Annotated in this window: 58 protein-coding genes and 1 other annotated feature (1 of these 59 cut by a window edge); of the genes, 7 read left to right on the top strand and 51 right to left on the bottom strand. The window is 35.8% G+C overall.

What is annotated here, in order from left to right; all coding sequences use genetic code 11:
* The 17 genes from BBS29_RS00880 to mreC form a co-directional block, all read right to left on the bottom strand.
* Positions 1–85 carry the beginning of an N-acetylmuramoyl-L-alanine amidase family protein gene (locus tag BBS29_RS00880; RefSeq protein WP_068128179.1) on the bottom strand. It extends 644 nt beyond the left edge of the window, so only the first 85 of its 729 coding nucleotides appear in the window; the start codon lies at positions 83–85; its stop codon lies beyond the left edge, outside the window.
* Positions 85–537 (bottom strand): D-aminoacyl-tRNA deacylase, encoded by a 453-nt coding sequence (gene dtd / locus BBS29_RS00875; protein WP_068128175.1) that lies wholly within the window; start codon positions 535–537, stop codon positions 85–87. Before dtd ends, BBS29_RS00880 begins: the two co-directional genes overlap by 1 nt.
* A gap of 10 nt (positions 538–547) precedes the next feature.
* Positions 548–2707, bottom strand: a complete 2160-nt coding sequence (locus BBS29_RS00870; protein ID WP_068128172.1) for a RelA/SpoT family protein — start codon at positions 2705–2707, stop codon at positions 548–550.
* Between the two features lie 63 nt (positions 2708–2770).
* On the bottom strand, positions 2771–3289 hold the full coding sequence (locus BBS29_RS00865; RefSeq protein WP_068128169.1) for an adenine phosphoribosyltransferase: 519 nt from the start codon (positions 3287–3289) through the stop codon (positions 2771–2773).
* Positions 3290–3357: 68 nt separating this feature from the next.
* Positions 3358–5604 (bottom strand): single-stranded-DNA-specific exonuclease RecJ, encoded by a 2247-nt coding sequence (gene recJ / locus BBS29_RS00860; protein ID WP_068128166.1) that lies wholly within the window; start codon positions 5602–5604, stop codon positions 3358–3360.
* A gap of 47 nt (positions 5605–5651) precedes the next feature.
* The gene (gene secDF, locus BBS29_RS00855; RefSeq protein WP_083302103.1) at positions 5652–7931 is read right to left on the bottom strand and encodes a protein translocase subunit SecDF; all 2280 of its coding nucleotides are present in this window, start codon (positions 7929–7931) and stop codon (positions 5652–5654) included.
* Between the two features lie 104 nt (positions 7932–8035).
* The gene (gene yajC / locus BBS29_RS00850) at positions 8036–8293 is read right to left on the bottom strand and encodes a preprotein translocase subunit YajC (protein WP_068128162.1); all 258 of its coding nucleotides are present in this window, start codon (positions 8291–8293) and stop codon (positions 8036–8038) included.
* Positions 8294–8307: 14 nt separating this feature from the next.
* The gene (tgt, locus tag BBS29_RS00845) at positions 8308–9456 is read right to left on the bottom strand and encodes a tRNA guanosine(34) transglycosylase Tgt (RefSeq protein WP_068128160.1); all 1149 of its coding nucleotides are present in this window, start codon (positions 9454–9456) and stop codon (positions 8308–8310) included.
* A 7-nt stretch (positions 9457–9463) separates the two neighbouring features.
* Positions 9464–10486 (bottom strand): tRNA preQ1(34) S-adenosylmethionine ribosyltransferase-isomerase QueA, encoded by a 1023-nt coding sequence (queA, locus tag BBS29_RS00840; RefSeq protein WP_068128157.1) that lies wholly within the window; start codon positions 10484–10486, stop codon positions 9464–9466.
* On the bottom strand, positions 10483–11496 hold the full coding sequence (gene ruvB, locus BBS29_RS00835; RefSeq protein WP_040928796.1) for a Holliday junction branch migration DNA helicase RuvB: 1014 nt from the start codon (positions 11494–11496) through the stop codon (positions 10483–10485). The genes queA and ruvB overlap by 4 nt, the downstream gene beginning before the upstream one ends.
* Before the next feature lie 17 nt (positions 11497–11513).
* Positions 11514–12107, bottom strand: coding sequence for a Holliday junction branch migration protein RuvA (gene ruvA, locus BBS29_RS00830; protein ID WP_068128154.1), 594 nt, complete (start codon positions 12105–12107; stop codon positions 11514–11516).
* Between the two features lie 8 nt (positions 12108–12115).
* On the bottom strand, positions 12116–13396 hold the full coding sequence (gene obgE, locus BBS29_RS00825) for a GTPase ObgE (RefSeq protein ID WP_068128151.1): 1281 nt from the start codon (positions 13394–13396) through the stop codon (positions 12116–12118).
* A gap of 81 nt (positions 13397–13477) precedes the next feature.
* The gene (gene rpmA, locus BBS29_RS00820) at positions 13478–13762 is read right to left on the bottom strand and encodes a 50S ribosomal protein L27 (protein ID WP_040928799.1); all 285 of its coding nucleotides are present in this window, start codon (positions 13760–13762) and stop codon (positions 13478–13480) included.
* The gene (locus BBS29_RS00815; RefSeq protein WP_068128149.1) at positions 13763–14086 is read right to left on the bottom strand and encodes a ribosomal-processing cysteine protease Prp; all 324 of its coding nucleotides are present in this window, start codon (positions 14084–14086) and stop codon (positions 13763–13765) included. It abuts the gene before it with no gap.
* Complete coding sequence (gene rplU, locus BBS29_RS00810; protein WP_068128146.1) at positions 14086–14394, bottom strand: 50S ribosomal protein L21; 309 nt, start codon at positions 14392–14394, stop codon at positions 14086–14088. The genes BBS29_RS00815 and rplU overlap by 1 nt, the downstream gene beginning before the upstream one ends.
* Before the next feature lie 11 nt (positions 14395–14405).
* Positions 14406–14478 (bottom strand) — a sequence feature (ribosomal protein L21 leader region).
* 51 nt (positions 14479–14529) lie between these two features.
* Positions 14530–15051: a rod shape-determining protein MreD gene (gene mreD / locus BBS29_RS00805; RefSeq protein ID WP_068128144.1), complete on the bottom strand. Its 522-nt coding sequence runs from the start codon at positions 15049–15051 to the stop codon at positions 14530–14532.
* Positions 15052–15053: 2 nt separating this feature from the next.
* Positions 15054–15881: a rod shape-determining protein MreC gene (gene mreC, locus BBS29_RS00800; RefSeq protein WP_257009067.1), complete on the bottom strand. Its 828-nt coding sequence runs from the start codon at positions 15879–15881 to the stop codon at positions 15054–15056.
* A 335-nt stretch (positions 15882–16216) separates the two neighbouring features.
* On the opposite strand from mreC, the gene BBS29_RS00795 reads away from it, so the two are divergent.
* Positions 16217–16813 carry a hypothetical protein gene (locus BBS29_RS00795; protein ID WP_068128141.1) on the top strand — a complete coding sequence of 199 codons (597 nt, stop codon included), beginning with the start codon at positions 16217–16219 and terminating at the stop codon, positions 16811–16813.
* A 54-nt stretch (positions 16814–16867) separates the two neighbouring features.
* Here the strand turns inward: BBS29_RS00795 and BBS29_RS00790 are convergent, their stop codons facing one another.
* The 13 genes from BBS29_RS00790 to BBS29_RS00735 form a co-directional block, all read right to left on the bottom strand.
* Entirely contained in the window at positions 16868–17359 is a 492-nt protein-coding gene (locus tag BBS29_RS00790; protein ID WP_068128138.1) for a dihydrofolate reductase, read from the bottom strand.
* 85 nt (positions 17360–17444) lie between these two features.
* Complete coding sequence (locus tag BBS29_RS00785) at positions 17445–17993, bottom strand: GNAT family N-acetyltransferase (RefSeq protein WP_068128135.1); 549 nt, start codon at positions 17991–17993, stop codon at positions 17445–17447.
* 108 nt (positions 17994–18101) lie between these two features.
* Positions 18102–18785 (bottom strand): RadC family protein, encoded by a 684-nt coding sequence (gene radC / locus BBS29_RS00780; protein WP_068128133.1) that lies wholly within the window; start codon positions 18783–18785, stop codon positions 18102–18104.
* Positions 18782–19477 carry a prepilin peptidase gene (locus tag BBS29_RS08580; RefSeq protein WP_373554031.1) on the bottom strand — a complete coding sequence of 232 codons (696 nt, stop codon included), beginning with the start codon at positions 19475–19477 and terminating at the stop codon, positions 18782–18784. Before BBS29_RS08580 ends, radC begins: the two co-directional genes overlap by 4 nt.
* A gap of 863 nt (positions 19478–20340) precedes the next feature.
* A complete protein-coding gene (locus tag BBS29_RS00770; protein ID WP_068128128.1) occupies positions 20341–20655 on the bottom strand; it encodes a DMT family transporter in 315 nt (104 codons plus the stop codon).
* Entirely contained in the window at positions 20655–20993 is a 339-nt protein-coding gene (locus tag BBS29_RS00765; protein ID WP_068128123.1) for a DMT family transporter, read from the bottom strand. The genes BBS29_RS00770 and BBS29_RS00765 overlap by 1 nt, the downstream gene beginning before the upstream one ends.
* 59 nt (positions 20994–21052) lie before the next feature.
* Entirely contained in the window at positions 21053–21616 is a 564-nt protein-coding gene (locus BBS29_RS00760; RefSeq protein ID WP_068128119.1) for a TetR family transcriptional regulator, read from the bottom strand.
* A gap of 106 nt (positions 21617–21722) precedes the next feature.
* The gene (locus BBS29_RS00755) at positions 21723–22334 is read right to left on the bottom strand and encodes an SCO family protein (protein ID WP_068128116.1); all 612 of its coding nucleotides are present in this window, start codon (positions 22332–22334) and stop codon (positions 21723–21725) included.
* Between the two features lie 68 nt (positions 22335–22402).
* Positions 22403–25393 carry an SbcC/MukB-like Walker B domain-containing protein gene (locus BBS29_RS00750; protein WP_068128114.1) on the bottom strand — a complete coding sequence of 997 codons (2991 nt, stop codon included), beginning with the start codon at positions 25391–25393 and terminating at the stop codon, positions 22403–22405.
* Complete coding sequence (locus tag BBS29_RS00745) at positions 25380–26492, bottom strand: exonuclease SbcCD subunit D (RefSeq protein ID WP_068128111.1); 1113 nt, start codon at positions 26490–26492, stop codon at positions 25380–25382. The genes BBS29_RS00750 and BBS29_RS00745 overlap by 14 nt, the downstream gene beginning before the upstream one ends.
* A gap of 77 nt (positions 26493–26569) precedes the next feature.
* Complete coding sequence (locus BBS29_RS08115) at positions 26570–26692, bottom strand: YvrJ family protein (protein WP_179853813.1); 123 nt, start codon at positions 26690–26692, stop codon at positions 26570–26572.
* On the bottom strand, positions 26693–26905 hold the full coding sequence (locus tag BBS29_RS00740) for a DUF2922 domain-containing protein (RefSeq protein WP_068128107.1): 213 nt from the start codon (positions 26903–26905) through the stop codon (positions 26693–26695). It abuts the gene before it with no gap.
* Positions 26906–26921: 16 nt separating this feature from the next.
* Positions 26922–27122: a DUF1659 domain-containing protein gene (locus BBS29_RS00735; protein ID WP_040928821.1), complete on the bottom strand. Its 201-nt coding sequence runs from the start codon at positions 27120–27122 to the stop codon at positions 26922–26924.
* Positions 27123–27234: 112 nt separating this feature from the next.
* Here BBS29_RS00735 and BBS29_RS00730 point away from each other — a divergent pair, with 112 nt between their 5' ends.
* Positions 27235–27711, top strand: a complete 477-nt coding sequence (locus tag BBS29_RS00730) for a DUF2621 family protein (RefSeq protein ID WP_040928822.1) — start codon at positions 27235–27237, stop codon at positions 27709–27711.
* A gap of 11 nt (positions 27712–27722) precedes the next feature.
* On the opposite strand, the gene BBS29_RS00725 is transcribed toward BBS29_RS00730, so the two are convergent.
* From BBS29_RS00725 to BBS29_RS00700, 6 genes are all read right to left on the bottom strand, one after another.
* Entirely contained in the window at positions 27723–28223 is a 501-nt protein-coding gene (locus BBS29_RS00725) for a CcdC family protein (RefSeq protein WP_068128104.1), read from the bottom strand.
* Positions 28224–28928 carry a cytochrome c biogenesis CcdA family protein gene (locus BBS29_RS00720; RefSeq protein WP_068128100.1) on the bottom strand — a complete coding sequence of 235 codons (705 nt, stop codon included), beginning with the start codon at positions 28926–28928 and terminating at the stop codon, positions 28224–28226.
* Positions 28929–29067: 139 nt separating this feature from the next.
* A complete protein-coding gene (locus BBS29_RS00715; protein ID WP_040928824.1) occupies positions 29068–29298 on the bottom strand; it encodes a YneF family protein in 231 nt (76 codons plus the stop codon).
* A gap of 103 nt (positions 29299–29401) precedes the next feature.
* Positions 29402–31387, bottom strand: a complete 1986-nt coding sequence (tkt, locus tag BBS29_RS00710) for a transketolase (RefSeq protein WP_068128474.1) — start codon at positions 31385–31387, stop codon at positions 29402–29404.
* Positions 31388–31403: 16 nt separating this feature from the next.
* Entirely contained in the window at positions 31404–31640 is a 237-nt protein-coding gene (locus tag BBS29_RS00705) for a DUF896 domain-containing protein (RefSeq protein WP_371327386.1), read from the bottom strand.
* A gap of 74 nt (positions 31641–31714) precedes the next feature.
* The gene (locus tag BBS29_RS00700) at positions 31715–31930 is read right to left on the bottom strand and encodes a hypothetical protein (protein ID WP_068128097.1); all 216 of its coding nucleotides are present in this window, start codon (positions 31928–31930) and stop codon (positions 31715–31717) included.
* A 139-nt stretch (positions 31931–32069) separates the two neighbouring features.
* On the opposite strand from BBS29_RS00700, the gene lexA reads away from it, so the two are divergent.
* The 3 genes from lexA (at position 32070) to BBS29_RS00685 (ending at position 35193) form a co-directional block, all read left to right on the top strand.
* Positions 32070–32684: a transcriptional repressor LexA gene (gene lexA, locus BBS29_RS00695; RefSeq protein WP_068128094.1), complete on the top strand. Its 615-nt coding sequence runs from the start codon at positions 32070–32072 to the stop codon at positions 32682–32684.
* Positions 32685–32884: 200 nt separating this feature from the next.
* A complete protein-coding gene (locus tag BBS29_RS00690; RefSeq protein ID WP_068128091.1) occupies positions 32885–33973 on the top strand; it encodes a YkvI family membrane protein in 1089 nt (362 codons plus the stop codon).
* Between the two features lie 134 nt (positions 33974–34107).
* Positions 34108–35193 carry a YkvI family membrane protein gene (locus BBS29_RS00685; protein ID WP_068128088.1) on the top strand — a complete coding sequence of 362 codons (1086 nt, stop codon included), beginning with the start codon at positions 34108–34110 and terminating at the stop codon, positions 35191–35193.
* A gap of 62 nt (positions 35194–35255) precedes the next feature.
* On the opposite strand, the gene BBS29_RS00680 is transcribed toward BBS29_RS00685, so the two are convergent.
* The 7 genes from BBS29_RS00680 to hflX form a co-directional block, all read right to left on the bottom strand.
* Entirely contained in the window at positions 35256–36590 is a 1335-nt protein-coding gene (locus BBS29_RS00680; protein ID WP_068128086.1) for a protein adenylyltransferase SelO family protein, read from the bottom strand.
* Positions 36591–36595: 5 nt separating this feature from the next.
* Positions 36596–37810 carry a CynX/NimT family MFS transporter gene (locus BBS29_RS00675; protein ID WP_084778757.1) on the bottom strand — a complete coding sequence of 405 codons (1215 nt, stop codon included), beginning with the start codon at positions 37808–37810 and terminating at the stop codon, positions 36596–36598.
* Positions 37811–37864: 54 nt separating this feature from the next.
* Positions 37865–38806, bottom strand: coding sequence for a carbamate kinase (arcC, locus tag BBS29_RS00670; RefSeq protein WP_068128083.1), 942 nt, complete (start codon positions 38804–38806; stop codon positions 37865–37867).
* A gap of 140 nt (positions 38807–38946) precedes the next feature.
* Positions 38947–40167, bottom strand: coding sequence for an allantoate deiminase (allC, locus tag BBS29_RS00665; protein WP_068128080.1), 1221 nt, complete (start codon positions 40165–40167; stop codon positions 38947–38949).
* Positions 40168–40191: 24 nt separating this feature from the next.
* A complete protein-coding gene (locus tag BBS29_RS00660) occupies positions 40192–41154 on the bottom strand; it encodes an NAD(P)-dependent oxidoreductase (protein ID WP_068128077.1) in 963 nt (320 codons plus the stop codon).
* 43 nt (positions 41155–41197) lie between these two features.
* Complete coding sequence (locus tag BBS29_RS00655; protein ID WP_068128074.1) at positions 41198–42439, bottom strand: methionine gamma-lyase family protein; 1242 nt, start codon at positions 42437–42439, stop codon at positions 41198–41200.
* Complete coding sequence (gene hflX, locus BBS29_RS00650) at positions 42436–43662, bottom strand: GTPase HflX (protein WP_068128072.1); 1227 nt, start codon at positions 43660–43662, stop codon at positions 42436–42438. Before hflX ends, BBS29_RS00655 begins: the two co-directional genes overlap by 4 nt.
* 101 nt (positions 43663–43763) lie before the next feature.
* On the opposite strand from hflX, the gene BBS29_RS00645 reads away from it, so the two are divergent.
* Positions 43764–44255, top strand: coding sequence for a hypothetical protein (locus tag BBS29_RS00645; protein WP_068128069.1), 492 nt, complete (start codon positions 43764–43766; stop codon positions 44253–44255).
* Positions 44256–44277: 22 nt separating this feature from the next.
* On the opposite strand, the gene miaA is transcribed toward BBS29_RS00645, so the two are convergent.
* From miaA to BBS29_RS00610, 7 genes are all read right to left on the bottom strand, one after another.
* Positions 44278–45171: a tRNA (adenosine(37)-N6)-dimethylallyltransferase MiaA gene (miaA, locus tag BBS29_RS00640; RefSeq protein WP_068128066.1), complete on the bottom strand. Its 894-nt coding sequence runs from the start codon at positions 45169–45171 to the stop codon at positions 44278–44280.
* Positions 45161–46042 carry an alpha/beta fold hydrolase gene (locus tag BBS29_RS00635; protein ID WP_068128064.1) on the bottom strand — a complete coding sequence of 294 codons (882 nt, stop codon included), beginning with the start codon at positions 46040–46042 and terminating at the stop codon, positions 45161–45163. The genes miaA and BBS29_RS00635 overlap by 11 nt, the downstream gene beginning before the upstream one ends.
* A 14-nt stretch (positions 46043–46056) precedes the next feature.
* Positions 46057–47886: a DNA mismatch repair endonuclease MutL gene (mutL, locus tag BBS29_RS00630; protein ID WP_068128060.1), complete on the bottom strand. Its 1830-nt coding sequence runs from the start codon at positions 47884–47886 to the stop codon at positions 46057–46059.
* A 12-nt stretch (positions 47887–47898) separates the two neighbouring features.
* The gene (gene mutS / locus BBS29_RS00625) at positions 47899–50367 is read right to left on the bottom strand and encodes a DNA mismatch repair protein MutS (RefSeq protein ID WP_068128058.1); all 2469 of its coding nucleotides are present in this window, start codon (positions 50365–50367) and stop codon (positions 47899–47901) included.
* Between the two features lie 346 nt (positions 50368–50713).
* Entirely contained in the window at positions 50714–51139 is a 426-nt protein-coding gene (locus tag BBS29_RS00620) for a RicAFT regulatory complex protein RicA family protein (protein ID WP_040929107.1), read from the bottom strand.
* Positions 51140–51197: 58 nt separating this feature from the next.
* Positions 51198–53012 (bottom strand): ABC transporter ATP-binding protein, encoded by a 1815-nt coding sequence (locus tag BBS29_RS00615; protein WP_068128056.1) that lies wholly within the window; start codon positions 53010–53012, stop codon positions 51198–51200.
* A complete protein-coding gene (locus BBS29_RS00610) occupies positions 53005–54726 on the bottom strand; it encodes an ABC transporter ATP-binding protein (RefSeq protein ID WP_068128053.1) in 1722 nt (573 codons plus the stop codon). The genes BBS29_RS00615 and BBS29_RS00610 overlap by 8 nt, the downstream gene beginning before the upstream one ends.
* 198 nt (positions 54727–54924) lie before the next feature.
* On the opposite strand from BBS29_RS00610, the gene BBS29_RS00605 reads away from it, so the two are divergent.
* On the top strand, positions 54925–57045 hold the full coding sequence (locus BBS29_RS00605) for a DEAD/DEAH box helicase (protein WP_068128050.1): 2121 nt from the start codon (positions 54925–54927) through the stop codon (positions 57043–57045).
* Between the two features lie 195 nt (positions 57046–57240).
* Here BBS29_RS00605 and BBS29_RS08310 read toward each other — a convergent pair.
* Positions 57241–57671: IS3 family transposase (locus BBS29_RS08310; RefSeq protein WP_148128988.1), on the bottom strand; the 431-nt coding region annotated here is incomplete at its 5' end.

Here is a 57671-nt window from a genome sequence, read left to right as displayed (position 1 = left end):
GTTTTACATATACATGCTTTTTTGTTTTAAGAAACCAAATTAAAAATTGGCCGACCTTTTTTAAGAATGCCTTTAGTCCATTCATTAAATAATCTTACCTTCTTTGGATTCATATATGATTGTAATCGGTCCACTATTTATTAAACGAACATCCATATGCTCACCGAAAAATCCAGTTTTAACGAGCACTCCTTCTTCTCTTAGTTGCTCATTAAAGTATTCATATAGCTCGTTTGCATGCTCTTTACTCGCAGCACCGACAAACGATGGACGGTTTCCTTTTCTGACATCTGCATATAACGTAAACTGAGAAATACTTAAAATCTCTCCTCCGACATCTTTGATCGACAAGTTAATTTTTCCGTCGTTATCTTCAAACACTCTTGCCTTTACAATCTTTTCAGCAAGTTTTTTTGCATCTTCTTTCGTAGATGTCTCACTCACACCGACGAGTAACATATATCCCGTTTGGATTTCATTATATAACTCGTTTGTAATGACTGAAGCATGACTTACTTTTTGTAATACGACTTTCACTTATAACACCTCATTTAAACACACGCTCAACACTATAAATATCTTTTAAATTTTTAATTTTATCGACGATACGATGTAAATCTGGTTTAGATTGAACCATGATCGAAATATTCACTTTCGCATGGTTACTCGCATTCGTTTGGCCACTCACTTGAGTAATCGGAACTTTCTCACTTGACACGAGGTTTAATATTTCATTGACTAAACCATTACGATCGAATCCGTGGATTTCTAAATTCACTTTATAACGTGCTTTGTCTTCGATACTTCCGACCCATGAAACGTCGATTAAACGTTCTGTTTCATTTTGAATGTTCGCACAACTTTTGACGTGAACTTTTACACCGTGACCTTTTGTTATATAACCGACGATGTCATCTCCTGGAACCGGGTTACAACATTTTGCAAGGCTCACGAGCATACCGTCTAATCCTTCAACAATTACACCAGACTCTGAAGTCGTTTGTTTAAAGTCTTTTTTACGTTCCACTTCAAGAACAGGTGACGTATCTTTTTGTTTTAAATGACTCGTCAAACGGTTCGCGATTTGCTGTGGTGTCACACCACCATATCCAACCATTGCATATAGATCATCGATTTGATTTAAATTATATCGCTCTAACACTTGAGCGACTGTTTTTTCAGTTAACGCTTCTTCTAGTTTAAAACCGTTTAACTTAATTTCTTCTTCAACTTGTAGGCGACCTTTTTCAACGTTTTGTTCACGGTCTTGCTTTTTAAAGAACGCTCGTATTTTATTTTTAGAGCTCGATGACTTTACGAGATTTAACCAGTCTAAACTTGGTCCGTATGACTGTTTGCTCGTACGAATTTCGACGATATCACCAGTATTTAACGTAAAATCAATCGGTACAATTTTACCGTTTACTTTTGCTCCGACCATCTGATTTCCGACTTCTGAGTGTACAGAATACGCAAAATCAATCGGCACTGCACCTTGTGGTAACTCGACGACGTCACCATTTGGTGTAAATACATAGATCTTATCAGATAACATATCGCTCTTTAATGCATCCATAAATTCTTCAGCATCTGTATAAGACGATTCATTATCGACAATCTCTTTTACCCAGCTATTCGTCGGTGCACTTAACTTTTGACCTTCTTTATATGCCCAGTGTGCAGCGACCCCGTGCTCTGCGATTTCGTGCATTTCAAACGTTCGAATTTGTATTTCAAGCGGATCCCCGTTTGGGCCTACAACTGTCGTGTGTAGTGACTGGTACATATTTTGTTTCGGCATTGCGATATAGTCTTTAAAACGACCAGGTACCGGTTTCCAAATCGTATGGATAATACCTAGTACTGCATAACAGTCTCTAATATCATCGACGAGTACGCGTACAGCGAGTAAATCAAAAATTTGGTCAAATTGTTTATGTTGGTCTTCCATTTTACGGTAAATACTATAAATATGTTTTGCGCGACCAGATAAACTATGTTTGATATGTGATTTTGATAATTCACTTTCGATTTGTTCAATCGCTTTGTTAATGATAACTTCACGTTCGCTACGTTTCTTTTTCATATAACTAACGATTCTAAAATATGCACTTGGATCGATATAGCGTAATGAGATATCTTCTAATTCCCATTTAATACTCGAGATACCGAGTCGGTTCGCAATCGGTGCGTAAATTTCAAGCGTTTCTTTAGAAATTCGAATTTGCTTTTCCTCAGGCATCGCTTTTAACGTACGCATATTGTGCAGTCTATCTGCGAGCTTTACTAAAATTACTCGAACATCTTTTGCGATCGCAACGAACAATTTTCTATGGTTTTCTGCTTGTTGCTCTTCTAGTGAACGGTACTTTACTTTTTCTAACTTCGTTACACCGTCAACAATTACCGCAACTTCTTCATTGAACATATTTACTAAATCTTCATGAGTATACGGCGTATCTTCTACAACGTCGTGTAAAAATCCTGCGACAATCGTCGCTACATCGAGCTTTAACTCTGCTAAAATTCCTGCAACTTGGACTGGATGTAAAATATACGGCAATCCATTTTTTCTAAATTGACCATCATGAGCTTTTTCAGCAAGATCATAAGCATCTTTAACCATATTTAACTCATCATCATTCATATATGCACTACATAAATTAAATACATCTTCAGCAATATATGGGTATTCTTTATCACTCATGATCTCACTTCCTTTAAAAGTCTTGTTATGTAAAAGTGCCTGATTGCTCAGGCACTATAATTATTATTCATTATATTCTAATAATGAGATAATTTCATAGTCTTTAATTTTATCTCGACCATTTAAATAGTTTAACTCGATTAAAAACGCGAGTCCGACTACGATACCACCGAGCTCTTCAACAAGATGAATCGCTGCTTCAATCGTTCCACCAGTAGCAAGTAAATCGTCTGTAATTAACACACGTTGACCTTTTTTAATTGCATCTTTATGAATTTCAAGTGTGTTTGTACCGTATTCTAAATCATACTCATAAGAGATCGTTTCTCTCGGTAGCTTATTTGGTTTACGCACTGGCGCAAAGCCAATACCTAACTTATAAGCAACTGGACATCCGATAATAAATCCTCGTGCTTCCGGTCCAACGATAATATCGACGTCTTTATCTTCAGCGAATTTAGCAATTTGATCTACCGCGTAGCCAAATGCTTCACCGTTATCCATAATAGTCGTAATATCTTTAAACTGTACGCCAGGTTTTGGCCAGTTTTCTACTTCAGAAACATACTGTCGTAAATTCATTTAATAATCTCGCACCTTTACATTTAATACTATTATTTTAACATAATTCATACGTATACACATCGTTTTTATTCGTTTATTAGCGTTTCAATATATGTTTTTAACTCTGGTCTCGAGGACATTTTTAAAATCGTCTCCGCATTTAACTTTTCACTAAGTTGTTTAAAATATTTCGATTCGATGACGACGAGATCAGACGTTAAATCCTCATTGTAAAAAATGACGCCTTCATTTAATTTAACACGATTTAAATCATCTAAAACATTTAATACTTTGACGAGCATATCCATAGTAATATTATGTTTTTTTGCAAATTGTGGTGCATATTTTTTTAAGTCAATCGCACCATTTTCAGCATTAATAATCGTTTCATACACATGTTCAATCGTTTGAACTTTAGGAATCCCACTAAAGAATAAATTATCTTTATCATCAAAAATAGCGACGAGTTTTGAAGTTTTTAATTGCTTCACTGATGCTTCAAAATTTTGTATAGAAATTGGCAAATCTCTAAAAATCACTTGGTCAACGTTATAAATAATCGTCTCACCGTAATGGAAATAGTTATCACCGAGCTTTTCTTTATCTTCAGCGATAAAGAAAATATCACTCTTTTTATTAATACGTTTAAAGTTTTGATTGTTTTTTGAACGCATATCAAATAGCTGCATATCTTTAATTTCAGCGTCATTTAATACGAGTTGAACTTTTTCTACACCGTTAAACTCGTTGATACCGAGCGTTCCAATCATGTAAATTTTCTCGCCTTGAGATGTCTCGTTGTATAATTCCCCGTAGTTAAATCCGATGACTTCAAAACTATAATCGTAAAGCGTCATTTTTAAATGCTTGTTATCAACTCCGAGCTGGCGAATCGAATCAATTCGTGCGCCACTTATCATGACTGTTGGTGCTAAAAATCCATGTCCAAACGGTCGCAATGCATTTAATGCCTTAATATCATCTGTCGTAACGTTCTTGTTCGTTAGCTTTAAATCAACATCTCTAGTCGGTTTTGATGAAGATCCTTTGTCGTTCATGTACGCTGTTAATTCATCTTTAAAATCGTCCATGGATTCTATTGGTACTTTAATACCAAACGCTTGATTATGTCCGTGTGCAACATGAGACACTTTTAAATGTGATAATTCTTGAAGTAGTTCTATCGTATTAATTGAACGCGCACTTCCAGTGTATACATCTTCATCTTTTGTCAGTAAAATTGCCGGTACACCGTATGCTTCAACTATTTTAGAAGCAACGATTCCTAACACACCAGGATGCCATAAATCACCGTAAATGACGTGAATGTTATCGTCAGCATTTAAAAACTCTACCGCTTCAGCGTACGTATCCTCAACCATTTGCTTTCTAGTATCATTTAACATCTCTATTTCTGTAGCTATCATTTCCGCTTCACTATAACTTTCTGAAAGTAAGAGAGATACTGATATACTCGCTTCGTCTATACGACCCGTTGCATTTAAACGCGGTGCAATCGTAAAACCGACCGTCTCTTCGGTAATTTCACCTGAAGATTTCGCGGCATTCAACAGTGCTTTTACACCAATATTCGTATGACTGTTTAAATAATCTAACCCATGAATGACAAAATATCGATTCTCATCAAACATCGGCACCATATCTGCAATCGTTCCGATCGCAACAAGGCCAATAAATTCATCTTCAACGTATCCTAGCGCTTCAATCACTTTATAAGTAATACCGACCCCGGCTAAGTTGTTACATGGATAATTTCCATTTGGATGATTCGGGTGAATGATAACTGCATTTGGCATTTCCTCACTAAATTCATGGTGATCGATGACGATGACGTCTATATCATTCTCTCTTAGTAATTCAATTTCTTTAATATGTGTGACCCCATTATCAACTGTAATTACTAAGTCAAAATTCCCGATGACTTCTTCTTGTAGTAAATCGTAATTTAAACCATAACCGTGATCGACACGATTTGGGATAAAGAAATACACGTTTATATTTCGTTTTTTTAACGCTTTATAAAGAATCGTCGTACTCGTAATTCCATCCGCATCATAGTCCCCGTATATTAAAATTCGACTTTGATTGTTAACATGCTCCTGGATTAACTCTGTCGCTTTGTCGATATCATATATGAGTGACGGTGAATGTGTTTCTGGTTCTAATATTTTCTTTAAATCATCTTCAGATGTGAACCCACGATTTTCTAAAATATGTTGACTGAGTTCACTTAATTTATATCGTTCGATAAGTTCGTCTGTAATAGACGATTCATTTTCATTTAAAATCCAATGATATGTTGACTCGTACATATAATCATCCTTTAAAAAACGTCTAGGCGATTTGCCTAGACGTTATTTTATACTAATACTTTATCATCATTACTACGTTTTTCTTCGTATACAACTAGTTTACCACCATTTTTACGAAGTTGTCTCTTTTTAAGAACACCCCATAATTGAATTGCGATAAATAGAGATGAGTATACACCACTAATTAAACCAACGAGTAACGCAACTGAGAACGTAAAGATCGATTCGCTTCCCATAAATACGAGGAAAACAACGACGATGATTACAGTAATTACTGTGTTTAATGAACGTGTCATCGTTTGTCTTAATGACGTATTGATGAGGCGATTAATATCGTCTTCACTATGATATACTTTCATCTTTTTATTGTTTTCACGAATACGGTCTAACGTAACAATCGTATCGTTAATTGAGTAACCGACGATTGTTAGTACTGCGGCAATAAATGTAATATCGACTTCTAATCTAAAGAAACTGAATACCGCAATCATTACAAATACGTCATGCAGTAACGCAAGAACAGCCGGTAATCCCATACGCCATTCAAAACGAATCGTTACGTATATAATAATCGCAACTGACGCTATAAGTAATGCTTTAATTGCGTTTTTAACGAGCTCTTGTCCAACGACTGGACTCACTGTACTCGTCATCGGAGTTTCGCCGTACTTCTCTTCAAAGAATGATTGTAACTCTGCAATTTGGTTTTTATCTAAATCTTTTGAGTAGCGCGCAACAACTGTCTTATCCCCTGACTTCGTTAAACTTTCTGGCTCTAGTCCAAGTTCAACTAAATCATCTCTTACAGACTGTTCTGTCGTATTAGACTCAGCGACAATATCTGCACGTGTACCACTCGTAAAGTCGATTCCGAGGTTCAGTCTATATATTGATAAAATAGCGATTCCTGCTACGATAATGAGACCACTTAATAGGAAGAATTTCTTCGCATGTTCTGCAAATTTTAGTCCATCCCAAACAGTCGTTAGTTCTTGAACATTTACCCCTTCACGAATGTTATGGATATGCTTTTTCTTTAAACCGAATAACTGCGGTTTGTTGTCCATCCAGCCAGATGAAACGAGTAAACGCATCAGTACGCGAGTTAAGAATACTGCTGTAACGAAACTCATTAAAATAGATAGTAAGAGCATCGTCGCGAATCCTTTAACGCTAGACGTACCGAATATGAATAAAATAATCGCAGCGATTAACGTCGTTAAGTTCGCGTCAATAATTGTCCATAATGACTGATTCGCACCTTTTTTATACGATTCTTTAATACTTCGTCCGATTCGTATTTCTTCTTTTATACGTTCATATAAAATAATATTTGCGTCAACGGCCATACCGACCCCTAATATTAACGCTGCAATACCAGGGAGTGTTAACACACCGCTAATTAAGTTAAACATTACGAGCGTTAAGTAAATGTACACGACGAGTGTAACTGACGCAATGAGTCCTGGTACTCTATAGAAAATAAGCATATAAATGAGTACGATTGCGACACCAATTAAACCTGCTGTTACAGTTTTATCGAGCGCCTCTTCACCAAACTGTGCGCCGACACTTGTCGAATAAATTTCAGTTAACTTAACAGGTAACGCACCAGAGTTTAGTAATGCTGCAATGTTTTGAGCACGTTGTAACCCTTCTTTATCACCAAACCCTCCAGAAATCATTACTTCTGTTGAGTTAATTGGTTTATCCACTGAAGCTGCTGAAATATATTTAGAATCTTCTTTTTTGGCTTCTTCAACGAAAGAGTCGACGCCTTCTTCAAAGTCCATCCAAATAACTAAAAGATTTGCTCCTTTCTGTTTTTCAGAAATTTCTTTTGTTATTTCATGGAACTTACTTGCATCTTTTAATTTTAAAGATACGATCGGTTGGTTTAAATCGTCATACCCTTGACTCGCCCCACCTTGTACTAAATCTTTACCGGATAGTAAAACATTATCTTCAACGTCACGAATTGTAAGTTCTGCTTGCGTTGAAAGTAACTCACGTGCTTCTTGTTGGTTTTCAACTCCGGCAAGTTGTACTCGGATACGATTTCCTTCTTCTATTTGAATGTTCGGTTCAGATACACCGAGTACGTTTACACGTGAATCTAGTGTTGAAGCTGTCGCTTCGACATCTTTTTGTTCAATCGTATCGTCTTTTTCTAGTGGCTCAACTTGGTAAAGTACCTCAAATCCACCTTGAAGGTCTAAACCTAAGTTAACGTCTTTAACTATGTCTTTATAAGTAAGCCCAATCGCTGTACCTAAAAGTACGACGATGAGTAACATACTTATAATTCTACTTGGTTTCTTTTTCACAGTGTCACCCTTTTTATGTTATGTAAATTAATATATACATTATAACGATAATTTGGTTAAAACTAAATATAAATTAAAAAAAGCCGACATTTGTCGACTTTCAATTACTTAGTTACTTGGTGTAACGCACGGCGTTCAAATTTTAAAGTTGTGCCTTCATCGACTTTTAAATACATGTAGTTCGCATCGAAAGATTCAACGACACCTGTAAGGCCACCGATTGTTACAACTTCATCACCTTTTTGTAAACCTGCTTGCATTTCATTAATTTGTTTTTGACGCTTTTGTGCTGGACGAATCATTAAAAAATACATCACAGCAAAAATTGCGATAAATGGTAGTAAAGTTACTAGTAAATCCACGTGATTCCCTCCTCTTAAAAGTTTTTAGCATTTTCTTTATTAAGTCCGTATGTTTCAAAGAAATATTCTTTAAAATCTAAAAGACTGTCATTTAATATTGCTTGACGAACGTCACTCATCAAGTTTAACAGAAAATGTAAGTTATGATAAGTCGTAAGTCTAGCACCGAACATTTCATTTGCTTTAAATAAGTGCCTGATATAAGCACGCGTATAATTACGGCACGTATAACAATCACAATTTGGATCGAGCGGACTAAAATCACGGCTATATTTTTGATTTTTAACGACGAGACGTCCTTGACTCGTCATCGTCGTACCATTTCGTGCGATTCGTGTCGGTAATACACAGTCAAACATATCGATACCACGAATGACTCCTTCAAATAACGCATCTGGTGAACCAACACCCATTAAATATCTCGGCTTATCAAACGGTAATAACGGGACCGTTTCTTCTAACATTTCATACATTAATGGTTTTGGTTCTCCGACAGATAATCCGCCGATAGAATATCCAGGAAAATCTAACGACGTAATTTCTCTCGCACTTTGCTTTCTTAAATCGCTATATTCTCCACCTTGAACGATTCCAAATAACGCTTGTTTTTTATCGTTTCCAGATTTCACATGGTAATTTAACCCACGCTCTGCCCATCGTGTCGTACGTTCTAACGAATCTTTAACGTATTCACGAGTTGCTGGAATTGGTGCACATTCATCAAATGACATAATAATATCTGCACCTAAATCGTGCTGAATATCCATTGCCTTTTCAGGCGTTAAAAATAACTTTGAACCGTCTAAATGACTTCTAAAGTGTACGCCTTCTTCTTCGATTGTACGAATGTTCGATAAACTAAATACTTGGAATCCACCAGAGTCTGTTAAAATCGGTTTTTGCCAGTTCATAAAATTATGAAGCCCACCCGCTTCTCGTACGAGATCACTGCCTGGTCTTAACCATAAGTGATATGTATTTGATAAAATAATCTGACTACCCATTTCTAATAATTCTTCTGGTGACATCCCTTTTACTGTTGCGAGTGTCCCGACAGGCATAAATATTGGTGTTTCAATAATGCCGTGTGGCGTATGTAAACGCCCAGCACGTGCACCAGACTGTTTACACGTATGAACGTGTTCATATCGTATTGCCATAATTTCACCTCTAAATGATTAACATCGCATCGCCAAAACTAAAGAAGCGATACTCTTTTTCTACCGCATGATTGTATGCTTTTAAAATATTTTCTCGTGTAGAAACCGTACTTACGAGCATTAATAATGTCGATTTCGGTAAATGGAAATTTGTAATAAGACCGTCTACAGATAATATTTCTTGACCCGGATAAATAAATATATCCGTCCAATCACTCGTTGCTACGAATTTTTTATACGTTCTAAAATTCGCTTCTAACGTACGCGTCGACGTTGTGCCAACACTAATAATACGATGGCCCTTTTCTTTTGCTTCGTTCAGTCTTTTAGCAGTAGATTTTTCAATTGAATAAAATTCGCTATGCATATCATGCTCTTCAACGTTTTCTACTGCGACTGGTCGAAATGTACCAAGTCCAACGTGAAGCGTAATGTAGACGATATCTACACCTTTTTCTTTTATTTGACTAAGTAACTCAGTCGTAAAGTGAAGCCCAGCAGTCGGTGCAGCTGCACTTCCGCTATGTTTTGAAAATACAGTTTGATATCTTTCGTTATCTTCTAATTGTGCTTTAATGTATGGTGGAAGTGGCATTTCACCAAGTCCATCTAACACTTCTTCTAAAATACCATCATATTGAAGTTTTACGATATAAATACCGTTGTCATGCTTTTCTAACGGAGTTGCTGTTAGTTCACCGTCACCAAACACTATTTCCGTTCCAACATGCACACGTCTCGCAGGTTTAATGAGTACTTTATATCCATTCGTTTCAGGATTAAGTAATAACATTTCAACGTGACCGCCACTGTCTTTTTTATGTCCGTGGAGTCGCGCAGGTAGTACGCGTGTATTATTTAATACGAGAACGTCATCTTTTTTTAAATAATCGATTATATTATAAAAATGACGATCTTCCATTTCACCAGTCTCTCTATCTAACACTAATAACTTAGAATCCGTACGATTTTTAAGCGGATGTTGTGCGATGAGTGATTCTGGTAAGTGAAAATCAAAATCGGTTAATTTCATGATTCATTATCCTCTATATGTTTGTGTCGTTTAAAATAGTCATAACTTTTTGCTGTCGCTTCACGACCTCTTGGTGTACGTTGTAAAAATCCACGTTGGATTAAATACGGTTCGTATACGTCAATTAACGTGACGACTTCTTCACCTATTGATACAGCGACCGTTTCTAAACCGACAGGACCTCCGCCATACGTATCGATAATTGTCGTCATGACTTTATGGTCGATCGGATCGAGTCCTTCTTCATCGACTTCTAAAACGCGTAGTGCATCATTCGTCGTTTCTAGTGAAATCGACGCTTCACCTTTCACCATTGAGAAATCACGAACGCGTCTTAGTAAGCGGTTCGCAATACGCGGAGTTCCGCGACTTCTTCTCGCGAGTTCGTATGCAGACGTTTCATCGATTTTCACGTCAAAAATATCCGCGGTACGTTCAACAATCGTTTGTAACGCGTCGTTTGAGTAGTATTCTAATCGTAATTGTATTCCGAAACGGTCTCTAAGCGGTGCGGATAAACTCCCAAAACGCGTCGTTGCACCGACTAACGTAAATGGTGGTAAGTCAATACGAATACTTCTCGCTTCATCTCCTTGACCGATGACAACGTCAATAAAATAATCTTCCATCGCAGAATATAAAATTTCTTCGACGATACGCGGGAGCCTGTGAATTTCATCGATAAATAAAACATCTCCAGGTTCTAAGCTCGATAAAATCGCCGCTAAATCTCCCGCACGTTCAATTGCAGGACCTGCAGTCGTTCGTATATTTACGTTCATTTCATGCGCGATAATATTTGATAACGTAGTTTTACCAAGCCCCGGTGGACCGTGTAAAATAACGTGATCGAGTGGTTCCTCACGCATCTTTGCCGCATCTATAAAAATTTGTAAATTCCTTTTAATCGTATCTTGACCGATATATTGTGATAAATATAACGGGCGAAGCGATAACTCTTCTCTCGCTTCACCTTCTATTAGCGACTGATCTAAAATTCTATCGTCCATGATTATCGTCTCCTGTTCTATTCAACGATATGTCTTAAACTTAATTTCACTGCATCTTCGACAGTTGTGAGTTCTTGCTTCGATAAATATTTTTCTAACGATTTTAACTCACGTTTGCTGTATCCGAGTGCTTTTAATGTTTCAAGTGCTTCCTCTACAATGACGTCGTTTGAACGCGTTGATTGCTGTAATTTTACCTCAGCTTTAAAGTCTGCTTTTAACTTCCCTTTTAAATCTAAAATGATTTGTTGAGAGGTTTTCTTACCTATACCAGGGAATTTTTGTAAATACTTTTGATCTTCGTTTTCAATCGCATTTACGACTTCAGACGGTGTTGACGTCGCGAGAATTGCGAGCGCACTTTTTGGTCCAATTCCAGTCACTTTTAATAGCGACTGAAACATTTCCTTTTCACTTATATTGCTAAATCCATATAACGTGAGACTATCTTCACGAACGATTTGTTCAACGTAAATACGCGTCTCTTGATTTAAATACTTTTCAAAATGATAAGGATTTGCAGCAACGATTAAATACCCAATACCAGCTGTTTCCAGTGTCACATAATTCGCATGAATTTCTGTGAGCGTGCCTTTAATATACTGATACATATTTTCACCTATTCAATAAATTCAAATTCAAAGTCTTTAATTCTAACGACATCTCCAGATTGTACGCCTTTTTCTCTTAACGCGTCATCGATACCCATCGAACGCATTTGGCGAGCAAATCTTCTGACTGCTGCGTCACGCGAGAAGTCTGTACGCATAAATAGCGTTTCGATTTCTTTACCGTGAATTTCAAATGTTCCGTCCATACCGCGTTTAATTTCAAACGGTGCTTCTTGTTTTTCATGTCGATACACGACGCGCACGTCTTGGTCTATTGTTTCTTCTTCCTCTTCAGGGACATAATTTTCTAACGTTTCGATAATTAAATCGTTTAACGCTTGAATACCTTCTCCAGTCACTGCTGAAATTTCAACAATTTTAGAATCCGTCTCGACTTCACGTTTAAATCGTTCAATATTTTCTCTATCTTGAAGTACTTCGATTTTATTTAAAGCGATAATTTCTGGTCGTTTTAATAATTTCTCGTTGTATTCTTTTAATTCATTGCGAATGATTTTATAGTCTTCCACCGCATCTCTATACTCTGTTTCTGCGATGTCGATGACGTGTACGAGAACTTTAGTACGTTCGACGTGTCTTAAAAACTGTATTCCAAGACCTGTTCCGTCAGCAGCACCTTCAATTAACCCTGGTAAGTCCGCCATAACAAATGACTTATCTCTAACGATTACAACACCTAAATTCGGTTGAATCGTTGTAAATGGATATGACGCAATTTTTGGTGTCGCGCGAGATACACGACTTAATAACGTCGACTTTCCAACACTTGGAAATCCTACTAAACCGACGTCCGCCATTAACTTTAATTCTAATATAAGGTCGAATTCTTCTCCTGGTTCTCCACCTTCAGCAAAATCTGGTGCTGTATTTCTACTCGATACAAAACGAGAGTTCCCTCGTCCACCACGACCACCTTTTGCGATGACTGCACGCTGAGTATGTGTCGTTAAATCTGCAATGACTTCTTCAGTTTCAGCATTTTTAACTACTGTACCTGGTGGTACTTTTAAAATCATCGGTTCACGATTTTTACCGTGTTTATTTGAACTCATACCAGATTCACCGTGCTCTGCTTTAAAGTGACGCTGATATTTAAAGTCCATTAACGTATTAAGCCCTTCGTCGACTTCCATAACGATGTCTGCACCGTTACCACCGTCTCCACCTGCTGGGCCACCCATAGGTTCATATTTTTCTCTTCGGTACGCAACGATTCCATTACCACCGTTTCCTGCTTTTACATAGATCTTCGCATAATCTGCAAACATACCGACACCTCCATTCTTATCTATTATACATAATATACTGACATAAAAAAAAGCATCAGCGAATCGCTGATGCCTGTTTTATTACGCTTCGTAAACAGATACGCGTTTTTTGTTACGTCCAACGCGCTCAAATCTTACGACTCCATCTACTTTAGCAAATAATGTGTCGTCTCCACCTCTACCAACGTTTACACCTGGATGAATTTTAGTTCCGCGTTGACGGAATAAAATTGAACCACCTGTTACAAATTGGCCATCTTGGCGTTTCGCACCAAGACGTTTCGCGTGAGAGTCACGACCGTTTCTAGTAGATCCTACCCCTTTTTTCGATGCGAAAAATTGTAAGTCTAATGTTAATTTAAACATTCAGTCCACCTCACTTTTAGTTACCTTAATATAGTCTTTATACGATTGTTCTATAGTTTCGAGTGATATAATCATCGTTTTAAGTATTAGATCTACAGATTGGTCGTATTCTTTTACTTCTAAAAAGAAATACCCACCATCATTATTGATATCTAACACCGGTTCGACATCTGTCAATTGAAATATCGCATTCGTGTTTCCGAATACTACACTAGACGCTCCAGCACAAACGATATCTTGTCCATGTTCTCCATAATCGGCATGGCCAGACATTTCTATGCTTTTAACAACGTCATCTTTCAACTTGACTTCAACATGAACCATTACGCATCAATCTTTTCGATTGTAACTTTTGTGAATGGCTGACGATGACCTTGTTTACGTAAGTAGTTCTTTCTACGTTTGAACTTAACGACGTGGATTTTCTTGCCACGGCCCTGTTGTTCAACTTTCGCAGTTACTGTAGCACCTTCAACGATTGGCGCACCGACTTTAACGTCGTCTCCACCAACTAAAAGTACGCGATCAAAAGTAACTGTGTCACCTTCATTAGCGTCAAGCTTTTCAACGAAGATTGTTTGACCTTCTTCTACTTTAACTTGTTTACCGCCTGTTTCGATGATAGCAAACATACTTTACACCTCCTAATTATAAGACACGCCATATAGGTGGATTAAATAATCACTTAAACCTGTTCTGAGCGGTTGATGTTTACAAATTCATCAACTTCTAAAGTATACACATACTAACTACTCGAGTCAATCTTTTTATGCATGTTTTGTGAATACATTTTTTCTTATTTTTCTTAAAACGAGTACAAAGATGAGAAGTGGTATATATAGTAATGCGTTTAATAATAAACTCGGCACTGCACGTAACGCAATATAATCAAACAGTGGTAAATCTACATATCCAATCACTTTGTATATTCCGTATATATAAAAATCAAATAAAAACGTATTGACGATAACGACAAAGAATAGCCCTATCATATCTCTATAGAATACTCTAAATGCCGAATGCATAAATAATACAAATGCGACAAATCCAAATAAATGAATACCGTAAATTGAACCTGTATATAAATCTAAAATGACTCCGAATACGATACTAAAAAATATGCTATATGATCGCCCGAAGTAAATCGATACGAGTAATAACATCATAAATAATAACTTCGGTACAAAATAAACGTCAGAACCTAACAGTGAGAACGGACTCACTGAAGCAAAACTAAAATCTAAAAACAATACAGTAAAGAATCCGATAAATAAAAAAATTGAACGCATCGTTATTCCTCACCTACAGTTTCAGGCTCACGTTTAATGACAAATATCATGTCGAGTTCATTAATATCGCTATCCATTTTAACACTCGCATTTTTGCTTAAGCCATATCGGTCGTTAACTGAATCGACAACTTCACCGACGATAATCCCTTCTGGGAAAATACCCGTTAAACCGGATGTATATACTTTTGATCCTTCTTTAATTTTACCGTCGTTGACGATATTACCGACGAGTAACGTATTTCCGTTTTCATCATAACTTTGAATCGTACCGTAGTGGCGCTTATCTCCGTTATGTATTTCAACAGAAATGTTTTTCTTTGCAGCGTCTGTCGTAATCATTTCCACAAAACTTGAACTTCCATTTGCACGTTTTACAACCCCAATTAGACCTTTTGGCGTCATAACGGCCATACCTTCAGATACACCGTGCTTCGTTCCTTTATCGATAGTAAAACTATTTAACCATTGATCTGGCGAACGTGAAATTACACGTGCATTAATTGTTTCATAGTCGATTTTAGAAGATACATCGAGTGCTTCTTTTAATTTTTCATTTTCTTCTTCAAGGCGTTTTAAATCCGCTTCAAGTTGCGGTAACATATCTAACTTAGCCTCAAGTTCTTTTTCGTTTTTTGACGGTCCGAATATAAAACTTAATAAGTTAAACGGAGTTTTCATAACTTTTTGTGTCGTAGCTGTCGCATCTCCAACGAACATCTCCGCCTTTGTCGTATGTGTACGATCAGATATAGAAAATCCTATTAATAAAATAAGGAGGATGACTGAAAAGACAATCGTAATCATTTTATTCTTATTAAAAAACTTCAAAACTCCACCCCCATAATTATCATTATTTTACCATATCTAATTGTAAAATATACGCGTTTAAAAGTTTATATTAAATAAAATTCGAGATAAACTTGCATTTCTTTAAACATTAAAATATAATGAGTATATATTAGACATAGAGAACGACAGTGCCTAGCAAATGTCACTCACCGGTAGCACACTTAAGTGCTAGATATCATATTATTATCTGTTAAATGTAGACTCAGAACGTCTACGCAAAAGACCCACTAAATCGCCAATTTAGTGGGTTTTATTTTGTAATAATGTACATAAACCGATACACTAGTAATCGTAATATAAAACGGAGGCTAAGCATGACACTAAAAACTTTCATCATTGTACTCATCATCACACAAATATATTTTGCATACCATGCTTTCCTATTTAAAAAGAAAGAACAGCCTATGGTCAATGTAAAAGATGATAAAGCAGAAATTAACGGTCAAGAAGTGAATACAAAAATATATTCGTTCGTCTTAAACTACGGTCCACAAATGCGCAGACACTTTAACAACATTTGGTTTATCATTGCGTTTTTCATCATCGGTTCAATCGTCATCGCACCATCAATGCCAGACTATGCGAGATACGGTAGTAATTTAACGTTTGTCATTCCAAACTTAATATTATTTGGACTTATCGTATCAGTATTAACAATTATCATTAATGTACTTTTAAAAGAATATATGATTGCAGGGACAGCACTATTTAACGCAATCGCGATGTATATCGCATATTTCCAAATGAACTTAACATTAAATATGGATGGCTTTACTGAATTCGTATTAACACTTGTACTTGTATTTAACACAAACAAAATGTTAAAACTTCATAACGGTACGTATCCATTCTTTACATGGACGATGATAAATCACCTCATTGCGTCAACGTTAGTGCTACTATTAATGTAAAAAAACCCTAGAGTTTGAATATCGAAACTCTAGGGGTTTTTAATTCTAATCACTCTATTTTCTTTTCCATATTTCAAAAGTATGGGGATGCTTGTTATTTTCATCTACATTACCGTCCCAAGACTTTTCAAGTTCAAATTCATTGTAATCAAAGTCATCAGGAAAATATACGTTACCATCGAATTCGTCATGAATTACCGTACGGTATAAATAATCAACATCATCCTCAAACATTTTAAATAATGATACACCGCCGATAATATAAAAGTCTTCAGCGTATTTTTCATATAACTCTAAAATCTCTTCTTTACTATTAACGACAATCGCACCAGGTGCTTCATAATCTTGATTATGAGTTAACACAATATTGCGTCGACCTTTTAACGGACGGTTCGGTATTGACTCATAAGTCGCGCGGCCCATGACGACGTCTCCTTGCATCGTCACTTCTTTAAAAAACTTTACATCTGCAGGAAGACTCCACGGTAGTCTGTCTCCTTTACCAATTAGGCCATTTTCATCTTCAGCATATACATAAGCAAGCATAGAGTCACCTCATTCTATGTTTTTGTACTCTTATACCCTCTTATTCAAAAATTAAAAACAAGTGCTTTTTTATTAATGATGAATGTTAATTTAAGTCCACCCACTCATCTTTTAACATCCCATAAACCACATGGTCGACGTAGTGATCATATAACCACTCGACTTGTCTTAAAATTCCTTCTTCAGTATATCCGAGTCTTTCAGGAATTTTACGACTTTTAAAATTTTCAGTTGCAGCTCTTATTTCTATTTTATTTAAACGAAACTCTGTAAAACCAATATCCATTAATGCTCGAACAACTTTTGTCATAATACCATGCCCTTGAAACTCCTCACCAAGAAAATAACCGATTTGACCAATACGACTTGTCCAGTCAAACGAGTTAAAACTCGCTATACCAGCGACTTCACCTTTAAACAAAATTGCTGTAACTAAACTCTTATTATCTACATAATTTTGCATCGAAGACTTAATAAAATCTTTCGTATCATCTACTTTTTTAATAAAAATAGGCCACGGTAACCACTCTTTCAGATAATCACGTGACTTATCCGTCAATGCAAAAATAGCATCCGCATCACGATGATCCACTAACTTCAAAGAAATATCATCGTCTACTTTGTATGTAAACATAGGAACACCTGCCTCAATAGTTATTATGTATAAAATTAATGTTCTGTAATTTTAACATAAAATATTAAAGAATAGTGAGTCAGAAACCCCTATGTAATCATTGCTGGATTAAAAACAATCCATCTCTTTCAGGCTAACGTATTTACCATTACCAATGATAATGTGATCTAAAAAGTCGATACCAATGAGTTCACTACTCATTTTAAGTCGTTTACTTACTTCAATATCTTCACTAGAAGGTGTCGGATCTCCACTCGGATGATTGTGGACACATATAAATGCTGCAGCACTTCTTTTGACCGCTTCTTTAAAAATTTCTCTTGGATGAACAACGGTTGTATTAAGTGATCCTTTAAATACTGTTTCTTGATGAATCACTTTATATTTAGTCGATAAATATAAGACGACAAAATGTTCTTGTTGGAAATATCTCATTTTCTCCATTAAAAGTTTCGATACGTCATCTGGAGAATGAATGAATACATCATCTTCTAAGCTATGACTATGCATTCTTACAGCAAGTTCAATCACTGCCAATATTTTTATCGCTTTAGCTTCACCGATACCATTAATCTTAGTCAGCTCCTGATACGTAACATCTCTTAAATCGCTGATTTTCTTTAAATTCTTTAACACATTATCTGCGAGTGTTAAGCTGCTCTCATTCCGACTGCCGGTATTTATAATGATTGCTAAAAGTTCTCTATTCGTTAAATTATCAGCGCCGTATATTTTTAATCGTTCTCTCGGTTTATCAGAAGACATCATTTCTTTAATCATTAAATCGTTCATAAGAAACCTCCAAAATATATAGTTGATAAATCATCATAAATAATAAAAGTGAGAATCGTACTCGTGGCTACAAAAGGTACATACGGTATTTTACGATTATCTGGACTCTTGATAACTTCCATAATAATCACGTAAAACCCACCGACTATAAATGAAAATAACAAGATAAAACTAAATAACAACGTAGGAGTGATTAAAGTTATCACAGACAGTAACTTTATATCTCCATAGCCGATTTTTTTATCAAACAGAATATAAATAACATGAGCTAAAGTTATAATAATCAGATCGTCTATTACATCTACATAATTAAATCTCGTTACATAGAGACCTGTTGTTAAAAGTATAACTAACGTAAAATTAGGTATTTTATAATGCTTAAAATCGTATAACGCAAGAGGTGCTAGAAATACAATCAATAAGTAATAAAGTGAAAAATCTCTAAACTGTATGTAAACTAAACTTGGAACTATAAAGAGCAGTGCAAGTACAACTTCTGAACACACATAAATAAAAGGTATATATCTGTGGCACTTATTACATCTGCCCCTCGACAATATATATCCAAAGATCGGTATGAGTGCAACAGCATCTATCGTATGATTGCAATGATTACACTTACTTCTTCTGAATAAAAACTTAAAGTTAAAACTCTTTTCCTCTAACACAACAAATATAAATGAAGCGAGTATCCCTCCAGTTATTAATAATAAAAGAATACGACCACCTCCAAAATGTTGCCCTAACTATATTCCATACGTTCAAGATTGTAAAATTGCAATTTTTGAAAAATAGCTTTTTATCTCTACAGTATTTAAAAAACTGTCAGGAAAATCCTGCAGCACTTGAATAATCGTAAGTTTTATAGATAAAATTAGAAAAAAGCGCTCTAAATAATTTTAGAGCGCCTCATATTGATCGATTTTATTATTGTTATTTACATATATTAGTCTCTGCAAAGGATTTTTGTTAGATATAATCATTTATTTAACAAAAAGTGATTATCTCCAAAAAAATATGTTAAATATATTGTTTTATCTAACAAAAATAACTCCAAAATTGTGAAATCTGTTAAATATATCCATATATCTAACAGAATCGCGATATTTATGTTAATTAAATTCACAAGAAGTTGTCATAACACACTTTAAATGATAAAGGACACGAAATACAGAGGGCATTCCTGCAACACTCCGACTAATTCGGCGCTTTTCATCCAACTATTCCAACAATTATCATTACTGCACTTAAAACTCTTCTTTTTCTTTGATTTTTAAAGATTTTTATTCTTCTTATTTACATATTTTGCTCCTTGGAACGAATTTTTGTTAGATATAATCATTTATTTAACAAAAACGGATCTAAAATCATAAAATATGTTCAATATAATTTTTTATCTAACAAAAACAGGTCCAAAACAATAAAATCTGTTAAATATATCCATATATCTAACAGAATCTCGATATTTTTGTTAAATAAAATCAGAAGAAATCGTTTTAAGTCGTTTTAAGTGATAAAGTACACAAAAAGCGCGGCGATTTCGCACAACACCTCGTTAACTCACAGCCTTCAACCCAACTACTCCGATTATTATGATTACTAAACTAAAGACTCGTCCAAAGCTCTTTGATTCTCCGTAAAATATCATGTTTACAATCACCGCTGCGGCTGTACCAATTCCGATCCATACCGCATATGCGATACTGACTGGGAGATAGTTAAACGCTTGGTATAGTGAGACAAACGCTCCTCCGAATCCTCCAAAGAATAGTATGAAGTTTTTTACTGATTTTTTCTGACTAAATCCGTTTAATCCTATAACTCCAACGAGTTCTAATATTGCTGCTAAAAAGACGTATATCCAACCCATTATTTAACAACCTCTTTTTTATTTGTATCATCTGTTAAATTTAACGCAATGACTCCAATGACTAATAGTCCGATGAAAAACCCTTTTTCTATCGTAAAGACTTCGTCAAATAAGTATATATCCATTAATGCTGTACCGACTGTACCTGCTGCAGCGAATACTGCATATACTGTTCCTGTTGGTAATGATTCACAGGCTTTAGATAAGATTAAAAAATCTAAAATGATAATTGGTACGAGTATCGCCCAGTGCCACCATGCACTCGCAACGTTAAATCCGTATATCCAAACGAGTTCGAGAAAACTCGTTAAAAAGACATATATCCATGCTTTGTTCATAAAAATCCCTTTCTAAATAAAATGAATGACTATCAGTCATTATAAAATAAAATTAAATACTACTTTAATCCGTTTAAAATAAACGTAAATAACTCTTCTTTATAGTCATTTACATTTTCTTCACTTGCTTCATCATATAAATACATCTGTTCAGCCAATGATTCGATCGAGCCGATTAAAATTTTTGATATAAATGCTGTATTTACCGTTTCTCTAATTTCACCGTTATTTTTACGTGGAATTAGTAATTGTTCTATAAAATCATAGAGTGGTGCGTATATCTTTTCCCAGTCACCGACGTACTGTGTTTGAGTAAGTCCTGAGTAGATGAGTGTTGTCAGTGATTTGTATTCTTTTGTTATATTAAAAATCGTGTCGATCACCGATTGTATTTCTTCTTCAATTGTTTCTCCATCGACATTTTGTGAGAGTTCTTCTAACATTTTCTCAACCATCACTTCAGCAATTTTAGGCATGACAGATAGTTTTGAATCGAAATATAAGTAAAACGTACCCTGTGCGATCTCTGCTTTCTTTACGATTTCAGACACCGTTGCTTTCTCGATTCCTTTTTCTAAAAAGACTTCGATTGAAGACTCGATAATTCTTTCCTCTTTGTTCAAGTGACTCACCTCCGATAATGACTGATTGTCATTCATATATCGTAACACAAATTTTCTAATTTTAGAAGATAAAAAACCACTAAGATTACTCTTAGTGGTTTAGGGTCTATAGATTTTTTGTTAACTTCTTAATGTCACTCACGATTTCTTCTTTAGGGAAACGCTTGTCTCCACTATCTACACCTGAGTAGTCTTTAATAATTTTGCCGTTTTCATCGACGAGATAAAACGATGTTCCGTGTGTAATTTGGTCACTACCTTCTGGTGGTGGTGCGACGATTGTTTTAAAGTTTTTCTCTGAGAATTTACGTATAAATTCATAGTCATACCCTGTAACGAATGTCCAATCTGCATTTAAATCATTGATATGATACATATCAATATATTCTCTTAATACTTCTGGTGTATCTCTTTTTGGATCTACTGAAAAACTTAAAATCGCATAGTTTTCTACACCGTCTTTTTCAAGGTCTTCTACGACAGACGTCATGTTATGTGTCATCGGTGGACATACTGTCGTACAGTTTGTAAAAATAAAGTCTACTAAGTATACTTTTCCATCCATGTCCGCTTTTGTAAATGTTTCATCGTTTTGGTCAACGACTTCAAAGTCATCCATCGTATTGCCGTATCGACTGCTTACGTCTACTTCTCCACCTTTAGAGCATGCAGATAAAACAATACTTGATAGTAAAACGAGTAATAGTAATCGCTTCACGATTATCCCCCTCAATATGTTCTATATAACTTGATTATCTCACATAACCTTTTTATATCAAATTGCCTTTATGACAAATAAGTTACAATATTTGTCATACTTCTTTCGTTTTCTGTTTCTACATATATAATGTTTTGAAGTCGTGTTTTTAATGCCTCAACGTGTGATATAATTCCGACCATCTTTCCTTTCGTTTGAAGGTCGACTAACGTGTTAATCGCAGTGTTAAGTGTTTCTTCATCTAACGTTCCGAACCCTTCGTCGATTAAGAGCATATCCATGTTAATGCTACCCGCTTCATGTTGAATGACTTCAGAGAGTGATAAACTGAGAGCGAGACTTGCTTGGAATGTTTCTCCACCTGAAAGTGTCGCGATATTTCTCGTTTCGTTGTTAAAGTGATCAAATACGTCGATGATGAGCGCGTCTGCCGCATTAAACGTATCTTTTCGTCGCAATTCATAACGGCCATTCGTCATTTCTGTGAGTCGCTTATTGGCATAAACTAAAATCAATTCTAAATAATGAATGAGGACGAATCGTGACAATGTTGGATGGGTTGAATTTCTACCTTCACTATTACCGTTTATAATTTTTGCTAAGACTTCGAGCTCGCGAACACGTTTCTCGTCTTCGTTATATGTGTTAATAGAATCCGTTAATTTTTCTATTAATGCCTCGTCACTATTTAATTGATATTCAGTCTCTGTAATAACGCGTTGTAGCTCTCTCTTTTGCTCTTCTAACTCTTTTAACTTTTTTTCTTTTAAAGTGACATCGATTGCTTCAAAAGTTGTGAGGGATTCTTTTAACGTGTTTAATTTTATTTCTAGCTCGCGCACTTTACTGTAAAACGTATCGACTGTTTGCTGTAACGCTTCGTCATCGATTTTAAAATACGCTTCAATATTTGTTCGGTCTACTGTGTCATAAGTGTTTAAAAATGATTCAACTTTTGGTGTATATTCATTTAAATCACGGTGAAACGATTCAATATTTTCTTTGACTGATGATAACTCTGCATGTAATTTGGCGATGTTTAATTCGATGTTTTGTCGTTTAGACTCTGCTTCTTTTAACGAACGTTCATGAAGATTAACAGAATCCGTTAGTAGAGTGATTTTCTCTTCTAACGCTGTATAATCATTTAGTCCAGTCTCCGCAATAAATGATTCTTTCGTTTGTGTAAGATTTTTTAACGATTCATTTTTATATGTGAGTGCCTCACTTGTTTTTAATCGTGAATCTTTAAGCTCGTTAATTTCATTCATTAACTTCTCTTTACGTTCTAACTGTTCGCTCACATTTTTAAGCTGTTCATCAATATTTTGAAGTTTGAATTCTAACTTAGAAAAGTCTTCTCTTAACTGATCACCATCATATTTAACGTCACTAATATTTGATTGTGTCGCTTCTATATGAATCGTCAAACGATCAATATCTTTAGTGCACTCATTTTCTCGATTCATTAATTCAGTTAACCTGTCTTTTGTTTCAGCATCCATCACTTCTTTATGTTCTGGATACGTTTCGACAACTGTTTGACAGACTGGACACGGCTGACCAATTTCTAAATGAGACAGTAAATGATTGATCGCGTCATTTGTTTCGAGTGAAATATCATTAAATTGTTTAACTATACTTTCTTTATCTTTAATGACTATAGCTAAGTCTTCAGACAGCTTTTCTTTTTGTTGAATATAAGACTCTAGCTGCTTTATTTTCTTCTCTTCCGCTTTCTGCATTTCAATATCTCGTTTGATATCGTTCATCGCGATTTGAATAGAATGTTTTTCTTCTTTTAAAGTGTTCAGTACATCAATACTCGCGTCGTTCGTTTCTAATTCTTTTTCTTTTAATGAGATGTCACTATTTACTGTTTTAAGTGTGTCTTCAGACTCTTTTATTTCTTCCTCAGTGTTTAAAATAGACGCATCAAGATTTTTATATTGCGCCGTATCATACTTATTTAAAAGTGAAAGATGCTCTCTTTGACGTTCGATCACTGTTTCTTTTTCTTTTAGTGCTTTTATCTCATTCGTAACTAACTCATTCTTTGCCTCTTCACTGTTTAAATCATTCGTTAAAGTCTCTTCTTGTTTCGTTGATTGACGTAGCTTAACCGCTACATTTTTTTCAAGATGAAATACTTCTTTAATTTTAGAGAGTTCATTTACTAATTGTAATGTACGTTCTGTTTCTTTTATTTCATCAGATCGATCGCGTAATTCAGTTAACGCTACGTTTGTTTTATTATATTCAGCTAACCGTTCATTGTGCTGGTGATCTTTTTGTATCTCTTTTAATAACTTTTCTATGCCTAATTCAACGGGCTCTATTTCTTTTTTCTTTTTATTTAGCACACGTCTGTCTTGATCAATTCTTTCTTTAAAAGATTTTAATGACGTGTTAAATTCTAAAACTGGTTCGTCTGAAACTGATAATAACTGCGTTTCAATTTCTTTATAAAGTAATTGTCTTTTATTGTCTTTATCTTTATATTCTTTATAAATACTTTTGTATACGTCGTTAAAACGCTCCGTGCCAAATAATGTTTTTAAAATTTCTTCTTTATCTTTTGTATTTGCAGTGAGTAACTTTTTAAACTCACCTTGTGGTAACAGTGCAATTTGTCTAAATTGTCTTGCTGACATATGAAGGAGTTCTTCGACATATTTTGACACTTCTTGTAACCCAGATACGATAAGCTCTCCGAAGTCATTATAAATTGCTGCTTGACCTGTCGTTGGATTTTTGTTCGTTCTTTTTTTGTATGTTAATGTACGCTCAATTCGGTACTTTTTACCACGATGATAAAAATCTAAATTAACTTTTGACAATTCGTCGTCACTTGCAAACTGGCTTCTTAAAGACTCACCACCTCTACTCTCTGTAGAAGCTGTCGCAAATAATGCATACGTAATCGCATCAAAAATCATAGATTTCCCAGAACCCGTACGCCCTGATATTAAAAATAATGAGTCGTTTAAGCGTGTGAAATCAATCGTTTCGTTTTTATATGGACCGATAAACTCCATCTGTAATTTAATTGGTTTCATCTGTAATCCCTCTTAAATGTTTATTAAACGTTTCAAATTCAAACTCTGTCGGTTCACGACCTGTAAATTTTTCATAAAACAACTTAAAAATTTGATCGTCAGTCGTGTTATTAGTGTCTATCTCGATTTCATCGTTTTCATAGCGTTCAATTTTTCGTGATAATACGAGCGTGTTTTTATACAGTTGTTTTAACGCTGTCATCGGTTCCGTGAACCCTTCCATATCGGTTAACTCAAATTTGATGTATGCGTCTTTATCTTCAATTTCTACTTCACCAGTAATAATATCTTTAAAACTGCCTTTAAAATGGATGAGGTCGTGAAGTAATTCAAATTCGATAAATTCAACTGTGTTCTTATCAGTATCAATCACTTTAAAACCTTTTTTATCGTTCGCTTCATCGAAACTATATTTCATAATCGCACCACTATAAAATGTTTGATTACTATTAAATGCGTTATGTCGATGTAAATGACCGAGCAACGTAAAATTGAACGGTTCAAAAAGTTTATGGGACACTTCTTCAGTTAAACCGATCGTGATTTTTTCTTCAGATTCTGACTCTTTACTTCCAGAAACAAATAAATGACCGACGAGTATATTATTTTCTCGTTTAAAATTGTTTGTAATCTCATCTATCACACGTCGGTATGCTTTTTCGAACGTATCGATCGTATCGTCATTAAAATAATGTCTCACTTCCGGTATTTCAATATACGGTAATAAATAAAAATCAACGTCGTTAAACGTGACCGGAGTAAAACAGTTTTTTAGTTCAGTGTTTACGTAAAAATGATTCGCTTGAAACCACTCGCTACGTGCGTCGATATATGGTTTACTATCGTGATTTCCACTAATTAACAATATTGGTTTTTTACGTACTAAATTAATTTCTTTTAAATAATAGTTCACGACGTTCATCGCTTCTTGAGACGGTTGTTTTTTATCGTATAAATCTCCTGCAATCACAACCGCGTCCACATCGTTATTGTCTATATATGTTAATAACTGTTCGAGCACATAGCGCTGATCATCAATTAAAGATTGGCGGTTTAAACGTTTCCCGATATGCCAATCTGCTGTATGTAAAATTTTCATAGTAGCACCTCTTTACTCATCATTCTATACGAGTTAGAAACGTTTTAAAAACAAAAAAAGCCCCGAAGGGCTTTTTGTTAGTTCGATAGATTTTGAAGTGCCATCACTACTTGGTCGAGCTTTCGTTCCATACGGTGCAAGAGGAAGAACGTGATGACGATAGGAAATCCAACATCACTAACGAGTTGTGTAATATCCATTTACACGAGCGTTTCAACGTCTTGAGTGACAATTTTGGCACTCTTTAGACGTACCGGTGCACCGTCTTTTGAAATTAACGCTTTTGAGTCGATAATTTTTTGAGCTTCTAACTCGACTTCCTCTTGAGAGAGTCCTTCTTTAGGTTCATTAATCGTGAAGTTAAATACTCCTTCATATTCTGTTTCAAATTGTAAAATAAGTTTTCTAGACATTTTGTTTCCTCCTTAATTAGTTTACTTCTTCCGTAATGACTTTAAATACGTTGACGTATTTTTCTCCTTTTAAGTTACCGTATGCTTCACTTAATCGTAGTAAAGCATCATTTCCTGTGTGTACTGAAAGACGATTTAACGTACGTGTCTTTAAAACTTCTTTACCAGACATGTCTTCCTCTTCATACACAAATTTCGCTGCTAGTGATTTAATCATGTGTCTCACCTCCTTACACCCTATATATCGTTCCATTTAGAAAAATGGACATAAATATTTTTATTTTCTATAATCTAGTTAAGAGGTGAAGGACGTGTATAGTGATTTTGTCATGTGGATGATCGCCTTATGGGGATTCTTAATGATTGGTCTCCTTGCGATCGGTGGATATTTTATGTTTAGAAAATTTTTAAAAGCATTGCCGAGAGAAGATGGATGGTCAGAACTCGATTGGCAAGAGTATTATATAGAACAAGCATTACCATTATGGAACGATGAAGCACGAGAACTGTTAGACGAACTTGTGTCACCTGTACCACAATTATTTAGAGACGTAGCGAAACAAAGAATCGCCGGACGCATCTCAAAAATCGCGTTAGATGAGAAAGTAGATACAATTCATTTAGACCAAATAATGAAAGGTTATATTATCGCAACTCCAAAAAGAGATCACGGTTTTATGAAGAAAAAACTGGACGAGCTAAACATCGACTATAAACCATACGAAAAGCTCTTTGAACTCGCAGACGATGAAAAACAAAAATTCTCTATATTTGAACAAACAGAAGCATTAAAAAAGGTTGAGTAATTTATCATTACTCAACCTTGTTTCTTTTTAAATTGTAAATAATGTAAGACCATCGATGTACGCCATATAACGATCATCGTAAATGCGAGTAGGAAAAACATCCCACCGATTTCACCAGGTGTAATTTCTTGAGATAGAATCGTCTTCATAAATGTACGGATAATTAAAAGTCCGACGAGTATAACTGGGAATAGTTTGGATGCTTTAACGTATAATTCGTCATCTTTTACTTCATACTTCGTCGTAAGTAATAGTGCAAATGAAAATACGATACCGACGACTACCGCTTCAAGTATCAAATGATTATCTAAACGAAAATATGGGAACAAGAACATCAACGCACCCGTTGACATCATAATCGGTGGGATAATAATTTTCTTTAAATGTAGCGGTGTTTTTGTTTCATTATTTCTCCAAAGAATGACGAGTAACCCCATTATAATCGCACCGATCGATGCGATTATAAATAGCGTATCCTCATATTCTTTTAGTAAAGCGAATAATTCATTCATTTAAAACCCTCTAAACTCTCCAAAGTACGGTGATAACCAAATAATAATCTTAGTCAGACCGTCAAAGTATAATAAAATACCCATTAAAATCATAATTACGCCGCCGACTTTCATTAGAATGCCAGAATATTTAACAATCCAACGTGTACGAGAGACGAAGAAACTTAATATGAAGAACGGTACTGAGAATCCTAAACAATAAATGACCATTAACATTAATGCATTTTCTGGCTCTGTTGCGCTCATCGCAAAAATTGCACCGATAATTGGTCCGTTACATGGAGTCCACCCTGCAGCGAACGCCATGCCGATTAACACAGAGCCTACAAATCCACTCGGTCTATTTTTAAATTCGATCTTTCTATTTTTATTTAAGAAGTCGAAGTTTAAAACACCCGTAATAATTAAACCAAATACGATAATTAGTATTGCACCTATTTGTTGGATAAGTTTCGAATATTCGATGAGTATACCACCGAAAAATGACGCACCAAATCCAATTGCGATATAAATGATACTAAACCCAACGAGGAAGAATAACGTATGTAAAATTGCACGTAAGTTAAAATTACGATTTTGAACTTCGTCAAAGCTCATCCCAGTAATGTATGAGATAAATGCCGGGAATACCGGTAATACACATGGGGATACAAAACTTAGCACGCCTGCTCCAAATGCTAAGAAAAAAGTGACTTCACTACCCAATGTTCTGCCTCCATTTCATATATATTAAGTGTATCATCTAAACGAATGAACTGCTCTATTAACAGTAATATATATATGACAAATTATCAAAATAAAAAGCACGCCTCTTAAATGATTCAAGAGACATGCTTCATATCAGTTATTTTTTAACGTCTTTCATGTTTTTATTCATCATCGACATCATTTGATTAATTTTCTTTTGTGAAGGTTTTTGACCCATCTGCATCATCATCATTCTTAACACGTCTTCGTTAATTGGTGGGTTTTTCTCTAAGTAATCCATCATATATTTTCGTGCCATATAAAAACCAAGTGCTGTACCAGCAATTAGTGCGACGATAACGATTAAAATCCAAATCCAAGTTGCCAAACGACTCACCTCTTTCCAATTTTCAACATTATAATTGTACATGAATTTAAAATTACGTTCAATGCATTTAAAACATCCTGTACAGTGTACAGGATGTTTGTTTTTAGTCTTCTAAAATAATATTTACTAAGTTGTCGACTGTGTAGCCGTATTTTTCCATTACGTAATCACCAGGCGCACTTGCACCGAATGTGTCGATCGTTAAGTACTTACCGTCAAGACCGACAAATCTTGCCCATCCGATACTCGCTGCCATTTCTACAGCTGTTCTATTTTCGATATGTTTATTTAATACGCTGTCGATATACGCTTTACCTTGTTTAAAGAATGTTTCAGTATCTGGTAATGATACGACTTTAATGTTGACGTCTTTTTCTTTTAAAACTTTTGCCGCTTCAATCGCAAGTGACACTTCACTACCTGTCGCAAACACAATTGCGTCGTCTCCATTATCATACGCAACGTACCCACCACGTTTTACACCTTCAGCAAGCGTACCTTTGTCGATATCTAACGCTTCGACGTCTTGACGCGTTAATACGAGTGCTGTCGGAGTATTTTTAGATTCAACTGCACGTTTCCAAGCTTCACGTGTTTCGTTACCGTCAGCAGGACGAATGACGTTTAAGTTTGGAATTGCACGAAGTCCAGCCAGTTGTTCGATCGGTTCGTGTGTTGGTCCGTCTTCACCGACTGCGATTGAGTCATGTGTAAACACGTATGTGACTGGTAACTGCATTAACGCACTTAAACGTACAGCTGGTTTTAAGTAGTCACTAAATACAAAGAATGTACCGACGTACGGTAAAATTGCACCGTGTGCTGCCATACCGTTCGCTGCAGCTGCCATCGCAAACTCTCTTACACCAAACCAAATGTTACGTCCGCTATAATTACCTGGTAAAAATGCTTCTTCAGCATTGACTAGTGTTTTATTTGATGATGCTAAGTCAGCTGCTCCACCGAATAACGTTGGTATGTTTTCTGATAGTTTTTGAATGACGTCACTTGAACTGCCACGTGTCGCCTTTTTAGAGCCGACTTCGTATGTTGGTAGGTTCATGTCGTAATCCACTGGTAATTTACCGTTAATTGCATCTACTAACGTATTGTATAAATCTTCATTGCTCGCTTTATATTCTTCCATTAAAGCGTTCCATTCGTTCTCTAACTCTTCACCACGTTTGTTTAACGTTTCGTTAAAGCGCTCATATACGCTATCATCTACGTGGAATGACTTTGTGTGGTCTAAACCATAATGATCAAACGCACTCTTTCTTTCATCTTCACCGATTGGCGCACCGTGTGAATCACTTTTACCTTGTTTGTTTGGTGAACCATATCCAATAATTGTTTTTACTTCAATTAATGACGGCTTATCTGAAGATTTCGCGTTTTCAATCGCTTGACTGATTGCTTCTAAGTCGTTACCGTCTTTTACGATATGATAATCCCAGTTATATGCTTTAAAACGACCTTCAATATTCTCAGAGAAGCTCATATCTAAATCACCGTCGAGTGAAATATCGTTAGAGTCATATAATACGATTAACTTATCAAGCGCTAAATGCCCGGCAAGTGATGCAGCCTCATGTGAAATACCTTCCATTAAGTCACCGTCACTTGCTAGTACGTACGTATAGTGATCGATAACGTTATGTTCTTTCGTATTAAATTTCGCTGCTAAATGAGCTTCAGCCATCGCCATACCAACACTCATTGCGAAACCTTGGCCAAGAGGACCTGTTGTAATTTCTACTCCGTCAGTATGCTTAAACTCTGGGTGTCCTGGTGTTTTTGATTCGTATTGACGGAATTCTTTAATGTCGTTCATAGAGATTACACCAGAAAAATGAAGTAAGCTGTATAACAGCATGCTTCCATGTCCCGCACTTAAGATGAAGCGGTCTCTGTTAAACCAGTTTACAGATTTACTATTAAAGTTTAAGTGGTCTTTCCATAACGCATACGCCATCGGTGCAGCCCCCATCGGAAGTCCTGGGTGTCCTGAATTTGCTTTCTCAATTGCATCGATAGACAATGCACGGATTGAATTGACAACTAATTGGTCTGTTTGATCAAAAGTCATAGTCATTTAAATCTCCTTAATTATTTCTTCTTCTTTTTTGAATGTCTTTTACTTTTTGAGGTGTAACATCGTTACCCTCTGGATCAATCACTGTCGCATTTTCAATTTGCGATCTAAAGCTACTTCTAAAGTTTTCTAAATACTCTTTTCTTAGTGCATTCAGTTCTTCAAGATCATCTTTAGTAATCTTTTCTTCACGCTTTAACTTCGCTAAATGGTTCAGTCGTTTTAATTTTTTATCATCTAACATGATGACTCATCCTTTCTACTTAAATTTACCATAAAAAAACGCATTCGGCTATATTGCCGATGCGCAAATATCATATATTATCTGTTTAATGTTTTACTTGCGAATTCAAGTGTATCGTTCGTATCACTGTTCGCTATTTGATCTTGTACAAAAAATGCCGCTTGTGATGACCCGAATACATGATCGAGTTCATAAAGTGGTGCATGTATATAAAAATCTATTAAAAAGTAAATGCTTAACGTGATAAGTAAAGCTGTAATCGCAAGTATTGTAATTTGTTCTTGTTTAACCATGTTTCATCTCTCCCGAACATTTGTTTGTACTATCATATTAATAGAACACGTGTTCGTTGTCAAGAGATTACGAACAAATGTTTGTACTCAGCATATACATATGCTAAAATTAAGTTAACTCAATATCGGAGGAAATATTATGGAACAATTAACCGCTCGTCAAAAAGAAGTACTTCAATATATTAAGCAATGTGTAAACGAACAAGGGTACCCACCGAGTGTCCGTGAAATTGGGAATGCGATTGGTTTACAATCGAGCTCTACTGTCCATGGGCATTTAAGTAAATTAGAAGAAAAAGGCTACATTAAACGAAATCCAACAAAACCTCGTGCAATTGAAATTGTTGGTAATGAGTTTGAAGAAAAAGTAGCTGTCATTCATGCACCAGTACTCGGTAAAGTTACTGCTGGGTTACCGATCACTGCTGTTGAAAACGTCGAAGAATACTTCCCACTTCCAGAACATTTAACTGCTGGACATAATAGTGAGGTATTCCTACTTACAGTAGTCGGAGATAGTATGATCGAAGCAGGAATTCACGACGGAGATAAAGTCATCGTTAGAAAGCAAAACATCGCACATAACGGGGAAATTATCGTTGCGATGAACGATGAAAACGAAGCGACAGTAAAACGTTTCTATAAAGAAAAAGGCTACTATAGACTCCAACCAGAAAATAGTACGATGGATCCAATTATTTTAGATTCAGTCACAGTACTTGGTAAAGTAATTGGTCTATATAGAGAGTTATAATTTCTATTAAGATAAACATTATTTTCAATGTTTATCTTTTTTATTTGACATTAATGCGCTATCATTTTTCTAATTTCAGAGAAATATTACACTATGTAAATTATGGTTGTTTTATTTAACGTATAGTGTAATATCCTACTTTACATATAATCTACGTTCTGTATAATCGAAAAATGTATGTATAAAAGGGAGATGATACATTGAATATTAAAGAACTCTTAAAGTTTGCGTTCGCATATTGTGGTATCGTCATCGGTGCTGGATTTGCGACTGGTCAAGAAATCATGCAGTTCTTTACTAATGATGGAATAATGAGTTTCGCAGGAATAGTACTTGCAGTTTTAATGGTTACTTTTACATTTAGACAATCAGCAAAAGTTGGTTATTTATATGACGTTGAGTCACATGAGTTACCACTCATAAAATTATTCGGTAAATATTTTGGAACATTTTTAGATTACGCACTTATATTCTTTATGTATGTAACATGTTTTGTCATGATTGCTGGTGGTGGTAGTAACTTAAACGAAAGTTTCGGTATGCCAGTATGGGTTGGATCGATCGTTATGATTATATTAGTGTCTATTACACTGATGTTAGATTTTGATAAAATCATACACTTACTCGGTATCGCAACACCAATTCTTTTAATCATGGTTATCTTTATGACAATTTTCGCATTTATCAATGCAGACCTTTCATTAATAGAAGGTGCGAAATATGCGGATTCTACAGTACCACCTTGGAATGTTTGGTGGATTGATGCAACAGTATACGCTGGACTGATGTACGGCGTTGGATATAGTTTTATTACGATTATGGGATCAGATACGAGACTTTACGAAGTTGTTAAAAGAGGTTCATTACTCGGTGGACTATTCGTTCTAATTTTAATGCTTCTATTAAATGGTGGATTACTATTAAATATGGATATTGCAGTCACGAGAGATATTCCAGCACTCGTCGTAGCAAACGCAGTGCATCCACTATTTGGATCTATCTACTCTATCGTGATTATCGTACTTATTTACAATACGGTAGTGGCACTTATGTATGCAGTACTCGTTAGATTCACTGAAGCTAAAAGTAAAAAATATGTCGTACTACTTAGTGTTTTAATGGTCGTTGCGTTCTTATTTACTCGCATCGGATTCGTTGAACTCATTAATATATTCTATCCATTATATGGTTACCTCGGGATTATTATCGGATTTGGGTTCTTCATATTATGGATTAGAAAGAAAATACAACGTTCTCCGTATTACGACAATACAAATAGTGAAGAATAATTATCATTACCTATCCAATTATTTGGATAGGTTTTTTCGTGTAATTAAACGCCCTCAACAAAACAATAACAGTTAATATAATCTTTACATAATTCAACCGTATTATATAATAATCATGTATAGGAGATGGTTTTTTGAATATAAAGGAACTTTTAAAGTTTGCCTTTGCATATTGTGGTATCGTAATCGGTGCCGGATTTGCAACTGGCCAAGAAATTATGCAATTTTTTACAAATAATGGAATGGCGAGTTTCATATCTATTATTTTTTCTGTTTTAATTATGACGTTTATTTTTAGACAAATTGCGAAAGTCGGATACTTATATGACGTAGAATCACACGAATTACCGCTCAATAAATTATTCGGTAACGTGTTCGGACGTATACTTGACTATTTACTTATATTCTTTATGTTCGTCACGAGCTTTATAATGCTAGCTGGTGGCGGTAGTAACTTAAATGAAAGTTTTGGAATGCCAACATGGGTCGGTACGATTGTATTAATTGTACTCGTCTCAATTACGTTAATGTTAGATTTCGATAAAATTATTAACTTACTTGGTATTGCGACGCCAATTCTTTTAATTATGGTAACAATTATGTCGATTTACGCATTTTCAACAGCAGATATGACACTTTCTGAAGGTGCAACTTATGCGGACTCTACAGTACCACCTTGGAACAACTGGTGGATTGATGCGATCGTATATGCCGGATTAATGTTCGGAGTTGGATTTAGTTTTATTACGATTATGGGTTCTGACACGAGATTATATGAAGTAGTAAAAAGAGGTTCGTTACTCGGTGGATTCTTTGTTTTAATTTTACTTCTACTAGTAAACGGAAGTTTATTACTGAACATGGATAGTGCAGTAACTAAAGACGTACCATCATTAGTTGTCGCAAACGCAGTACATCCAATTTTTGGATCTATATACTCGATCGTCATTATCGTACTTATCTACAATACAGTCGTTGCATTAATGTATGCGGTACTCGTTCGATTCACAAGTTTTAGAAGTAAACAATACGTCATTTTACTTGTCGTACTAATGATCGTATCATTCTTCTTAACACGTATCGGTTTTGTTACATTAATTAACATATTCTATCCATTATATGGATATTTAGGTATAATTATCGCAATCGGCTACTTTGTACTATGGGTGAGAAAGAAAGTTCAACGCTCACCATATTACGACAATACAAATAGTGAGTAATAAAATAACACTCCTAAATTGGATGACCAGTTTAGGAGTGTTTGTTTATGTTCTATATCCTCTCACGTTCCACACGTCGTATAAAAGTCGTTTCCTCTCGACTCTTTTAAGTACTCTGGAGCGTTGTCATTATATGGTTTTGTACTTGCCTTTAGCATTTCATGTACTTTATTGTAATCCCCATTTATTGCATCTTCTATCGCTTGCTGTACCGTATGATGTCTCGGCACAAACGATGGATTTTTTCGTTTCATTAAGTCATAATCTACGACGTGATCACGATAATTTGGTGTAAATGCTAGTGTCCCTAAAGCGAGTTGTCTAAACGTATTTGTATAATCGAGTTGTCTTTCTTCGATTTCTTTTAAAAATTCAATAATCATTTTTTGGTCGTCTTCATCGTTATAGTCGATATCTTCTATACCGATTTTTTCACCCATTAACGTAAACCATTTGCGGTTATAAAATTTAGGGAATTGATCGAGTACGGATTGCGCAATTTCAACCGCTTCTTTTTCATCGTCACTAAATAATGAAATCATCGCCTCACCGAGTTTGCTTAAGTTCCAGTGCATAATTTTCGGTTGGTTTTGATAACGATATCTACCGCCCCCGTCAATTTGGCTAAATACTGCGTCTTGATGATACGTTTCTAAAAATGCACACGGTCCAAAGTCAATTGTTGAACCGTCAATCGTTACGTTATCTGTATTCATAACTCCATGCACAAATCCAACACTTTGCCAATGTGCAACGAGTTCGGCTTGTTTTCTTACGACCATTTCAAAAAACATTTTGTATTTTTTGTTATCGTCAATATCTTTTAAATACGGATAATGTCTATTAATTGCGTAATCGACGATTTCTTTTAAATACGGTTCTCCAGCTACCTTGCCAAATTGAATCGTACCAACACGTAAATGAGAATTCGCAACTCGGATTAGTAACGCGGCTGTCTTATCGACTTCTCTTTCAGCAACTTCAGTCGTTTCTAATAACGCTAAACTTCTCGTCGTCGGTATATGAATATTATATAAAAACTCTGAGTAAATGTATTCTTTAATGGCAGCGTCGATCGGCAGTAATCCGTCTCCACCACGAGAATACCTCGTCGGTCCACTTCCCTTTACAGCTATGTCAACAGGTGAATTGTCTAATAATGTTTCGCCTATTATTATTTGTCTGCCGTCTCCTAAAATAACTGGGTTACCAAACTGATGACCAAAATAACTTTGAGAAAATGGTGTCTCTTGATTATTAAATAAATCTGATGCACTTTTAAAGTCGAATTTACGACCTAACGGTACGTTAAATAGTTTCTCTTTAAAATCATAATGTAGTGGTGTATGAGTTTCATAAAATATTTCACTGTTATCTAAATATGTGTAGCTATACATATAATCTACCTCTTTGTAAAAATCGTTTCTTCGATTGTTTTATCTTCAGTGGCAATCATTAACGTTATAAATACCATTATACTTAACAGAATGAAAATATAAATATTAACGATTTCGTTTTGAATGTGATCTTGAATCATACCCATTAAGAGTGGCCCGCTCGCTGCGATAATGTAACCGACTGACTGAGAGAATCCGGACAACATCATGCTCCCGTCATATGTATTCGCCTTTAAAGAAAATAGAACCATACATGTTGAAAAAGCCGAACCTGCACCACTACCAATAAGAAGCATCGCAATTAGTAATACGATATTTTGTTGAACGAACATTAAACTAAAACCTGTAATGAAACATATAAATATAATAATGACTGGTATTCGTTTGTTTTTTACACTTTCAACAAATTGAGGGAAAATAAACGCAATCGGGACTTGAATAAACTGTGCGAACATAAAGTAGTATCCCGCAGTTTTAAATGTCAATCCTTGTGCAACTAAAATTGTCGGAACCCATGCGACGACGCTATAAAAAATCATAGATTGTAAACCGAAGCTAAGTGCGAGACCCCACGCTATTCTCGATTTTGTTATGTCCTTCACAGTGAGTGTAGGTGTATTCTCATCGACTCCTTTAGGATGATAAGTCGGTGCTTTTAATTGTTTAATCCAAAAAACAATCGCTAATAGAGCTAAAATAAGCCAAATCGATAACGATAATTTATAGTCATATCGACTCACCTCTGATAGTGGAACAGATAAACCACCTCCAATACCCGCCATACCGTTCATTACAGCACCGTATAAGCCAGTGATAAGACCAATATGAAGCGGGAATTTTAGCTTCACATAACTCGGAATCGTCACGTTTCCAACCGCTATACCGAGTCCAATAATAATTGTACCTAATATAAACCACTCGACACTCGATAAGTTTCGAATGACGAGACCACATAATATAAAAATTAAAGAATAAAATATAAACAAGTTAATAGAATATTTTCGTACGAGTCTCGGTATAAATGGTGACGCAATACCAAATATTAAGAGTGGTATCGTCGTGAGAAGTCCTGCGACTGTATTCGAAATATGTAATGAGGCTTTAATTTGATCGACTACAGGACCAACAGCTGTAATTGGTGCACGTAAAATCGATGCAACGAACATCAATGAAATAATTAGCATCCAATGCTCTTTTAAATCATATAATTTTCCACTCAATAGTATCCTCCTTAAACTAGAAAAACACAGCCAATAATTGGCTGTGTAATTATATTATAACGTAATATGAGTACCCGCTTCACCTGCTAATGCTTTAACCGCATCAGATAATGAACAAATAATCGATTCTTTTCCTTCACCTGATTTTGCAAAACCAATTGCTGCCTCTACTTTAGGAAGCATTGAACCTGAAGCGAAGTGACCTTCTTCAATATATCGTTCCATTTCTTCGACAGTGACGCGTTCTAATTTTGTTTCGTTTTCTGTACCGTAGTTAATAAGAGCGTTCGGTACATCTGTTAAAATCATTAACTTATCTGCATCACTTTGTAGTGCAAGTTTAAGTGCTGAACGGTCCTTATCGATTACAGCGTCCACTCCGTGAATGACACCGTCTTCGTCACGCCAAACCGGAATACCCCCACCGCCTGAAGAAATAACGATCGATTGTTCAGAAAGTGTTTTAATTTCTTCGACACCGTGAATAAGTTTTGGTTCTGGAGATGGCACGACGCGTCGATATCCACGTCCTGCGTCTTCTTTCATGTCGTATCCGAGTTCTTCTTCCATACGTTTTGCTTCTTCTTCAGTGAAGAATACGCCGATTGGTTTAGTCGGATTTTGAAACGCTTCGTCGTCTTTGTCAACTTCAGTCATCGTGAGTAATGATACGACGTTTTTGTCGATATTTGCTTCTTTCAGCTTGTTTTTTAGTGCTTGCTCAAGCATGAATCCAATCATGCCTTGTGATTCCGCACTACTTACAAATACTGGCATCGGTTTAATGTCAGCTTTAGCCGCTTCATTTTGAGCAATAATAAGACCAACTTGAGGTCCGTTACCATGAGTAACGATAATTTCGTGTCCTGCTTTGATGAGGTCAACCATACTCGTCGCTGCGCTATACACGTTTTCGTACTGGTTCTCGTAAGTTGGCTCTTGTTTTGGTTGTAAAATTGCGTTACCACCTAATGCTAAAACTACTTTTTGACTCATTCATACCACTCCTGATTAAATATTTAATTGATGCCATATGGTCACTCACATTTGACGTAAGATTTAATTTATACAGCATTTTTATTTTATCAAAACTTTCTTTATGAATAAATAAGTAATTTTAGTGATTTCATATCTTTTTAATACGCTAATTTATACAACGCTTTTGCTAAAACTTCAATCCCTTTAACTAAATCTTCAATATCTGTGTCTTCTTCGACGTTATGAGATAATCCACCGATAGATGGTACGAACAACATACCTGATGGTACAAACTGTGAAAATATTTGTGTGTCATGACCTGCGCCTGAAACCATAAACTTATAGTTCCCTGATGTTACTTCTTTTGCAGAATCTTCGATTGTTTTTATAATTTCTTCATTCATCAATGTCGGTTGTTCATCTAAATGAAGTGTAATCGTCGCTTCTAATCCATTTTTTGTAGCAACTTCTTGAATCGTATCTTCGACAATTTTACTAAAGTGATTTAATTCCTTTTCGTCTATATGACGCGTGTCTACACTAAATTCAATTTCACTTGGGACAACGTTCGTGACATTTGGAACGAGGTTTACTTTACCAAACGTAATGACAAGTGGATCTCCAATCTCTTTAGCTTTCTGATTTAGTCTTTGTACGATTTCGCTAAATGAAACAACTACATCTTTTATATAACCCATCGGTGTTGTTCCAGCATGGTTTGCTTCACCTTTTAAGTTTATGTAATATCGTTTAAAACCAACAATACCTGTAACGACACCGATTTGTTTTTGTTCTTTTTCTAGCACTTGACCTTGCTCAATATGAATTTCTATCCACGCTTTAATGTCGTTTCGTACTGAGTCGTCTGTTCTAAAGTCAAAACCTGATTGCCTCATCGCATCGACAAAATTAACGCCTTCAGAGTCTGTAAGTCCTTTTACAATTTCGTTATCTTGAATGTTAAAGAAGTTTTTACTGCCCCAAAATGCAATTGGGAACCGGCTACCTTCTTCTTCAGCGAGTGCAAGTACTTCAATATTTTTCTTAGGTTGACCATATTTTTCTTTTAAGTAAAGAATCGCTGTAAGTCCGGCGAGAATTCCGTATTGCCCGTCGAGATGACCACCTTCAACGACAGTGTCGATATGAGATCCCGTTAAAATCGTCTCATCGCTATTTACTCCAACGAGTTTACCTGAAACGTTACCGATTGAATCTTGAACGACTTCTAATCCGTTATTATCGAACTCTTCAATGAGGGCATTAACGGCAGCCTTCCACTCATCTGTATATAATAATCGTGTAATCCCATGTGGTTCTAAACCACCAAAACGAGAAAATTTTTCATCTAACTTTATAAACGTTGAACGAATATCCATATATCATGCCCCTAATTCAATCATTTAGTTCATTAAGTTTTGAGGGTTTCCTTCTAAAAACTTAATCGTATTTTCAAATGCGATTTTTGCTCTTAACTCCATCGCTTCATCTGTTAAGAATCCGACGTGTGGTGTTAATACTGTGTTTTTTGCATTTAATAATTTGTAGTCCCCTGGAATTGGAGGTTCCATATCATATACGTCGATTCCTGCTCCAGCGATTACATCGTTATTTAACGCATCTGCTAAAGCATCGTTATCAACGACTGGTCCACGTGCACAGTTAATTAAAATGGCACTATCTTTCATTTTCTCAAACTCTTCTTTACCGAGTAAATGATGAGTATCTTTCGTTGCTGGTACGTGTAAAGTAATGATATCTGACTGTTTTAACATGTCATCTAAATCCATATACTCCATACCGAGTTCTAGCGCTTCAGGTTTTTCACTAGATCCGTTATAAGCGATTAAGTTCGCGCCAAACGCTTTAAATAGCTTAGCAGTTTCTAAACCGATTTTACCTGTTCCGATAAAACCAACTGTTTTTCCTTTAATTTCTCGACCTTGGAATGCACCAGGGAAGTTTTCAGCTTTTCTCGTATCACTGTCTCCTTCAGTGATTTTTCTAAATACGTCTAACGTTAAACCGACTGCGAGTTCAGCAACAGCTGTATTAGCATAACCTGCAGCGTTACTTAAGAGAACTTTTTCTGTCGTATTTGCGTCTTCTAGTTCTACGTGATCGACACCTGTAAATGCGACGTTGATGTACTTTAAGTTATCATTTTGTTCGATTGCTTCTTTTGGATATGGATTGTTCGCAATCATAATAACGTCAGCGTCTTTACTACGCTCGATTAATTCATCTTTATCCGTCGTTTTCTCGTTGTAATACACAAATTCGTGACCTTTTTCTTTAATCGGTGCTGCGAGTTTTTCCACCATTTCGTCCGGTATGTTTAGAGGTTCTAATAATTTAACTAACATAGTACCATTCTCCCTTCACAATTCGATATACCCTTAAGCGTTTCTATATAATCCCTTTCTCACTCCAGTGAGTAAGAACTTTTTCTAACGCGTATTTAACGTGCTCGTATACTAAGCCACCTTGCATAAATGCGATATATGGTTCCCTCACTGGCCCATCTGCAGATAATTCTAAAGATGCACCTTGTATAAATGTTCCTGCTGCCATAATGACTGGATGTTGATAGCCTGGTATTAAATCTGGAATCGGTAAAAATTTAGAGTTTACAGGACTCGCGCTTTGTACCATTTGTATAAATGAAATCATTTCTTCTTCAGTGTTAAACTGAATGCTTTGTATTAAGTCAGTACGTGTTTCATCGAATAGTGGATCTGTACGATACCCTAATTTCGTTAACACGTGACTCGTAAGTAGCGCCCCATTTAAACTTTCGATTACAGCGTGTGGCGCCATAAATAATCCTTGGTACATATCGAGTAATACTTCTAGTGACGCACCCATTTCTTTACCGATACCTGGGACTGTTAACCTGTAACTAACACGTTCAATTAAATCTTTACGACCAACGACGTATCCACCCATTTTAGCAAGTCCACCACCTGGGTTTTTTATTAAACTTCCAGCAGCGATATCCGCACCGACTTCTATCGGTTCTCTACGTTCTACAAATTCACCATAACAGTTATCGACAAAAACGATAATGTCCGGATGACGTTCTTTAATCGTTTTTATAACCGCTTCAATTTGTTCGATCGTTAACGATTTTCTCGTCGAGTATCCACGTGAACGCTGAATACCGATTACTTTCGTATTGTCTTTAATGTTGTTTAAAATCGCATCGACGTCGAACATTTTATCGTCAATTAAATCGACGTAATTAAAATCAATACCGAGTGCTTTCATACTTCCGACGTCTTCCACACTATCTCCGATTACTTTTTCTAACGTGTCATATGGCCAACCCGTAATGTATAATAACTCATCTCCACGTTCTAATAACGATAAAAGACTGAGAGAGATCGCATGTGTTCCTGAAATAATTTGAGCGCGTACTAGCGCATCTTCTGCTTTAAAAATATCTCTATAAATGTCTTCTAATTTATCGCGACCCGTGTCGTCATATCCGTACCCGGTAGTTCCAGTAAAATCACTTTCCATTACTGAGTGATCGTTAAATGATTGCATCACTTTTTTAAAGTTGTCGTATGCAATTTGTTTATTCTGTTTTACAAGTGGTTCTATTTCTAATTCTGATTGTTTAATAATCTCTAATGCGTGTGTCATTGTTTCTCCTTTAAAATCTCTTGAACGATACTCATATCTTTTGTGTATCCTTCAATTTTGTAAACTTCTAAAGACTCGTCAAACGCTTCTTTCGTCACGTACGTTCTTTGTTTTAAATCATACAATTCGTTGATTTTACTCGGTTCAATATTTCTATTATACGCTTCATAATGCTTTTTGATTCCGTCTTCTAAACAGTTTAACAGCGTACGTTTTTGCATAAATTTATTGACGATAAAATACATTTCCTCTGTCACATAATTTAAATTCGGATTTAAGTCACTTTTATTGAATAGTACAATGACCGGAATGTGTGACATATCGAGCTCTTTTAATAGAGCGATCACCGTATTAAAATGGGCGTCGATATATTTTGAGTTGTTATCGATGACGTGAATTAAAAAGTCACTGTCACGTGCTTCTTCTAGCGTAGATTTAAAACTTTCAACGAGCGTCGTCGGTAATTTTTGAATAAACCCAACCGTATCTGTCAAAATCGCATTAAAACCATTTTGAAATTCTAACTTTCTCGTCTTCGGATCGAGTGTTGCGAATAATTGGTTAATTTCTTTCGTGCCCGCTTCAGTAAGTGCATTAAACATCGCTGACTTCCCGGCGTTCGTATATCCTATCAAACTAAATTTAGTGACGTTACTACGATTTCTTTGATCGCGGTAATTTTGTCTCGTATTTTCAATCGTCTTGAGTTCTTTTTTAATCTCTTTAATACGTCTATTAATATGTCGTCGGTCGGTTTCTAATTTCGTTTCACCAGGACCTCTCGTCCCGATTCCCCCACCAAGACGAGATAAGTTAATACCTTGTCCGCGAAGTCTCGGGAGTAAATACTCAAGCTGAGCGAGCTCGACTTGTAGCTGACCCGCTTTCGTATTTGCACGTAAACTAAATATGTCTAAAATGACTTGCGTTCGATCGAGAACTGACGTATCGAGTATACTTTCAATATTTCTATTTTGTGATGCTTTAATTTCATCGTTTACGATGACGTAATCGAGCGTGTCATACATCGCTTTAACTTCTTCTAAAAAGCCACTTCCGACATAGTAACGCGTGTCGACTTCTTGGCGATTTTGAATGTGCGTATTTAATATGTCAATGCCGATAGATTCAGCTAAAACCTTTAATTCAGATACTTCACTTTCGATGTCTTCAGTATCTTTTGTGTTTACGGCGATAATGATGCCTGAAAATTGTTGTTCCAACTTGTGTCACCTCCAGATTTAAAAATAATTATCTGTTTTGTGTTTAACGTCAGCGTTTTAAGTGAATATAAGTAAGGCGAATAGATAAGGGTGATAATTAAATGGTACGTGAGTTTTACGATTTAAAAACAAGAGATATCCATAAAAACTTAATAAAAATGTCCGATTATAAAGATCATGTTGTACTAATTGTTGCGATGGCGAGTAATATCGACCGTTTTAATGATTTAACGATGCTAGAGAAACTCTACAGCAACTTAAAAGATCAAAGATTAGAAGTTCTTCTATTTCCTACAGATCAACTCGATGAAAAAGAAACACTTCGCTCTACTGAACTCGACCATGCGTTACATCAAGCATTGGCCATCGATTTACCGTTAATGGAAAAAGTAGATGTAAAAGGTGATACGAAACATCCGATTTTTAGTTACTTAACTGAAGGTAAATTTAAAATGTTTAAAAACGATGTGAAACGAAACTTTACGATGTTCGTCGTTTCTAGAACAGGTGAAATCGTTAAGCGACTCAATCACGATGTGAATTACGAAAGTCTATATAATATAATCGAACCATACTTAGAAGAAAGTGTATAGTAAAAGTCTCATTGATTTATGATCAATGAGACTTTTTTATGAATGTCTCTATTCTCTCAAATATCTCCGCTTCATCAGTACCGACTTTATACCATTCCACACTCAATTTATTTCTTAAATATGTCAATTGACGCTTCGCGTATCGTCGTGAATCTTGTTGAATATCTTCGATTACCTTATCTAGCGATTTTTTTCCGTTAAAATAATCGATGAATTCATGATAACCAATTGCTCCAAGTGCTGTTTTAGATAAGTCATACGTTTCAAAGAGGTTACTTACTTCTTCTTCAAGTCCTTCACTCATCATCGTTAAGACTCGCTCATTGATACGTTCGTATAAGACATCTCTATCGTCATATAATCCGATAATTAACGCGTCGTATTTTTCTTCAGTATCATGTGACGGTTTCGCACCTAAATCATGTTTTACGAGTACACGTATCATACGTTTACGATTGTTAATATGAACGTCTTCATTTAATGCTTTTACTTTCTCAAACAATGCATCATTAGAAAACGTTTCGTAATACTGTACACGTGCTTCTTTCTCTTTATGATCTTCATCGTCAAATTGAAAATCGTTAATAAGCGCATGGATGTAAAACGCAGTACCACCAACGATAAATGGAATATTATCGTTTTTATATTCACGTTCCATTAACTCTCTGACTCTCGTTTGAAATTCTTTTACAGAAAATTCTTCTTCTGGTGATAAAATATCGATCATTTCATGGCGAACACCGTCCATCTCTTCACAAGAGATTTTACCAGTTCCGATATCCATCCCTTTGTACACTTGCATCGAGTCGCCACTAATGACGTTTAAATTAAATCGTTTTGCGATTTTAATCGACATATCTGTTTTACCAACAGCAGTCGGCCCGACGAGACAGATTATTTTTTGGTTATTCTCCATCGATTACCGTGTCCATCCACTCTAAAATCATACGGTAGACGTCATTTTTAATATCTTCGTTTAAAATTTCATGACGATATCCTTCGTATAATACGGATTTTGTGTGTAATCCGTGCGCTTTTAAAGTCGCATCTAGCACTTCAACGTCTCTACCGTTATGACTAAATGGATCATCTTTACCGCTAATTAACAAAAAGTTTGTGTCTTTACTATAGTTTCCAATAACTGCTTCACTATTTACTGCAAAAATCGCATTGTTCACAGCTTTAAACGTATTAATCGATACCGGATGACCAGATAATGGATCTTTGTTGTAGTTCACGACGTTTTCATAGTTTTTGCTAATCCATCTATTTCTCGCTGTTCCATCCACTTGACGATCAAATCCAGAAAATGCGAGACGATTAATAAATAAGCTCTTAGCGTCTGGTAATACTTTAGCGACACCGTTAACGAATGCTGTTTCAATCATCTCCATCGGCGACGTACGATTACCTGTTCCTACAATGATTGCACCTGTTGGTTGAATTGTTGAGAGTAATAATCTTAAAACGATACTCCCCATCGAATGCCCGATGACAAATTTCGGTAAATCTTCTGGAAGTGAGTCGTAGACGTCTTTTGCATCTCGAACGAGCGTCTCAAAACTTCCTATTTCTCCGCGATTTCCTTTATCTCTTGAACCGTGTCCGTTATGATCATATACAACGCAGTATATGTCATGCTCTTTAAAGAAGTTTAAAAGATAATCATAACGTCCACTATGCTCTGAAATTCCGTGAAGGAGTAACATCGCGGCTTTTGGATTTTCTGGTTCATATACTTTTACGTCAATCGCTTCATTTCGCGTATAGACGAGTTGTTGTTTCATTTAATAAACACCTCTTACTTCATAATACGATTAAACATTTTTTCAATTTCATACGTTGTCCACTTAATAATGACAGGTCTACCGTGTGGGCATGTATATGGTGACTTACACTGAGATAAATCTTTTAATAATGCACGCATTTGTGTTAAATCTAAATAATGATTCGCTTTAATCGATTGTTTACAGCTCATCATAATCGACATCTCTTCACGATATTTATTGACTGAAAACTCATCAGTATTCGAGATAAAATCAATGACCGACTCGATATCTCCTTCTGGATCGTCTTTTAATATCCACGACGGATATTCTGTCACTGTATATTGCTTAATACCCGTTTTTTCAATATTAAAGCCGAGCGCTTTTAAATCTTTTAGTTTTTCATCGATTCGAATGACGTCGTCATATGAAAACTCGAAGTGATATGGTAACAGTAAAGGTACACGCTCATCGCTATTTTGAATGTTTTCATAGAAATACTCATACTTAATACGCTCTTGTGCGGCATGTTGGTCCATTAAGTACATACCTTCATCGTTTTGCATGACGATATACGTGCCGTGAATTTGACCGACGATTTCTAAATACGGTAATTTTGAATCGTTATAATCATCATACGACTCTCGAGAATGACTCATATGCTCTTCAATTGGCGTATTCACATAAGATAATTCATCTCTTTTTTCCGTATGAATATCAAAATTATTTTTAGTATTGTTTTCATTATTTGAAAATGTGTTTTCCCTTTTATAATCTTTAAACGAACTGTCAAACACTCGGTGAGATGAAAAATCAAACACGTTTTGTGTCATCACTGGCTTTTCAGTTTTCTCACGCGCTTCGATTTCTGGAATGAGACGTTCAGAACGTAATTCCTCACGAATCGTCTGTTCGATTAATTGTTGTAACTCTTTTAACTTAGACAGTCGGACTTCAGTTTTCGCTGGATGGACGTTGACGTCAACGAGTTTTGGATCCATGTCGATATTTAATATAACGACTGGATATTTATCTTTTGGTAATAGTGTATGATACGCTTCGACTACACTTTGTACGAGTCTAAAATCTTTAATAATACGCGAGTTGATCGCAAGGTTAATATAGTTTTTGTTACTTCTCGTAATTTCTGGTCGAACGATAAATCCGGATAATTTATAATCCGGAGTTTTCGCTTTCACTTTTACACTATGTCTCGCGACGTTTAGTCCGTACACATCAGAAATGACTTCTTGTAAATTTCCATTTCCTTTTGTATGAAAACGAACTTTACCGTCAAATGCTAATTTAAACTGAATATGCGGATGGTTAAAACTAAAACGCTGCATAATATCGATAATACGACCCGCTTCAGTTTGTAAGCTCTTAATATATTTATAGCGTGCCGGTGTATTAAAAAATAAGTCTTCAATCGTAACGACTGTCCCGATACGTGATTTACCATCTGTGTAATTTACTTCGCGACCACCGCTATACTCGAGTTTAAACGGTTGTCTATCTTTACGATAACTTTCAACCGTCGCTTTAGATACCGCTCCAATACTCGCGAGAGCTTCTCCTCGAAACCCCATCGAACGAATTTCAAATAGATCGTAGTCTTCTGCGATTTTACTTGTTGCATGACGCTCAAATATTAAACGACTATCTCTGTCGTCAATACCTTCGCCGTTATCGACGACACGTATCATTTTTAGTCCGCTCTCTTCAATAAACACTTCAATCGAAGTCGATTTCGCATCTATAGAGTTTTCAACGAGCTCTTTAACGATCGAACTTGGACGTTCGACTACTTCACCAGCCGCAATCTTATTTTGGATAACTGGATCTAGTACGTGGACTCTCTCCATATAATCCCCTCTTTACTTTAGTTCGTCTTGAAGTTCACTCAGTAATGTCAACGCTTCTATCGGTGACATATGATTTACGTTTAATGCTTTGATTTTTTCTTCTACAACACTAAACGTTTCTGTGTCTTCTTCTAACGATAATTCAAGTTGTGTGACGTCTTCTTTCTTATCGTAGTTCGCTTCTTCTAAACGTTTTAAAACTTTTCTCGCTTCAATCGTCACTTCTCTTGGAAGGTCTGCGAGTTCTGCTACTTGTATACCGTAACTCTTTTCAACTGCACCTTTTTCCACCTTATGTTGGAACTCAAGTTTACCGTTCTTTTCTGACGCTTTAACGTGCACGTTCATTAAGTGATGCAGTGACGCGTCTAAATTCGTCAGTTCATGGTAGTGCGTTGAAAATAGTGTTTTCGCGCCGATATGATTATGAATATACTTTAACATCGCTTCAGCGAGTGCCATGCCGTCGTACGTACTCGTACCTCTTCCAAGTTCATCAAATATAATTAAACTATTTTTTGTCGCGTGTTTTAACGCATCATTCGCTTCCATCATTTCTATCATAAATGTTGATTTACCACTCGATAGATCGTCACTCGCACCAATTCTCGTAAATATTGCGTCAAATACAGGTATCTTACATGACGATGCTGGTACGTTCATACCGATTTGCGCCATAATTGTAATCATCGCAACTTGACGCATATACGTACTTTTACCACTCATATTCGGTCCGGTAATTAAATAAATAAACGTATCGTTATCCATAACGACGTCATTTGGTACGTACGTTCTTTCTCCGAGCACCTTTTCAACGATTGGGTGTCTTCCATCGATAATTTCTAATTCCCCATCCGTAAACGTTGGTCGAACGAGTTGGTGCGTATTAGAAACGTCTGCAAAACTAATTAAGCAGTCAAGTATAGACAGTTGTTCACTCGTACGCTGTAGTCTTGCCGTGTGTAATTTGACGCTGTCACGTAACTCGACGAACATTTCATACTCTAAGATGACACTTTCATCTTCTGCTTTTAGTATTTTATCTTCCATTTCTTTTAACTCTGGTGTAATATAGCGCTCTGAATTCGTTAACGTTTGTCTACGGTCATAACCAAAGTTTTCAGCGTTAAATGTCGCTGCTTGTCCTTTTGAGATTTCTAAAAAGTATCCGAACACTTTGTTAAAACCGATTTTCATATTTTTAATGTTCGTTCTTTTCTTTTCAGTTTCTAAATAATTTTCTAACCACTCTCTTGAGTTATGTTGTAAATCTCTTAACTCGTCGAGCTTTTCACTAACACCTGATTCAAAAATATTACCTTCACGAATCGTCTTTGGTGCGTCAGATTTTAATACTTTTAGCATTGAGTAGACGTCACTTAACACGTCAAAGTCTTTAAATAACACATTATCAATTAAACCAATCGATGAAAGTAATCGGTACACGTCAGGTAAGCCTTCTAAAGAATCTCTAAGTTCTACAAATCCTTTTACGTCGATATTTCCAAAACTCATTCGACCTGTCAGTCTTTCGATATCATAGACGTTATTTAACGCAGCTTTTATATCTTCACGCTCGATAAAATTGTCGAGTAACACTTGAACGACGTCTTGACGGTTTTTAATCTCATTAACGTCGATGAGTGGCGATTCTATTAAACGCTTCAGTTTACGTCGCCCCATCGGTGTTTCTGTTTGATTTAAGTACCAATATAACGACCCTTTTTGCTTTTTAGTTTGAAGATTTTCAACGAGCTCTAAGTTACTAATCGTCGACTGAGATAACTTTAAATGTAAGTCGACATTGATCTCTACAATATCTTTTAAATGTGTTAGTTTTTGTTTGTTTTGAGTTTCTATATAAGATAGTAACTGTGTATGAGCATTCTCTTCACTATGTTCTACGACAGTGATTAACGGTGGATCTGTAAACATGTTTTTAAGTACAGTTTCTCCGTCATTTGTCGTCACGATTTCTCTCGCATTTATACGTGATAATTGAGTGTATAACGTATCTATGTCTTTCGTTTTAAATTGATACATATCGCCTGTCGAAATATCTCCGTAAACGACTTCGTACGTATCTTTATTTACATATAGTGATAAAATATAGTTACTTTTATCTTGTTCGATACCAAAATCATCGATTAACGTTCCCGGTGTAATGACGCGAACGACTTCACGTTGCACCATACCTTTTACGAGCTTTGGATCTTCCATCTGTTCACAAATCGCGACTTTATGACCTAAGTTAATGAGTTTTTCAATGTAGCGCGTCGCAGAATGATGCGGTACCCCTGCCATCGGTACTTTACTCGTTTTATCTCTCGCAGTTAACGTAATTTCTAACAGCTTAGCCGCTTCAACTGCATCGTCATAAAACAACTCATAAAAATCACCAAGTCTAAAAAATAAAAAGGCATCTTGATAGTTTTCTTTAATCGATAAATATTGTTTCATCATCGGAGTAACGTTCGACATATACACTCATCCTAACCATTAATATGACTTAAATTATACCATGAAAAAAAGAGTGGCTCTAGCCACTCCCTTACTCAACGTCTTTACTTATATTATTCACTATATTATTTTCGCCTATTAATTAGTTTGATAATTAAATAAACAACAAGACATAATATCCCTATATTTATTAAAAGTGAAAACGGAGCTACAGCAGCAACTATCATAATACCCCTCCTATTGTATTGTTTTATACATTAGTTCTCTAATACTTTTTAACCTTTCTATTAAAAAGTATATTAGCATATTATGAAAGCGTTTAAAAGTATTTTTTTACAATAAAAAAAGAGTGGCTCTAGCCACTCCCTTACTCAACGTCTTTACTTGCTTTGTTGTTCATCGCAGCGCCAGTTTCACCTTCTAAGTGATCTCCACCTGTACGCTCGATGATTTCATATGTCACTGAACTACTAATCGCGTGTGACACCATTTGTAAAATGTCGTTTACATTTTCTTGCGCATCGATAAATTGCTGAACGATTGGCATATCGTCAAGTTCTTTTTCGAGTGCGTCAATTTTTTCTTGTGCAAGTTCATATGCACGTGTTTTCCCGTAACTTTGGAAGTTTACTGCTTGTTGTTGCAGTGAACGTAAACTTGCCATCTTTTCACGGATTTCTTTATTTTCGTGAATTTTCGCCTCTGCCTTTTCAAAGAATTTTACTTCTTCAGTTTCCGAAATCATTTTACCGACTTCTTTTGCAGCTGCTACAATTTCATCTTTAGTTGCCATTATAACTCACCTTTTATTTTTAGTATGTCACTATTATAAAGTATATCATTGAATATTACTATCCGTTCACCATTTTATAATATACACCTTTTTGGTCGAGGAGTTCTTTATGACTTCCGGATTCAATAATTTCACCATGTTCTAATACGATTAAACGGTCGACTGCGCGCACTGTATTTAATCGGTGTGCGATGATTATAGACGTACGACCTTTCATTAAGCTTTCTAATGCTTCTTGAATTTTTAACTCTGTAATCGTGTCGATACTTGAAGTCGCTTCGTCGAGTAATAATATGTTCGGGTTACGTATAAACGCACGTGCGATTGATATAAGTTGACGCTCTCCGACAGATAATGCATGATTTTCTCCGTCGATCACTGTGTCATATCCATATTCAAGTTCCATAATAAAATCATGAGCGTTCGCATTTTTACATGCTTCGATAATTTCTTCATCAGTCGCGTCTAGCTTACCGAATCGAACGTTTTCTTTAATCGATGCGTTAAATATAAACGGATCTTGTATAACGAACGCACTGTTTTCTTTTAAGACGTGTCGCTTATAGTTTTCGATGTTTTCTCCGTCGATTAAAATCTCACCTTTGTCAACTTCGTAAAATCGATTCAATAATTGTACGATCGTCGTTTTACCAGCACCTGTTGAACCGATTAACGCAATCGATTCACCTGGCTTGATGTCAAACGATACATCGTTAATTGTCGGACGCTTTTGATCTTTGTCGTAACTAAATACGACGTTTTTAAACTCGATATGACCGTTTAAATCTCTATCTGTAATCGTACCGTCATCTTTTTCTGTTTCAGTATCGATAATATGGAATACACGTTCTGCCCCTGCGATTGCAGAAAGTACTTGGTTAAACTGGTTCGCTAGATCTGCGAGTGGACGTGTAAATTGTCTCGCATATTCAGCGAATACGACGATAATACCAACTGTTACAGTATCTGTCGTTAGTGCGAGTATCCCACCGATACCTGCAACGATTGTAAAACTTAAGTTGTTTAACATGTTCATAATTTTAGGAATCATACCACTGTAAAGGTTCGCCCAAAATGTGACGTCACGTAAGTTTCTCGTTCTCTTTTCAAATTGATCGATAACATAATCTTCTTGAGAGAATGCTTTAACGATTTCTTGACCAGAAATTACTTCTTCGATATAAGCGTTTAACTCCCCAGTACTTCTTTGACGTATTCTATATAACGGACGCGTACGGTTTGTTATATACTTTACCAGAACAAATAATAACGGAATGATTGTAAGCGTAAGTATTGTAAGTAACGGGCTTAAGTACAGCATAACTGAAATTGTACCGATAAGTGTAATTACAGACGTCGTAAACTGTATGAACGAGGAGTTTAACGTTTGAGAAATCGTCTCGATGTCGTTTGTCATACGACTCATTAACTCCCCTTGTTGACGTTTATTGTAAAAGTCGATCGGTAAATACTGCATATGATTAAATAATCGATATCTCATATTAAATACTGTACGTTGACTCGCACCAACCATAATAAACGACTGTGCTAACGTCGAAATACTATGAAGGACATATACACCGAGTAATACGAGTAATAGAGTCACAAACCCATCAAACTCTTTTGGTACGAGATAATTATCGATCGCTCGACCAACTAAAAACGGACCGATGATACCGAGTAAACTCGTAATGACAACGATAATTATAACGAGTAATACTTTGTAACGTTCATCTCTCATAAACTTCCAGAGTCGCTTTAACGTACCAGACATATTCGATGCACGTTGCTGATTATGGTTTCCTTTATTACCAATATCTTCTTTTTTTAATATTGGTTTTAAACCGAAAGGTTCTCTTATAAATTTAATCATCAAACGACCCTCCCGTCTTTTGGCTTTCTACAATCGATTGATATAACTCTGATTCTTTCAGGAGTGAATCGTGTGTACCAATTGCTGATACTTTTCCTTTTTCAAGAAGAAGTATTTTATCCGCAGTTTGTGCCGTTGAAATTTTTTGCGTAATAATAATTCTCGTGACGTTTAAATCACTCATCTTTTCCCATAAACTACTTTCAGTCGTTCTATCTAACGCACTCGTTGAATCATCTAATATAAGGATAGATGGACGCTTTAAAAGTGCACGTGCAATAGATAGACGTTGTTTTTGTCCACCAGATAACTGCACGCCGCGTTGACCGACTTGTGTGCTATATTGATGATCAAAACGAATAATGTTGTCGTGAACTTGTGCTTTTTTCGTCGCATCATAGACGTCAGCTTCTGTCGCAAATTCGTCTCCCCACAACATGTTTTCAAAAATTGTACCGGTAAATAACACTGCTGACTGCGGAACGTATCCAATGAGTTCTCGTAATTCATTGACGTTCCAATCTTTCACATTTTTACCGTCGACATACACTTCTCCGTGCTGTGGATCATATAGTCTTGGTATAAGATTCACGAGTGAACTTTTACCAGAACCAGTCGCCCCCATAATGACGAGTGTTTCATTTTTATCAACTTTAAACGAGATGTCTTCTAATATATTTGAAACGCTGTTCACATATTTGAATGTTACATTTTTAAACTCTACAGATGCACCTTCATTGTTATCGATTTTCTTAGCAGTTTCTGCTTCAGTAATATCTGCATGTAACACTTCACTAATACGGTCTGCTGAAGCTTTCGCACGCGTCGCAGAAATAATTAAGAAACTAAACATAGAAAATCCGCCTTGCATTCTTAACGCGTAGTTAATAACAGCGACAACTTCACCGACTTGTACTGAACTCGTCTGTAATAAGTCAGACGATACGTAAAGCACGAGCAGTAAACTTCCGTTCATAATGAGTAAAAGAACCGGTAAGATCGACTCCATTAATCGAAGTCCAAAAATCATATCATCGCGTAGTTTACCTGCAATACCACTAAAGCGATTCGATTCATATTCTGCACGGTTATTTACTTTAATTAAAAGCATCCCGCTTAAATTCTCTTGGAAGAAGCGGTTAATCTTATCGAGACGTCTTTGAATACGACTGAAAATAGTCGCTCCCATTTTCGCAACGATATATAAAAAGACGAGTAAAATCGGTGTCAATAGTGTTAAGTAAAAGCCGAGTTTTACGTTCACGACAAATGACATCACTAACGACCCGATAACGAGAAGCGGTGCACGTAGTAATATACGCATTCCCATAAATAGTAACATCTCAGAAATTAAAACATCTTGAGTGAGTCTCGTAATTAGCGTCGAACCGTTAAATTTTGATAACGTCTCTAACGAAAAACGTTGGACACGTCTAAAAATCGCATTTCGTAAGTCATTACCAAATGCATTCGTTGCAAAGCTCGATAAATATGTGTTAAAAATACCGGCAATAGTTGAAATGATCGATGCAAATAACATCAGACCTAAATAAAACCAAACGGTATTTAAATTATTTTCTGCAATCCCGTCATCGATTACCCCCTGGATAAATAACGGCTGAATTAACTCCACCGCAAGCTCTACAAACATAAGTAAAAGCCCGAGGATGATCAGCCATTTATACTTTAGCGCATAACTAAAGACTGTTCGCATAGTGACACCTCTTATTTCGGTTTTCGAATTACTTTAAACCTATTTTAGCACAATTACACTGAACTTACTGATGAAGTAGATTAAATTTTCAAAATCATTCTTTCGTCCGAATCAAAAACGATGATTATAGAATTTTTAACGTGATTCCTATATATTAAAAGTAACTTTTTAAACGAAAATCTAAGGAGTTAATGAGATATGGATGTTCAGTCAGAAAAGTTTCAAGTAGAACAGCTGAAACGTAATATAGATAATTTTCTAACGCATATTAGTGATGACACAATGAAAACCGCGCTACAAAACATACAGAAAAGACGTGCGGAGAGTGATATTAAAGTTGTCCCGGTAGACGTTTTAATTGATGATAATCGTAGACTCATCACAAGTTTACGTGAAAATAACATTTTCAACATCGGAGATTTAAGACGATTTGATTCGAAGTCTTTACAAATCGTACTCAAAGGAGCCGAACCTGAAGAAGTCGAACGATTAGTAAAAGATAAAGACGAAATGATCCGCAACATTACGAATCATACGTTCCCCAAAATTGATATTGATAATTTAACTCAAGATGCGCGTACATTATTAAATTATTGGTACTTTAATACGACATACAAAAATGAAGTGGAACAGTTAAAAAATGAAACTGTTACAAATGACGCGGAAAATCTATTAAAAACGATGAAGAAAAAACGTGGTATTTTTATGTCGTGGTTTCAATCTTTAGCTGAAAAAGAAAAAATTAACGCGGCGTTTCATCAATTTGAAAAAGTACAACCAGAGCTCAGTCAACTACATAAAGATGTCGATACGCTCTATAGTGATCTAAATAATGAGTTAAAAATAAAAGAAGCATTTATGAATGACAGTGCGTCATTTTATGCATTTATAGAATCTAGAACAGGCGTCGCGTCGAGTCAACACGCAGGTGATTTACCTTCAGTATTAGTTGAAAAAATAACAAACATGGACCTCGACGTATCACTACTTACAGGTGGAACATTACGTCCGTATCAAGCATTCGGAACGAAGTATGCGTTGTATAACAAACGCACGCTAATCGGTGACGAAATGGGGCTCGGTAAAACGATTCAAGCACTCGGAGTGATTACGCATTTATTTAAGGAAAATAAAACGCGCGCATTTGTCATTTGTCCAAAAAGCGTGATGGCGAACTGGGCACATGAAATTGAAAAATGGACGAGCATCCCTGTAAAAATATTTCACGGTGCTAAGCGTGACGAAGCGTTTAACGAATGGCTTGAAACACCGAGTATTTTAATTACAAATCCAGAGCATACGAAAAACATAGATTTCGACGCATTAGATTTTATCGACTGCTTAATTATCGATGAAGCGCATTTAATTAAAAATCCAAATACACAGCGTACAAAAAATGCTATGGCGCTTGCTGAAAAAAGTGAATACGTCATGATGATGACAGGTACACCGATTGAAAACAATTTAAACGAGATGAAGCACTTAATCGGCATACTACAACCTCAAATCATTAAAGAAATCGATAATAATCCACGTATGAATGAACCAGAAACATTTAAGACAATCGTATCACCTGCCTATTTAAGACGTAAACGTATCGATGTGTTAAAAGAACTCCCAGATATAGAATTCATCGAGATGTTTTCTGAAATGAGTCAAAAAGAACGTCAGTACTATAACGACGCTGTTCGAGAAGGCTTACCTGGTCTTATGAAGATGAGACGAGCTGCATTTACTGGTAATAACATCAACGATTCTGAAAAACTCGCGAACTTAATAGAAATTTGTACAGAGGCAAAAGAAAACGGTCATAAGATCTTAATCTTCAGCTTCTTTAAAGATAATTTAGAGCTCATCCATCAAACACTCGGTGCGCAAAGTGCGGGGATAATTTCTGGAGACGTTTCAATGAACGAACGTCAACAAATGATCGATACGTTTACACATCGAGAAGCTGGTGCAACGTTAATCGGCCAAATTGACGCAGCAGGCGTTGGTTTAAACATACAAGCTGCAAACATTGTAATTTTATGTGAGCCACAATGGAAACCATCTACAGAGCTTCAAGCAATTGGTCGAGCGTATCGTATGGGACAAACAAAAAACGTCATCGTGTATAGATTGTTATCGGAAAACAGTATCGACGAAGCAATCACACAAGTTAGAGATGAAAAACTAAAATCATTTAACCTATACGCAAACGACTCAAGCGTTGCTGATATCTTTAAAGCTCAAGAAATAGAAATTAATGAAAAAGATATTCAAAAAGAAGCGTTTGAAATCGAAAGAAAACGATTAGAGGAGAGTCAGGGTGCATAGATGGAGTTAGAGTTTGGGTTTAATTTTACGCAAAATCGATTTGCGTAAACGAGCACTCAGTTTCGTTGACAATTAGAGCTTTTGCGTCAAATTAATGAGCAACCCTTTTACACAAAAGCGATTTATGTTAAACAATAAAAAATAATTTTACAATAACCCGATTTGTTGTGCTACCCAAAAGTTGGACTTTTGGAATTAAGCAGATTGTAAGGTATGTTTCCTGAATTCTTCAGGAGACATGCCTTTTAATTTTAGCTTAATTCTATCTTTATTATAGTATCTAATATATTCATGTACTGCGATTTCTAATGCTTCATATGTCTTGAATACTTCTCCATAAAACATTTCCTGCTTTAATAAGCCAAAGAAGTTCTCCATCGGTGAATTATCTAAACAGTTTCCTTTACGTGACATACTCATTGTTGCACCATATTCTGTTATGGTATTTCCCCAACTACTATGCTGATAATGAAATCCTTGATCCGAGTGAACAACTAATTGGTTTAGATTGTGTTGGTGTTCCTCAAGTGCTTTATTTAAAGGATTTATAGCGATTGCTAGGTTTGGTGAACGACTTAATTGATAGGCAATCACTTCAGAGTTATAACAATCCATAATCGTTGATA

This window comes from Nosocomiicoccus ampullae (genome assembly GCF_001696685.1).
GTDB lineage: Bacteria > Bacillota > Bacilli > Staphylococcales > Salinicoccaceae > Nosocomiicoccus > Nosocomiicoccus ampullae_A.
This window is presented reverse-complemented; position numbering and strand designations above follow the sequence as displayed.

Excerpts from the sequence above, each read along its gene's own strand:
- BBS29_RS00870 (WP_068128172.1), bottom strand. The coding sequence starts at position 2,707 with ATGAGTGATAAAGAATACCCATATATTGCTGAAGATGTATTTAATTTA.
- BBS29_RS00865 (WP_068128169.1), bottom strand. The coding sequence starts at position 3,289 with ATGAATTTACGACAGTATGTTTCTGAAGTAGAAAACTGGCCAAAACCT.
- recJ (WP_068128166.1), bottom strand. The coding sequence starts at position 5,604 with ATGTACGAGTCAACATATCATTGGATTTTAAATGAAAATGAATCGTCT.
- queA (WP_068128157.1), bottom strand. The coding sequence starts at position 10,486 with ATGAAATTAACCGATTTTGATTTTCACTTACCAGAATCACTCATCGCA.
- ruvB (WP_040928796.1), bottom strand. The coding sequence starts at position 11,496 with ATGGACGATAGAATTTTAGATCAGTCGCTAATAGAAGGTGAAGCGAGA.
- ruvA (WP_068128154.1), bottom strand. The coding sequence starts at position 12,107 with ATGTATCAGTATATTAAAGGCACGCTCACAGAAATTCATGCGAATTAT.
- obgE (WP_068128151.1), bottom strand. The coding sequence starts at position 13,396 with ATGTTTGCAGATTATGCGAAGATCTATGTAAAAGCAGGAAACGGTGGT.
- rpmA (WP_040928799.1), bottom strand. The coding sequence starts at position 13,762 with ATGTTTAAATTAACATTAGACTTACAATTTTTCGCATCGAAAAAAGGG.
- BBS29_RS00815 (WP_068128149.1), bottom strand. The coding sequence starts at position 14,086 with ATGGTTCATGTTGAAGTCAAGTTGAAAGATGACGTTGTTAAAAGCATA.
- rplU (WP_068128146.1), bottom strand. The coding sequence starts at position 14,394 with ATGTTTGCTATCATCGAAACAGGCGGTAAACAAGTTAAAGTAGAAGAA.
- mreD (WP_068128144.1), bottom strand. The coding sequence starts at position 15,051 with ATGCGTTCAATTTTTTTATTTATCGGATTCTTTACTGTATTGTTTTTA.
- BBS29_RS00795 (WP_068128141.1), top strand. The coding sequence starts at position 16,217 with ATGACACTAAAAACTTTCATCATTGTACTCATCATCACACAAATATAT.
- BBS29_RS00790 (WP_068128138.1), bottom strand. The coding sequence starts at position 17,359 with ATGCTTGCTTATGTATATGCTGAAGATGAAAATGGCCTAATTGGTAAA.
- BBS29_RS00785 (WP_068128135.1), bottom strand. The coding sequence starts at position 17,993 with ATGTTTACATACAAAGTAGACGATGATATTTCTTTGAAGTTAGTGGAT.
- radC (WP_068128133.1), bottom strand. The coding sequence starts at position 18,785 with ATGAACGATTTAATGATTAAAGAAATGATGTCTTCTGATAAACCGAGA.
- BBS29_RS00770 (WP_068128128.1), bottom strand. The coding sequence starts at position 20,655 with ATGGGTTGGATATACGTCTTTTTAGCAGCAATATTAGAACTCGTTGGA.
- BBS29_RS00765 (WP_068128123.1), bottom strand. The coding sequence starts at position 20,993 with ATGAACAAAGCATGGATATATGTCTTTTTAACGAGTTTTCTCGAACTC.
- BBS29_RS00750 (WP_068128114.1), bottom strand. The coding sequence starts at position 25,393 with ATGAAACCAATTAAATTACAGATGGAGTTTATCGGTCCATATAAAAAC.
- BBS29_RS00745 (WP_068128111.1), bottom strand. The coding sequence starts at position 26,492 with ATGAAAATTTTACATACAGCAGATTGGCATATCGGGAAACGTTTAAAC.
- BBS29_RS08115 (WP_179853813.1), bottom strand. The coding sequence starts at position 26,692 with ATGGATATTACACAACTCGTTAGTGATGTTGGATTTCCTATCGTCATC.
- BBS29_RS00740 (WP_068128107.1), bottom strand. The coding sequence starts at position 26,905 with ATGTCTAGAAAACTTATTTTACAATTTGAAACAGAATATGAAGGAGTA.
- BBS29_RS00735 (WP_040928821.1), bottom strand. The coding sequence starts at position 27,122 with ATGATTAAATCACTAGCAGCGAAATTTGTGTATGAAGAGGAAGACATG.
- BBS29_RS00730 (WP_040928822.1), top strand. The coding sequence starts at position 27,235 with ATGTGGATGATCGCCTTATGGGGATTCTTAATGATTGGTCTCCTTGCG.
- BBS29_RS00725 (WP_068128104.1), bottom strand. The coding sequence starts at position 28,223 with ATGAATGAATTATTCGCTTTACTAAAAGAATATGAGGATACGCTATTT.
- tkt (WP_068128474.1), bottom strand. The coding sequence starts at position 31,387 with ATGACTTTTGATCAAACAGACCAATTAGTTGTCAATTCAATCCGTGCA.
- BBS29_RS00700 (WP_068128097.1), bottom strand. The coding sequence starts at position 31,930 with ATGGTTAAACAAGAACAAATTACAATACTTGCGATTACAGCTTTACTT.
- lexA (WP_068128094.1), top strand. The coding sequence starts at position 32,070 with ATGGAACAATTAACCGCTCGTCAAAAAGAAGTACTTCAATATATTAAG.
- BBS29_RS00680 (WP_068128086.1), bottom strand. The coding sequence starts at position 36,590 with ATGTATAGCTACACATATTTAGATAACAGTGAAATATTTTATGAAACT.
- arcC (WP_068128083.1), bottom strand. The coding sequence starts at position 38,806 with ATGAGTCAAAAAGTAGTTTTAGCATTAGGTGGTAACGCAATTTTACAA.
- allC (WP_068128080.1), bottom strand. The coding sequence starts at position 40,167 with ATGGATATTCGTTCAACGTTTATAAAGTTAGATGAAAAATTTTCTCGT.
- BBS29_RS00660 (WP_068128077.1), bottom strand. The coding sequence starts at position 41,154 with ATGTTAGTTAAATTATTAGAACCTCTAAACATACCGGACGAAATGGTG.
- BBS29_RS00655 (WP_068128074.1), bottom strand. The coding sequence starts at position 42,439 with ATGACACACGCATTAGAGATTATTAAACAATCAGAATTAGAAATAGAA.
- BBS29_RS00645 (WP_068128069.1), top strand. The coding sequence starts at position 43,764 with ATGGTACGTGAGTTTTACGATTTAAAAACAAGAGATATCCATAAAAAC.
- miaA (WP_068128066.1), bottom strand. The coding sequence starts at position 45,171 with ATGGAGAATAACCAAAAAATAATCTGTCTCGTCGGGCCGACTGCTGTT.
- BBS29_RS00635 (WP_068128064.1), bottom strand. The coding sequence starts at position 46,042 with ATGAAACAACAACTCGTCTATACGCGAAATGAAGCGATTGACGTAAAA.
- mutL (WP_068128060.1), bottom strand. The coding sequence starts at position 47,886 with ATGGAGAGAGTCCACGTACTAGATCCAGTTATCCAAAATAAGATTGCG.
- mutS (WP_068128058.1), bottom strand. The coding sequence starts at position 50,367 with ATGTCGAACGTTACTCCGATGATGAAACAATATTTATCGATTAAAGAA.
- BBS29_RS00620 (WP_040929107.1), bottom strand. The coding sequence starts at position 51,139 with ATGGCAACTAAAGATGAAATTGTAGCAGCTGCAAAAGAAGTCGGTAAA.
- BBS29_RS00615 (WP_068128056.1), bottom strand. The coding sequence starts at position 53,012 with ATGATTAAATTTATAAGAGAACCTTTCGGTTTAAAACCAATATTAAAA.
- BBS29_RS00610 (WP_068128053.1), bottom strand. The coding sequence starts at position 54,726 with ATGCGAACAGTCTTTAGTTATGCGCTAAAGTATAAATGGCTGATCATC.
- BBS29_RS00605 (WP_068128050.1), top strand. The coding sequence starts at position 54,925 with ATGGATGTTCAGTCAGAAAAGTTTCAAGTAGAACAGCTGAAACGTAAT.